Annotated in this window: 53 protein-coding genes and 3 tRNA genes (2 of these 56 cut by a window edge); 35 read left to right on the top strand and 21 right to left on the bottom strand. The window is 64.5% G+C overall.

The window, feature by feature from the left end:
* The 3 genes from ACDI39_RS07920 to ACDI39_RS07910 all read right to left on the bottom strand — a co-directional run.
* A tRNA-Leu gene (locus tag ACDI39_RS07920) sits at positions 1-51 on the bottom strand (it extends 34 nt beyond the left edge of the window).
* Between the two features lie 57 nt (positions 52-108).
* Positions 109-184 (bottom strand) — tRNA-His (locus tag ACDI39_RS07915).
* 50 nt (positions 185-234) lie between these two features.
* Positions 235-311 (bottom strand) — tRNA-Arg (locus tag ACDI39_RS07910).
* 289 nt (positions 312-600) lie between these two features.
* On the opposite strand from ACDI39_RS07910, the gene folD reads away from it, so the two are divergent.
* The 8 genes from folD to ACDI39_RS07870 all read left to right on the top strand — a co-directional run bounded on the left by folD (position 601) and on the right by ACDI39_RS07870 (position 11,103).
* Positions 601-1,455, top strand: a complete 855-nt coding sequence (gene folD / locus ACDI39_RS07905; RefSeq protein WP_486538243.1) for a bifunctional methylenetetrahydrofolate dehydrogenase/methenyltetrahydrofolate cyclohydrolase FolD — start codon at positions 601-603, stop codon at positions 1,453-1,455.
* A 629-nt stretch (positions 1,456-2,084) separates the two neighbouring features.
* Positions 2,085-2,381 carry a DUF6388 family protein gene (locus ACDI39_RS07900; protein WP_253081335.1) on the top strand — a complete coding sequence of 99 codons (297 nt, stop codon included), beginning with the start codon at positions 2,085-2,087 and terminating at the stop codon, positions 2,379-2,381.
* Between the two features lie 253 nt (positions 2,382-2,634).
* The gene (gene tig, locus ACDI39_RS07895) at positions 2,635-3,948 is read left to right on the top strand and encodes a trigger factor (protein ID WP_253081334.1); all 1,314 of its coding nucleotides are present in this window, start codon (positions 2,635-2,637) and stop codon (positions 3,946-3,948) included.
* A 90-nt stretch (positions 3,949-4,038) separates the two neighbouring features.
* Positions 4,039-4,680 (top strand): ATP-dependent Clp endopeptidase proteolytic subunit ClpP, encoded by a 642-nt coding sequence (gene clpP, locus ACDI39_RS07890; protein ID WP_225790148.1) that lies wholly within the window; start codon positions 4,039-4,041, stop codon positions 4,678-4,680.
* Positions 4,681-4,788: 108 nt separating this feature from the next.
* Positions 4,789-6,072, top strand: a complete 1,284-nt coding sequence (gene clpX / locus ACDI39_RS07885; protein WP_043213487.1) for an ATP-dependent Clp protease ATP-binding subunit ClpX — start codon at positions 4,789-4,791, stop codon at positions 6,070-6,072.
* A 153-nt stretch (positions 6,073-6,225) separates the two neighbouring features.
* Complete coding sequence (gene lon / locus ACDI39_RS07880) at positions 6,226-8,622, top strand: endopeptidase La (protein WP_225790149.1); 2,397 nt, start codon at positions 6,226-6,228, stop codon at positions 8,620-8,622.
* A gap of 153 nt (positions 8,623-8,775) precedes the next feature.
* Positions 8,776-9,048 (top strand): nucleoid-associated protein HU-beta, encoded by a 273-nt coding sequence (gene hupB / locus ACDI39_RS07875; RefSeq protein ID WP_011533117.1) that lies wholly within the window; start codon positions 8,776-8,778, stop codon positions 9,046-9,048.
* A gap of 183 nt (positions 9,049-9,231) precedes the next feature.
* Entirely contained in the window at positions 9,232-11,103 is a 1,872-nt protein-coding gene (locus ACDI39_RS07870; protein ID WP_225790150.1) for a SurA N-terminal domain-containing protein, read from the top strand.
* A 135-nt stretch (positions 11,104-11,238) separates the two neighbouring features.
* Here the strand turns inward: ACDI39_RS07870 and ACDI39_RS07865 are convergent, their stop codons facing one another.
* Positions 11,239-12,279 carry a patatin-like phospholipase family protein gene (locus ACDI39_RS07865; RefSeq protein WP_225790151.1) on the bottom strand — a complete coding sequence of 347 codons (1,041 nt, stop codon included), beginning with the start codon at positions 12,277-12,279 and terminating at the stop codon, positions 11,239-11,241.
* A gap of 156 nt (positions 12,280-12,435) precedes the next feature.
* Here ACDI39_RS07865 and ACDI39_RS07860 point away from each other — a divergent pair, with 156 nt between their 5' ends.
* The 3 genes from ACDI39_RS07860 (at position 12,436) to ACDI39_RS07850 (ending at position 14,395) form a co-directional block, all read left to right on the top strand.
* Positions 12,436-12,714, top strand: a complete 279-nt coding sequence (locus ACDI39_RS07860; protein WP_225790152.1) for a hypothetical protein — start codon at positions 12,436-12,438, stop codon at positions 12,712-12,714.
* A gap of 14 nt (positions 12,715-12,728) precedes the next feature.
* Complete coding sequence (locus tag ACDI39_RS07855; protein ID WP_225790153.1) at positions 12,729-13,496, top strand: CHAD domain-containing protein; 768 nt, start codon at positions 12,729-12,731, stop codon at positions 13,494-13,496.
* Between the two features lie 101 nt (positions 13,497-13,597).
* Entirely contained in the window at positions 13,598-14,395 is a 798-nt protein-coding gene (locus ACDI39_RS07850) for an acyl-CoA thioesterase (RefSeq protein WP_225790154.1), read from the top strand.
* A 260-nt stretch (positions 14,396-14,655) separates the two neighbouring features.
* Here the strand turns inward: ACDI39_RS07850 and ACDI39_RS07845 are convergent, their stop codons facing one another.
* The 3 genes from ACDI39_RS07845 to ACDI39_RS07835 all read right to left on the bottom strand — a co-directional run bounded on the left by ACDI39_RS07845 (position 14,656) and on the right by ACDI39_RS07835 (position 17,490).
* Positions 14,656-15,024 carry an Mpo1-like protein gene (locus ACDI39_RS07845; RefSeq protein ID WP_225790155.1) on the bottom strand — a complete coding sequence of 123 codons (369 nt, stop codon included), beginning with the start codon at positions 15,022-15,024 and terminating at the stop codon, positions 14,656-14,658.
* A gap of 75 nt (positions 15,025-15,099) precedes the next feature.
* Positions 15,100-16,578, bottom strand: a complete 1,479-nt coding sequence (locus tag ACDI39_RS07840) for a methyl-accepting chemotaxis protein (RefSeq protein WP_253091350.1) — start codon at positions 16,576-16,578, stop codon at positions 15,100-15,102.
* A gap of 114 nt (positions 16,579-16,692) precedes the next feature.
* Positions 16,693-17,490 (bottom strand): TatD family hydrolase, encoded by a 798-nt coding sequence (locus ACDI39_RS07835; protein ID WP_225790157.1) that lies wholly within the window; start codon positions 17,488-17,490, stop codon positions 16,693-16,695.
* 160 nt (positions 17,491-17,650) lie between these two features.
* On the opposite strand from ACDI39_RS07835, the gene ACDI39_RS07830 reads away from it, so the two are divergent.
* The 4 genes from ACDI39_RS07830 to greB all read left to right on the top strand — a co-directional run bounded on the left by ACDI39_RS07830 (position 17,651) and on the right by greB (position 20,764).
* Positions 17,651-19,057 carry an MltF family protein gene (locus tag ACDI39_RS07830; RefSeq protein WP_253081330.1) on the top strand — a complete coding sequence of 469 codons (1,407 nt, stop codon included), beginning with the start codon at positions 17,651-17,653 and terminating at the stop codon, positions 19,055-19,057.
* Positions 19,058-19,157: 100 nt separating this feature from the next.
* Positions 19,158-19,595, top strand: a complete 438-nt coding sequence (locus ACDI39_RS07825; protein WP_225790159.1) for a DoxX family protein — start codon at positions 19,158-19,160, stop codon at positions 19,593-19,595.
* A gap of 291 nt (positions 19,596-19,886) precedes the next feature.
* Positions 19,887-20,195 carry a hypothetical protein gene (locus ACDI39_RS07820; RefSeq protein WP_225790160.1) on the top strand — a complete coding sequence of 103 codons (309 nt, stop codon included), beginning with the start codon at positions 19,887-19,889 and terminating at the stop codon, positions 20,193-20,195.
* A gap of 86 nt (positions 20,196-20,281) precedes the next feature.
* Positions 20,282-20,764 (top strand): transcription elongation factor GreB, encoded by a 483-nt coding sequence (gene greB, locus ACDI39_RS07815; RefSeq protein ID WP_225790161.1) that lies wholly within the window; start codon positions 20,282-20,284, stop codon positions 20,762-20,764.
* Between the two features lie 17 nt (positions 20,765-20,781).
* Here the strand turns inward: greB and ACDI39_RS07810 are convergent, their stop codons facing one another.
* Together ACDI39_RS07810 and ACDI39_RS07805 are read right to left on the bottom strand one after the other, a co-directional pair.
* Positions 20,782-23,289 (bottom strand): ABC transporter permease, encoded by a 2,508-nt coding sequence (locus ACDI39_RS07810; protein WP_486538235.1) that lies wholly within the window; start codon positions 23,287-23,289, stop codon positions 20,782-20,784.
* Positions 23,289-23,972 (bottom strand): ABC transporter ATP-binding protein, encoded by a 684-nt coding sequence (locus ACDI39_RS07805; RefSeq protein ID WP_225790163.1) that lies wholly within the window; start codon positions 23,970-23,972, stop codon positions 23,289-23,291. Before ACDI39_RS07805 ends, ACDI39_RS07810 begins: the two co-directional genes overlap by 1 nt.
* A gap of 10 nt (positions 23,973-23,982) precedes the next feature.
* Here ACDI39_RS07805 and ACDI39_RS07800 point away from each other — a divergent pair, with 10 nt between their 5' ends.
* The 3 genes from ACDI39_RS07800 to ACDI39_RS07790 all read left to right on the top strand — a co-directional run bounded on the left by ACDI39_RS07800 (position 23,983) and on the right by ACDI39_RS07790 (position 26,012).
* Positions 23,983-24,588, top strand: a complete 606-nt coding sequence (locus tag ACDI39_RS07800) for an arylesterase (RefSeq protein WP_225790164.1) — start codon at positions 23,983-23,985, stop codon at positions 24,586-24,588.
* A gap of 58 nt (positions 24,589-24,646) precedes the next feature.
* On the top strand, positions 24,647-24,928 hold the full coding sequence (locus tag ACDI39_RS07795; RefSeq protein WP_253081328.1) for a hypothetical protein: 282 nt from the start codon (positions 24,647-24,649) through the stop codon (positions 24,926-24,928).
* A gap of 106 nt (positions 24,929-25,034) precedes the next feature.
* Positions 25,035-26,012: a L,D-transpeptidase family protein gene (locus ACDI39_RS07790; RefSeq protein ID WP_253081327.1), complete on the top strand. Its 978-nt coding sequence runs from the start codon at positions 25,035-25,037 to the stop codon at positions 26,010-26,012.
* Positions 26,013-26,247: 235 nt separating this feature from the next.
* On the opposite strand, the gene oprI is transcribed toward ACDI39_RS07790, so the two are convergent.
* Positions 26,248-26,499 carry an outer membrane lipoprotei OprI gene (gene oprI / locus ACDI39_RS07785; RefSeq protein WP_003259780.1) on the bottom strand — a complete coding sequence of 84 codons (252 nt, stop codon included), beginning with the start codon at positions 26,497-26,499 and terminating at the stop codon, positions 26,248-26,250.
* 506 nt (positions 26,500-27,005) lie between these two features.
* Between oprI and ACDI39_RS07780 the strand changes: the two genes are divergently transcribed.
* On the top strand, positions 27,006-27,287 hold the full coding sequence (locus tag ACDI39_RS07780; protein WP_225790167.1) for a GNAT family N-acetyltransferase: 282 nt from the start codon (positions 27,006-27,008) through the stop codon (positions 27,285-27,287).
* Between the two features lie 70 nt (positions 27,288-27,357).
* On the opposite strand, the gene ACDI39_RS07775 is transcribed toward ACDI39_RS07780, so the two are convergent.
* Together ACDI39_RS07775 and ACDI39_RS07770 are read right to left on the bottom strand one after the other, a co-directional pair.
* On the bottom strand, positions 27,358-28,434 hold the full coding sequence (locus tag ACDI39_RS07775) for a 3-deoxy-7-phosphoheptulonate synthase (RefSeq protein WP_225790168.1): 1,077 nt from the start codon (positions 28,432-28,434) through the stop codon (positions 27,358-27,360).
* Positions 28,435-28,601: 167 nt separating this feature from the next.
* On the bottom strand, positions 28,602-29,027 hold the full coding sequence (locus ACDI39_RS07770) for a PilZ domain-containing protein (RefSeq protein ID WP_253081326.1): 426 nt from the start codon (positions 29,025-29,027) through the stop codon (positions 28,602-28,604).
* Positions 29,028-29,154: 127 nt separating this feature from the next.
* On the opposite strand from ACDI39_RS07770, the gene ACDI39_RS07765 reads away from it, so the two are divergent.
* The 3 genes from ACDI39_RS07765 (at position 29,155) to cysB (ending at position 31,790) form a co-directional block, all read left to right on the top strand.
* Positions 29,155-30,096, top strand: coding sequence for a putative 2-dehydropantoate 2-reductase (locus tag ACDI39_RS07765; RefSeq protein ID WP_225790170.1), 942 nt, complete (start codon positions 29,155-29,157; stop codon positions 30,094-30,096).
* Positions 30,097-30,191: 95 nt separating this feature from the next.
* On the top strand, positions 30,192-30,689 hold the full coding sequence (locus ACDI39_RS07760) for a universal stress protein (RefSeq protein WP_486538230.1): 498 nt from the start codon (positions 30,192-30,194) through the stop codon (positions 30,687-30,689).
* A gap of 126 nt (positions 30,690-30,815) precedes the next feature.
* Positions 30,816-31,790, top strand: a complete 975-nt coding sequence (gene cysB, locus ACDI39_RS07755; RefSeq protein WP_225790172.1) for an HTH-type transcriptional regulator CysB — start codon at positions 30,816-30,818, stop codon at positions 31,788-31,790.
* A gap of 281 nt (positions 31,791-32,071) precedes the next feature.
* Here the strand turns inward: cysB and ACDI39_RS07750 are convergent, their stop codons facing one another.
* The 5 genes from ACDI39_RS07750 to rloA form a co-directional block, all read right to left on the bottom strand.
* The gene (locus ACDI39_RS07750) at positions 32,072-32,806 is read right to left on the bottom strand and encodes a phosphoadenylyl-sulfate reductase (protein WP_253091354.1); all 735 of its coding nucleotides are present in this window, start codon (positions 32,804-32,806) and stop codon (positions 32,072-32,074) included.
* A gap of 193 nt (positions 32,807-32,999) precedes the next feature.
* Entirely contained in the window at positions 33,000-34,343 is a 1,344-nt protein-coding gene (gene pabB, locus ACDI39_RS07745) for an aminodeoxychorismate synthase component I (protein WP_253081778.1), read from the bottom strand.
* A gap of 178 nt (positions 34,344-34,521) precedes the next feature.
* Positions 34,522-35,502, bottom strand: a complete 981-nt coding sequence (locus ACDI39_RS07740) for an alpha-L-glutamate ligase-like protein (RefSeq protein WP_225790175.1) — start codon at positions 35,500-35,502, stop codon at positions 34,522-34,524.
* On the bottom strand, positions 35,502-37,034 hold the full coding sequence (rloB, locus tag ACDI39_RS07735) for an osmotic stress tolerance membrane protein RloB (RefSeq protein WP_253081779.1): 1,533 nt from the start codon (positions 37,032-37,034) through the stop codon (positions 35,502-35,504). Before rloB ends, ACDI39_RS07740 begins: the two co-directional genes overlap by 1 nt.
* Before the next feature lie 5 nt (positions 37,035-37,039).
* Positions 37,040-37,576 carry a retropepsin-like aspartic peptidase RloA gene (gene rloA / locus ACDI39_RS07730; protein WP_225790177.1) on the bottom strand — a complete coding sequence of 179 codons (537 nt, stop codon included), beginning with the start codon at positions 37,574-37,576 and terminating at the stop codon, positions 37,040-37,042.
* 297 nt (positions 37,577-37,873) lie between these two features.
* Here rloA and ACDI39_RS07725 point away from each other — a divergent pair, with 297 nt between their 5' ends.
* The 6 genes from ACDI39_RS07725 (at position 37,874) to prpD (ending at position 46,383) form a co-directional block, all read left to right on the top strand.
* Positions 37,874-38,590: a GntR family transcriptional regulator gene (locus ACDI39_RS07725; protein WP_225790178.1), complete on the top strand. Its 717-nt coding sequence runs from the start codon at positions 37,874-37,876 to the stop codon at positions 38,588-38,590.
* The gene (prpB, locus tag ACDI39_RS07720; protein ID WP_225790179.1) at positions 38,587-39,477 is read left to right on the top strand and encodes a methylisocitrate lyase; all 891 of its coding nucleotides are present in this window, start codon (positions 38,587-38,589) and stop codon (positions 39,475-39,477) included. The genes ACDI39_RS07725 and prpB overlap by 4 nt, the downstream gene beginning before the upstream one ends.
* A 163-nt stretch (positions 39,478-39,640) precedes the next feature.
* The gene (gene prpC, locus ACDI39_RS07715; RefSeq protein WP_225790180.1) at positions 39,641-40,768 is read left to right on the top strand and encodes a bifunctional 2-methylcitrate synthase/citrate synthase; all 1,128 of its coding nucleotides are present in this window, start codon (positions 39,641-39,643) and stop codon (positions 40,766-40,768) included.
* A gap of 158 nt (positions 40,769-40,926) precedes the next feature.
* Positions 40,927-43,515, top strand: coding sequence for a Fe/S-dependent 2-methylisocitrate dehydratase AcnD (gene acnD, locus ACDI39_RS07710; protein ID WP_225790215.1), 2,589 nt, complete (start codon positions 40,927-40,929; stop codon positions 43,513-43,515).
* A gap of 100 nt (positions 43,516-43,615) precedes the next feature.
* Positions 43,616-44,806 (top strand): 2-methylaconitate cis-trans isomerase PrpF, encoded by a 1,191-nt coding sequence (prpF, locus tag ACDI39_RS07705; protein ID WP_225790181.1) that lies wholly within the window; start codon positions 43,616-43,618, stop codon positions 44,804-44,806.
* 92 nt (positions 44,807-44,898) lie between these two features.
* The gene (gene prpD, locus ACDI39_RS07700) at positions 44,899-46,383 is read left to right on the top strand and encodes a 2-methylcitrate dehydratase (protein ID WP_225790182.1); all 1,485 of its coding nucleotides are present in this window, start codon (positions 44,899-44,901) and stop codon (positions 46,381-46,383) included.
* A 197-nt stretch (positions 46,384-46,580) separates the two neighbouring features.
* On the opposite strand, the gene acnB is transcribed toward prpD, so the two are convergent.
* On the bottom strand, positions 46,581-49,190 hold the full coding sequence (acnB, locus tag ACDI39_RS07695) for a bifunctional aconitate hydratase 2/2-methylisocitrate dehydratase (RefSeq protein WP_225790216.1): 2,610 nt from the start codon (positions 49,188-49,190) through the stop codon (positions 46,581-46,583).
* Positions 49,191-49,596: 406 nt separating this feature from the next.
* Here acnB and ACDI39_RS07690 point away from each other — a divergent pair, with 406 nt between their 5' ends.
* Positions 49,597-50,064: a DUF1289 domain-containing protein gene (locus tag ACDI39_RS07690; protein ID WP_253081429.1), complete on the top strand. Its 468-nt coding sequence runs from the start codon at positions 49,597-49,599 to the stop codon at positions 50,062-50,064.
* Positions 50,065-50,149: 85 nt separating this feature from the next.
* On the opposite strand, the gene queD is transcribed toward ACDI39_RS07690, so the two are convergent.
* Positions 50,150-50,506: a 6-carboxytetrahydropterin synthase QueD gene (gene queD / locus ACDI39_RS07685; protein WP_225790184.1), complete on the bottom strand. Its 357-nt coding sequence runs from the start codon at positions 50,504-50,506 to the stop codon at positions 50,150-50,152.
* A gap of 63 nt (positions 50,507-50,569) precedes the next feature.
* Complete coding sequence (locus ACDI39_RS07680) at positions 50,570-50,719, bottom strand: AlpA family phage regulatory protein (RefSeq protein ID WP_253081431.1); 150 nt, start codon at positions 50,717-50,719, stop codon at positions 50,570-50,572.
* A gap of 125 nt (positions 50,720-50,844) precedes the next feature.
* Here ACDI39_RS07680 and ACDI39_RS07675 point away from each other — a divergent pair, with 125 nt between their 5' ends.
* Both ACDI39_RS07675 and ACDI39_RS07670 read left to right on the top strand, forming a co-directional pair.
* Positions 50,845-51,081, top strand: coding sequence for a type II toxin-antitoxin system HicA family toxin (locus ACDI39_RS07675; RefSeq protein ID WP_225790186.1), 237 nt, complete (start codon positions 50,845-50,847; stop codon positions 51,079-51,081).
* The gene (locus ACDI39_RS07670; protein WP_225790187.1) at positions 51,081-51,422 is read left to right on the top strand and encodes a type II toxin-antitoxin system HicB family antitoxin; all 342 of its coding nucleotides are present in this window, start codon (positions 51,081-51,083) and stop codon (positions 51,420-51,422) included. The genes ACDI39_RS07675 and ACDI39_RS07670 overlap by 1 nt, the downstream gene beginning before the upstream one ends.
* A 109-nt stretch (positions 51,423-51,531) precedes the next feature.
* On the opposite strand, the gene ACDI39_RS07665 is transcribed toward ACDI39_RS07670, so the two are convergent.
* Positions 51,532-52,611 carry a patatin-like phospholipase domain-containing protein gene (locus ACDI39_RS07665; RefSeq protein ID WP_253081427.1) on the bottom strand — a complete coding sequence of 360 codons (1,080 nt, stop codon included), beginning with the start codon at positions 52,609-52,611 and terminating at the stop codon, positions 51,532-51,534.
* A 163-nt stretch (positions 52,612-52,774) separates the two neighbouring features.
* Between ACDI39_RS07665 and ACDI39_RS07660 the strand changes: the two genes are divergently transcribed.
* The 4 genes in view from ACDI39_RS07660 to ACDI39_RS07645 are tightly spaced (each overlapping or abutting the next) and all read left to right on the top strand, a layout consistent with a single transcriptional unit that may run on beyond the window.
* Positions 52,775-53,083 (top strand): PepSY domain-containing protein, encoded by a 309-nt coding sequence (locus ACDI39_RS07660; RefSeq protein WP_225790189.1) that lies wholly within the window; start codon positions 52,775-52,777, stop codon positions 53,081-53,083.
* On the top strand, positions 53,083-53,397 hold the full coding sequence (locus ACDI39_RS07655; protein ID WP_225790190.1) for a PepSY domain-containing protein: 315 nt from the start codon (positions 53,083-53,085) through the stop codon (positions 53,395-53,397). Before ACDI39_RS07660 ends, ACDI39_RS07655 begins: the two co-directional genes overlap by 1 nt.
* A complete protein-coding gene (locus ACDI39_RS07650) occupies positions 53,398-54,066 on the top strand; it encodes a response regulator transcription factor (RefSeq protein ID WP_225790191.1) in 669 nt (222 codons plus the stop codon).
* A protein-coding gene (locus tag ACDI39_RS07645) for a sensor histidine kinase (protein WP_225790192.1) crosses the window boundary here: on the top strand, positions 54,063-54,539 show its 5' portion. The gene runs 843 nt beyond the window's last position; the window shows 477 of its 1,320 coding nt (coding positions 1-477); the start codon lies at positions 54,063-54,065; its stop codon lies beyond the right edge, outside the window. Before ACDI39_RS07650 ends, ACDI39_RS07645 begins: the two co-directional genes overlap by 4 nt.

Genomic DNA, 54,539 nt, shown 5'->3' with positions numbered 1-54,539 from the left:
TGCGCCGCTGGAACCTAAATCCAGTGTGTCTACCAATTTCACCACGTCCGCGTGGAGCACTTAAAGCAAAGGCGCCAGATTATACAATCAAGGCGCCTTTGTGGAATATGGGGTGGACGATGGGAATCGAACCCACGACAACTGGAATCACAATCCAGCGCTCTACCAACTGAGCTACGCCCACCATATTGCGGTACTGCGTTACAACTTCACTTGCGTGCCAAAGCTGCCTAATGGCGCACCCGGCAGGACTCGAACCTGCGACCATCCGCTTAGAAGGCGGATGCTCTATCCAGCTGAGCTACGGGCGCATATTCAATCTGCTTTCTGTTACGATTGCAAATCAACTTTCAGCCCTACCGAACAAGCTAGCAAATCCGCTCATTCTGCCTGACCTTGCTAACCAGTGCTAGGCTCTGCCCGACAAGTGCGACGAATGTTATAGACGAGCCGAAAGGTCGTCAACACTTTTTTCAAAAAAATTTAGTTTATTTAAGGGGTTAGGGGATTTGCCCGACCACCCGCCTTTGCCCTCGGGCCGTGTCGTGCGAGAATGCGCCCTCTTTTTATGTTCCCTTCTCGATGGTTAATCACGCGTCTATGACTGCACACCTAATCGATGGCAAGGCGATCGCCGCCAACCTGCGCCAGCAGATCGCTCAACGTGTCGTGGAGCGTCGCCAGCAAGGCCTGCGCACGCCTGGCCTGGCGGTGATCCTGGTCGGTACCGACCCCGCCTCCCAAGTCTATGTCTCGCACAAGCGCAAGGACTGCGAGGAGGTCGGCTTCATTTCCCAGGCCTACGACCTGCCCAGCGATACCACGCAGCAAGCCCTGAGCGACCTGATCGACCGCCTCAACGACGACCCGGCCGTCGACGGCATCCTCCTGCAGCTGCCACTGCCTGCGCACCTGGACGCCTCGCTGCTGCTCGAGCGCATTCGCCCGGATAAAGATGTCGACGGCTTCCACCCCTACAATATCGGCCGCCTGGCCCAGCGCATCCCACTGCTGCGCCCCTGTACCCCCAAGGGCATCATGACCCTGCTGCACAGCACCGGCCAGGACCTGTATGGCATGAACGCGGTGATCGTCGGCGCCTCGAACATCGTTGGCCGCCCGATGGCGATGGAGTTGCTGCTGGCCGGCTGCACCGTCACCGTCTGCCACCGCTTCACCAAGGACCTGGCCGGCCACGTCGGTCGCGCCGACCTGGTGGTGGTGGCCGCCGGTAAACCGGGCCTGGTCAAGGGTGAGTGGATCAAGGAAGGTGCCATCGTCATCGACGTCGGCATCAACCGCCAGGAAGACGGCAAGCTGGTGGGCGACGTGGTGTTCGAAACCGCCCTGCCGCGCGCGGGTTGGATCACCCCGGTGCCAGGCGGCGTCGGCCCGATGACCCGGGCGTGCCTGTTGGAAAACACCCTGTATGCAGCGGAAGAGCTGCATAAGTAAGACGGCGCGTGGCGATTTTTCTTATCGCCGCCGCAGGTCCTGTGGGGCCAGGCTTGGCGCAATGCCAGCCAATCAAGTGGCATTGGGGCTGCAAGGCAGCCCCCTTGGCCCACGGCTCAAACACCTCGTCTTACACCTCCCCATAACGCTCGCTCGAATCGCGCACCCCTGGCCTTTGCGTACGCGATAATTGGCGAGCCCAAAAATAATTGATTTGCATTTCCCTTTTTCCGACCTTCGCGTGACCTCTCTTGCAAGAACATTTCAATCTGCAAGGGAGCGCTACGTGGAAAGCACACAGCCGATGCGATTACGCAAGTGGTAAAGCCAGCGGTGATGGTCGTTGTACAGCGTGCCCAGGTGGGCATTGAGCGCAGATGGGGAGTGACTGGAGCGAGGCCGGCGTCGGCAAATCGGGCGCTTATCATATAGAGATTGATTTTCATATGATAAGGATTGTTATTTTTGGGGTGCTCCACTTTGCCGTGGGCTCGAGTCGGACGGTTTCAGTGCTCCAGGCAGACCCGGGCGTGCCGATTGGCGTGCGGAGCTGGTGACGGCCTGGTAAAAACTGATAGATTTCAGCCGGTTGAAAAGGGGGCTCGCAGCCCCGATAAAGGAAGAGTCGCATGATCGCAAAAGAAGCCCGCCAGGCATTGGCGCTGCAGCGCTTCGCCGAGGCCAATCCGCAGTTGCTCGAGGAAATCCGCGAACTGGATGCGCGCGAGCAGGCCCAGCAGATCCAGTGGGCTTTCGAGGATGCGGCCGATGAGCAGGGGGTCGAGCCCTGGGAACTGGCCCTGCAACTGATCGCCGAGAGCCCTGAGCAACTGAAGGCCATGCGCCTTGAGGTGCACCGCGAGGTGGCCGAGGCGCTGGGCTTGGCGTGGGAAGAGTACTGCCAGTTCAACGAGATCGATGCCTAATAGGCACTCCCTGCGTTTCGCTGCATTTGTTTGACAAGTTTTTACAACCCGCGCGATGACCAACCACCGCCGCGCGGCCAGCATCTGGAAAGGGTCCGACGGCGCGACGTGCGGGCTTTTCAATGAAATCGACCGGCGTGGTTTCCCATCGTCCCGGGTGGGGTGACTTCTGGTGCGCGAGTCACTAGAATGCTTGCCCTTGATTCTGGAGTCGGGCTATCGCCGGCTAACGTCTGTGCAACGAGGAATATCCATGCAAGTTTCTGTTGAAAACACTTCCGCTCTCGAGCGTCGCATGACCATCGCCGTTCCGGCCGAGCGCGTCGAGACCGAAGTCAACAAGCGTCTGCAACAGACTGCCCGTCGCGCCAAGGTTCCAGGCTTCCGTCCTGGCAAAGTGCCTATGAGCGTGATCCGTCAGCGTTACGAAGACGCCGCCCGTCAGGAAGCCTTCGGTGACCTGGTCCAGGCTTCCTTCTATGAAGCCGTGGTCGAGCAGAAGCTGAACCCGGCTGGCGCCCCCGCGGTAGAGCCGAAGTCCTTCGAGAAGGGCAAGGACCTGGAATTCGTCGCCATCTTCGAAGTCTTCCCCGAGTTCACCGTTGCCGGTTTCGAGTCGATCAACGTCGAGCGCCTGAGCGCCGAAGTGGCCGACGCCGACCTGGACAACATGCTGGAAGTGCTGCGCAAGCAGAACGTGCGTTTCGAGGCCGTCGAGCGCGCCGCGCAGAACGACGACCAGGTCAACATCGACTTCGTCGGCAAGATCGACGGTGAAGCCTTCGCCGGCGGTTCGGCCAAGGGCACCCAGCTGGTGCTGGGCTCCGGCCGCATGATCCCGGGCTTCGAAGACGGCCTGGTCGGCGCCAAGGCCGGTGAAGAGCGCGTCGTCAACGTGACCTTCCCCGAGGACTACCAGAACCTCGACCTGGCCGGCAAGGCCGCCGAGTTCACCATCACCGTCAACAGCGTCGCTGCTCCGCAACTGCCGGAACTGAACGAAGAGTTCTTCGCCCAGTTCGGCATCAAGGAGTCTACCCTGGAAGGTTTCCGCGCCGAAGTCCGCAAGAACATGGAGCGCGAGCTGCGCCAAGCGATCAAGGCCAAGGTCAAGAACCAGGTCATGGACGGTCTGCTGGCCGCCAACCCGATCGAAGTGCCCAAGGCGCTGCTGGAAAACGAAGTCAACCGTCTGCGCGTGCAGGCCGTCCAGCAGTTCGGTGGCAACATCAAGCCAGAGCAACTGCCGGCCGAGCTATTCGAAGAGCAGGCCAAGCGTCGCGTGGTCCTGGGCCTGATCGTCGCCGAAGTGGTCAAGCAATTCGAGCTCAAGCCGGACGAAGCCAAGGTTCGCGAGATGATCGAGGAAATGGCCTCGGCCTACCAAGAGCCTGAGCAGGTCATCTCCTGGTACTACAAGAACGACCAGCAGCTGAACGAAGTCCGTTCGGTTGTGCTGGAAGAACAAGTTGTAGATACTGTCCTGCAGAAAGCGACTGTGACCGACAAGTCGGTCTCGTACGAGGAAGCCGTCAAGCCAGCGCAGGCACCTGCCGCCGCTGAGTGATTTCCTCCCTCGTAGGAAACCCCCACAAGCCAGCCTTCGCGCTGGCTTGTGCGTATTCAAGCCATGACTATTTGGGAGTGAGTGCAGGACATGTCCCGCAATTCTTATATTCAGCAGAGCTCTGACATCCAGGCCGCAGGCGGCCTGGTCCCGATGGTTATCGAGCAGTCCGCCCGTGGCGAGCGCGCCTACGACATCTACTCGCGCCTGTTGAAGGAGCGGGTGATCTTCCTGGTCGGCCCCGTCGAGGACTACATGGCCAACCTGGTAGTGGCGCAACTGCTGTTCCTTGAAGCGGAAAACCCGGACAAGGATATCCATCTGTACATCAACTCGCCGGGTGGCTCGGTCACTGCCGGGATGTCGATCTACGACACCATGCAGTTCATCAAGCCGGACGTCTCGACCATCTGCATCGGCCAGGCCTGCAGCATGGGCGCCTTCCTGCTGGCTGCCGGTGCCCGTGGCAAGCGTCACTGCCTGCCGAACTCGCGCGTGATGATCCACCAGCCGCTCGGCGGCTTCCAGGGCCAGGCGACCGACATCGAGATCCATGCCCAGGAAATCCTCAACATCAAGGCGCGCCTGAACGAGCTGCTGGCCTACCACACCGGCCAGGATCTCGAGACCATCAAGCGCGACACCGAACGCGACAACTTCATGAGCGCCTCGCGCGCGGCCGAGTACGGCCTGATCGACTCGGTCTACGACAAGCGGCAACTGGCGTCCTGAACCAAGGTGCCAGAGCGGGTGGGCGCGGAATGCGCCTACCTGCGGACTTGAAAAAGCCCGCGATTGCCTTCATCTTGTGTTTCATGCCTACCGGATTGGATCGATCGAATGACTGACACCCGTAACGGCGAGGACAGCGGCAAATTGCTCTATTGCTCCTTCTGCGGCAAAAGCCAGCACGAAGTGCGCAAATTGATTGCCGGGCCCTCGGTATTTATCTGCGACGAGTGCGTCGACCTGTGCAACGACATCATCCGTGAGGAGGTGCAGGAAGCCCAGGCCGAGAGCAACGCGCACAAATTGCCATCGCCGAAAGAAATCAGCGGCATCCTGGACCAGTACGTCATTGGTCAGGAGCGCGCGAAGAAGGTGCTGTCCGTAGCGGTGTACAACCACTACAAGCGCCTGAACCAGCGTGACAAGAAGGGCGACGAAGTCGAACTCGGCAAGAGCAACATCCTGCTGATCGGGCCGACCGGCTCGGGCAAGACCCTGCTCGCCGAAACCCTTGCACGCCTGTTGAACGTACCGTTCACGATTGCCGACGCCACCACCCTGACCGAAGCCGGCTACGTGGGCGAGGACGTCGAGAACATCATCCAGAAACTGCTGCAGAAGTGCGACTACGACGTGGAAAAGGCCCAGATGGGCATCGTCTACATCGACGAGATCGACAAGATCTCGCGCAAGTCGGACAACCCGTCCATCACCCGTGACGTCTCGGGCGAGGGCGTGCAGCAGGCACTGCTGAAGCTGATCGAGGGCACCGTGGCCTCCGTGCCGCCCCAGGGTGGCCGCAAGCACCCGCAACAGGAATTCCTGCAGGTCGATACCCGCAACATCCTGTTCATCTGCGGTGGCGCGTTCTCGGGCCTGGAAAAGGTCATCCAGAACCGCTCCACCAAGGGTGGTATCGGTTTTGGTGCGGAAGTGCGCAGCAAGCAGGAAGGTAAGAAGGTTGGCGAGTCCCTGCGCGAGGTCGAGCCGGACGATCTGGTCAAGTTCGGCCTGATCCCCGAGTTCGTCGGCCGTCTGCCGGTGCTGGCGACCCTCGACGAGCTGGACGAGGCGGCGCTGATGCAGATCCTCACCGAGCCGAAGAACGCCCTGACCAAGCAGTACGCCAAGCTGTTCGAGATGGAAGACGTCGACCTGGAGTTCCGCAGCGATGCGCTCAAGGCCGTTGCCCGCAAGGCCCTGGAGCGCAAGACCGGCGCCCGTGGCCTGCGTTCGATCCTCGAGGGCGTGCTGCTCGACACCATGTACGAGATCCCTTCGCAGAAGGACGTCTCCAAGGTGGTGATCGACGAGAGCGTCATCGATGGCACCTCGCAGCCGCTGCTGATCTACGAGAACAGCGAGCCGCAGGCCAAGGCCGCGCCTGACGCCTGAGTCGGAGCGTGACAGCGTGCAAGAAAGGGGCCTACGGGCCCCTTTCTGCTTTTCCTATCTCAACGCTTGTATTTTCCCGGGCCTGCCCCCACATTAGGTCCAAGCATCATTTCCACCGGTTTCCGGCCACAAGGCCGCTGTAGAGGCGAAATCATGAAGACCACCCTCGACTTGCCTCTTTTGCCATTGCGCGATGTCGTAGTCTACCCGCACATGGTCATCCCGCTGTTCGTGGGGCGTGAGAAGTCCATCGAAGCCCTCGAGGCCGCGATGACGGGCGAGAAGCAGATCCTCCTGCTGGCCCAGAAGAATCCAGCCGACGACGATCCGGGCGAAGACGCCCTGTATCGTGTCGGCACCATCGCTACCGTTCTGCAACTGCTGAAGCTGCCCGATGGCACCGTCAAGGTGCTGGTCGAGGGCGAGCAGCGCGGTGCGGTCGAGCGTTTCAGCGAAGTGGACGGGCACGTGCGTGCCGAAGTCAGCCTGATCGACGAGGTCGAGGCGCCCGAGCGCGAGTCGGAAGTCTTCGTGCGCAGCCTGCTCTCGCAGTTCGAGCAATACGTGCAGTTGGGCAAGAAGGTCCCGGCCGAAGTGCTGTCCTCGCTCAACAGCATCGAGGAGCCGGGGCGCCTGGTCGATACCATGGCCGCGCACATGGCGCTGAAGATCGAGCAGAAGCAGGAGATCCTCGAGATCGTCGACCTGCCAACCCGCGTCGAGCATGTCCTGGCGCTGCTGGATGCGGAAATCGACCTGTTGCAGGTGGAGAAGCGCATCCGTGGCCGGGTCAAGAAGCAGATGGAGCGCAGCCAGCGCGAGTACTACCTGAATGAGCAGATGAAGGCCATTCAGAAGGAGCTCGGCGATGGCGACGAAGGGCACAACGAGGTCGAGGAGCTGAAAAAGCGTATCGACGCTGCCGGCCTGCCCAAGGACGCCCTGGCCAAGGCCCAGGCCGAGCTGAACAAGCTCAAGCAGATGTCGCCGATGTCTGCCGAGGCCACCGTGGTCCGCTCGTACCTCGACTGGCTGGTGCAGGTGCCGTGGAAGGCCCAGAGCAAGGTGCGCCTGGACCTGGCCAAGGCCGAGGAGATCCTCGATGCCGACCATTACGGCCTGGAGGAGGTCAAGGAGCGCATCCTCGAGTACCTCGCCGTGCAGAAGCGCGTCAAGAAGATCCGTGGCCCGGTACTGTGCCTGGTCGGCCCGCCCGGGGTCGGCAAGACCTCCCTGGCCGAGTCCATCGCCTCCGCCACCAACCGCAAGTTCGTACGCATGGCCCTGGGCGGCGTGCGTGACGAAGCCGAGATTCGTGGTCACCGGCGGACCTACATCGGTTCGATGCCGGGCCGCCTGATCCAGAAGATGACCAAGGTGGGCGTGCGCAACCCGCTGTTCCTGCTCGACGAGATCGACAAGATGGGCAGCGACATGCGTGGCGACCCGGCCTCGGCGTTGCTGGAGGTGCTCGACCCCGAGCAGAACCACAATTTCAACGATCACTACCTGGAGGTCGACTACGACCTTTCGGACGTGATGTTCCTGTGCACCTCGAACTCGATGAACATCCCGCCGGCGCTGCTCGACCGTATGGAGATCATTCGCCTGCCTGGCTACACCGAGGACGAGAAGGTCAACATCGCGGTCAAGTACCTGACGCCCAAGCAGGTCAAGGCCAATGGCCTGAAGAAGGACGAGCTGGAGATCGATGTTTCGGCGATCCGCGACATCATCCGCTACTACACCCGTGAAGCGGGCGTGCGGGGCCTGGAGCGGCAGATCGCCAAGGTCTGCCGCAAGGTGGTCAAGGAACACGCCGGCCAGAAGCAGGTGAAGGTCAAGGTCACCAGCGAGCAGCTCGAGCACTTGCTCGGCGTGCGCAAGTTCCGCTACGGCCTGGCCGAGCAGCAGGACCAGATCGGCCAGGTCACCGGCCTTGCCTGGACCCAGGTGGGCGGCGAGCTGCTGACCATCGAGGCGGTGGTCATCCCCGGCAAGGGCCAGTTGATCAAGACCGGCTCGCTCGGCGACGTCATGGTCGAATCGATCACCGCGGCGCAGACCGTGGTGCGCAGCCGCGCGCGCAGCCTGGGCATCGCTGCCGATTTCCACGAGAAGCACGACGTGCACATCCACATGCCCGAGGGCGCCACGCCCAAGGATGGCCCTAGCGCCGGCATCGGCATGTGCACCGCGCTGGTCTCGGCGCTGACCCAGATCCCGGTACGTGCCGACGTGGCCATGACCGGCGAAATCACCCTGCGCGGCCAGGTCCTGGCCATCGGCGGGCTGAAGGAAAAGCTGCTGGCGGCGCACCGCGGTGGGATCAAGACGGTCATCATTCCCGAGGAAAATGTCCGCGACCTGAAGGAGATTCCGGAAAACATCAAAGAGGATCTTCAGATCAAACCGGTCAAATGGATTGACGAAGTCCTCCAAATTGCGCTGCAATACGCCCCGGAGCCCTTGCCAGATGTGGCTCCGGAGATTGTCGCGAAAGATGAAAAGCGCGACGGCGATGCTAAGGAAAGAATCAGCACGCACTAGTACGTATTTCGCTGGGGGGCTTTCCTTGACAGTTTTTTCGGGCCCTTGTTATAAAGCGGCACGCCAGTGTCAACAGGCCGCCCAGCGCTCGTTTCATAAGCTTTTCATTAAATACTTAGAAACAAACTCAATAGAGATATAAGGGGACTTAGAGTGAACAAGTCGGAACTGATTGACGCTATTGCCGCATCCGCTGACATCCCGAAAGCTGTAGCCGGCCGTGCGCTGGACGCAGTCATCGAATCCGTCACCGGCGCCCTGAAGCAAGGTGACGATGTTGTACTGGTTGGCTTCGGTACCTTCTCGGTCAAGGAGCGCGCCGAGCGTACCGGCCGCAACCCGCAGACCGGCAAGGCGATCAAGATCGCTGCCGCCAAGGTTCCAGGTTTCAAGGCTGGCAAGGGCCTGAAAGACGCCGTCAACTAAGTCGTCTCTTTCAGCCGGACCTGGTCACGCCAGGCCCGACCGCGTGACGAAGGGGGCGCAAACGTTCCCGTTGGCACGCTCGCTTTGAAAAGGCGCATCCACAGGATGCGCCTTTCTTCTATCAGGATTCTACCCACGCTCCGCGGTTGTCGACGCAGTGGTACAACCGTTTCTGGGGGACGCATGCTGCAGAATATCAGGGACAATTCACAAGGTTGGATTGCCAAGACCATCATCGGCCTTATCGTCGTGCTGATGGCGCTGACCGGCTTCGAGGCCATTTTCCAGGCCACCAGCCATAGCCAGGACGCCGCCAAGGTGAACGGCCAGACCATCAGCCAGAACGAGCTGAGCCAGGCTGTCGACATGCAGCGCCGCCAGCTGATGCAACAGCTGGGCAAGGATTTCGACCCAGCGCTGCTGGACGAGAAAATGCTGCGCGAAGCCGCGCTCAAGGGGCTGATCGACCGCAAGCTGCTGTTGCAGGGCGCCGAGGATGCCAAGTTCGCCTTTTCCGAGGCCGCGCTGGATCAGTTGATCCTGCAGACGCCAGAGTTCCAGGTCGACGGCAAGTTCAGTGCCGAACGATTCGACTCGGTCATTCGCCAGATGGGCTACGGGCGCATGCAGTTCCGCGAGATGCTGGCCGAGGAAATGCTCATCGGGCAGCTGCGCACCGGCCTTGCCGGCAGCAGCTTCGTCACCGACAAGCAGGTCGAGGCCTTCGCCCGCCTGGAGAAACAGACCCGCGACTTCGCCTCGCTGACCTTCAAGGCCGACGCGGCCGTGGCCCACGTCAGCGACGACGAGGTCAAGGCGCACTACGACCAGCACGCCAAGGAGTTCATGACCCCCGACCAGGTGGTCATCGACTACATCGAGCTGAAGAAGTCGGCCTTCTTCGACCAGGTCACGGTCGACGAGGACGCGCTCAGGAACCTCTACGAGAAGGAAATCGCCAACCTGGCCGAACAACGCCATGCCGCGCACATCCTCATCGAGGTCGACGACAAGACCTCCGATGCCCAGGCCAAGGCCCGCATCGAGGAAATCCAGCAGCGCCTGGCCAAGGGTGAAGACTTCGCCGCGCTGGCCAAGGAGTTCTCCCAGGATCCGGGTTCGGCCAGCAGTGGCGGTGACCTGGGTTTCGCAGGCCCCGGCGTCTATGACCCGGCCTTCGAGGAGGCGCTGTACAAGCTGGGCGAGGGGCAGGTCTCGGCGCCGGTGCGTACCGAGTTCGGCTACCACCTGATCAAGCTGTTGGGCGTCGAGGCGCCGGAAGTACCGACCTTCGCCAGCCTGCAGGACAAGCTGACCCGCGAGCTTAAGACCCAGCAGGTCGAGCAGCGCTTCGTGGAAGTGACCAAGCAGTTGGAAGATGCTGCCTTCGAGGCGTCCGACCTGGCCCAGCCGGCCCAGGACCTGGGCTTGAAGGTACAGACCTCGGCGCCGTTCGGTCGTGAAGGCGGCGAGGGCATCACTGCCAACCGTGCGGTGATTCAGGCCGCCTTCAGCGAGGAGGTGCTGGACGAAGGCGCCAACAGCAACGCCATCGAGCTGGACCCGGAGACCGTGGTCGTGCTGCGCGTCAAGGAGCATCGCAAGCCCGAGCAACTGCCGCTGGACGCCGTGGCCAAGAGCATCCACGAGCACCTGGCCAAGGAGAAGGCGATCGCCGAGCTCAAGGCCAAGGCCGACAAGCTGATTGCCGAACTGCGTGATGGCTCCCGGACGCCGGACGCTGCGGTCGAGGGCCAGGCCTGGAAGGTCCAGGAGGCCGTCACCCGTGGCCAGGACGGTATCGACCCGGCTGAACTGCAGGCGGTGTTCCGCCTGGCCAAGCCCGAGGCCAAGGACAAGCCGGTCTATGGCAGCGTGGTCCTGGCCGATGGCAGCCTGGTGCTGCTGCAGCTCAAGGGCGTCAACGAAGGTGCCGCGGCTACCGACGAGGAGAAGGAGCAGATCCGTCGCTACCTCGCCTCGCGCGCTGGCCAGCAGGATTTCGCGGCCTACCGCAAGCAGCTGGAAGCCAACGCCGAGATCACTCGCTACTGAGTGCATCCCTCCAACGAAACAGGCCGCGTATGCGGCCTGTTTCGTTTCTGTCCCAGTGCTACCTGTCCCGGTCCATTCTTGGGGCTGCTTTGCAGCCCATCGCCGGCAAGCCGAACACCTTGAGCTTCCGCGGGCTCACCGCCGCTCCCCCTCGTAGTTGTCCAGGGTATCCCTGGCAATCTCCCGCCCCAGGGCGATCAGCTCCGGTGCCTTGTAGAACTCGAAGAACCGGCACACCCGCTTGGGTACGTTGATCAGCACGTCCGGTGGATAGCCGGCGATCTTGTACTGGGCCAGGGACGTCTGCATCACCTCGAAGCTCTGGTTGATCAGGTCGAGCAGCGAGGCCGGGCCAACGTTGTCGATGATGAACGAGCCGGTGGCGGAGCGGGGGGCGCCGTCGCTCTCTGGGGCCGCCGCCGGTTGCTGGCTTTCCGGATTGGCCGAATCGGCGAGCCAGGGGTTGGGCCGCCCCAGACCCTCGGCAACGATCTCCTGCTCGATGCGCATCAGTTCCTCCGCCGGCTTGCGCCGGAAGGGCAGGCGCGAGCCCAGGGAGCTGATCAGGGCATCGAAACGCATCTTGAACGCCGCCGGGCGTTCGATCACCGGCAACTGGTACTGCTTCTGGTTGGTGGCGTTGAGGTTCACCGCGATGATCAGGTCGCAGTGGCTGGACACCACCGGGACGATCGGCAGCGGATTGAGGATGCCGCCATCCACCAGCATGCGGTTGCCCTGCATCACCGGGGTGAACAGGCTGGGGATCGCCGCCGAGGCACGCATGGCCTGGTGCAGGCAGCCTTCCTGGAACCAGATTTCCTGCTGGTTGGTGAGGTCGGCCGCCACCGCGGTATAGGGAATGGACAGTTGCTCGATGTTCACGTCGCCGACGATCTTGCGGATCTGCCCGAACACCTTGTCGCCACGGATCGCGCCCAGGCGAAAGCTCACGTCCACCAGGCGCAGCACGTCCAGGTAGTCCAGGCTCTCGATCCAGTTGCGGTAATCGTCGAGCTTGCCAGCGGCGTAGATGCCACCGATCACCGCTCCCATGGAACAGCCGGCGATGCAGGCGATCTCGTAGCCGCGCCGTTCGATTTCCTCTATCACGCCGATGTGCGCGTAACCCCGGGCGCCACCCGACCCCAGGACCAATGCCACGCGTTTGCTCATGATGTCTCCCCCACGGCTGTGCAACCATGGTCCAACAATGCACCCATTGCGGCCCATGCTTCAATGTACACCGTGCTGGGCTACGCTGAGCAGGGCACTTTTCGTTTGCCTGGGCGTCGAATGGCCACACTTTTTTCACCTTCGAGGTTACTACCGATGAAAGCCTGGATCTGCCTTCCCCTGATCGCCCTGGCCCTTGCTGGCTGCGCGGGCAAGACGGCCTACCGTGACAGCTGCGCGACCCAGCTGGATGCCGCCTGGAAGGAACTCGACCTGGCCAAGGCCGAAGGCTTCGCCGGCACCGTCAGTTATTCCAAGGCCCTGTCGCTGTTGACCGGGGCCAAGACCCAGCAGCAGTTCGAGGCCTTCGAAGGGTGCACCAGCAAGGCGCAGAAGGCGCGTTTCTATATCCGTGAGTCTCGCGCCGGGCGCTGAACGAGGAGCGTCGTATGTCCGCCATGCTCGATCACGTGATCACCCAAGTGCTGGCCCTGCAGGTGCGCCTGCTGGCCTGTCGCGAGCGGTTGGCCGCCGATGTCGACAGCGAGGCGTTGCACGACCTGCGCATCGCCCTGCGGCGGCTGCGCAGCCTGCTGCGCCCTTTGCGCGGGCTGCCAGGTGTCGACCAGTTGGAGGGGGCGGCCAAGTCCCTGGGCACCCTGACCACGCCCCTGCGCGATCGTGAGGTGCTGGCAGCCCAGTTGCTCAGGCAGGGCCACGAGCAGGCCGGGCAACGGCGCCTGGAGGGCAGGGCGCGGACATTCGCCAGCGTGGCCGGCAGCCGCCAGCTCGACCGTGTGCTGGCCATTCTCGACAGCTTCCCGCTGTTTCTGCGTGCCTGCGACCGCGAAGGCCTGGCTCGCGGCCTGGAAAAACGCATCGACAAGCGCCTGGACAAGCAATGGCGCAAGCTGCGCAAGGCCCTGGAAGACCCTGCCCACGACCGCCACCGCTTGCGCTTGCTGATCAAGCGCGTGCGCTATGGCGATGAGGCCTATCCGCAGCTGGACTCGGCCGGGAAGAAGCTGCGCCGCCTGCTCAAGCGGGCCCAGGGCGACCTGGGCGAATGGCACGATCGCCTGCAATGGCTGTTGCAGGCCCGCGACCATGCGGACCTGGCGCCGTGCAAGGCCGCCTGGGAGCGCGAGCTGCACGAGGCCGAGCAGAAGGCCGATGCCACCCTGGAGGTGCTGCTGGCGGCCCTGGCGCGTCGATAGCCGCCAGAATTGACCGATATGCGGGCTGCCAGGAGGGGGCTCGCTGGCTAAGATCGGGAGCATCGACGTAGCCGATTTTTCTGCAGGAGCGAAAGGACGCCATGAATTTCACGCAATTGCTTGCCGCCGTGCGCGAGCGCCCCGAGGCGGTCAGCGTGCCGGCCAATTGGGCCCAGGGGCGTGCCGCGTTCGGTGGGCTGATGGCCGCGTTGGTCTATGAGGCCATGCGCGCCAGGCTCGACGATGCCCGTCCGGTGCGTTCGCTGGCCATCACCTTCGTCGGCCCCGCCGCGCCGGAGGTCCCGATCCGCTTCGAGGTCGAGGTGTTGCGCCAGGGCAAGGCGGTCAGCACACTGCTGGGGCGCGCCGTGCAGGATGGCCAGGTGGTGACCTTGGTGCAGGGCAGCTTCGGTGTCGGGCGGGCGTCGGAGGTCGAGTTTTCGGCGCTGCCAGCGGTGCCGATGAAACCCTTGGAGCAGGCTGCGGCGGAGTTGCCCTACATCCAGGGTGTGACACCGGAATTCATGCGCCATGTGGCCTTGCGCTGGGCCATTGGCGGCCTGCCGTTCACCGGCGATGCCTCGCGGCAGATGGGCGGCTGGGTGCGCTTGCGCGATGTCGCCGAGGAGCCGGTCAACGAAGCGCACCTGCTGGCCCTGGTTGACGCCTGGCCGCCCAGCCTGTTGCCCAGCCTCAAGCGGCCTGCCGCTGGCAGTACGCTGACCTGGACCATCGAATTCGTCCAGCCTACGCCACGGCTGTCGACCCTGGACTGGTGCCGCTACTGTGTCGAGACCGAGCATGCCCGCGATGGTTACGGGCACGCCTCGGCGGCCCTGTGGACGGCCGAGGGCGAGCTGTTGGCATTGAGCCGGCAGACGGTGACGGTGTTTGCCTAGGGCTCCGGCGTTGGCTCCTGAGCCGGTGCCGGTCAGTTCAGCGTTTCAGTTGCCATTTGGGGCCGCTTCGCGCCCCATCGCCGGCAAGCCGGCTCCCACACGTGCCTGCAAGCCGCATCCTTTATGACCGACTCGCACCCTGGACTGCCCCCCAAAAGCTGGATCGGTGTCCAACTTCTTGAGGGCAGTCCACCCTGTGGGAGCCGGCTTGCCGGCGATGGGCTGCAAAGCAGCCCCTAAAAAGGTGATACCCGCCGTTTTCAGCGCCGATGCTTGTGCCGCTCCCGCCAGGCGCGCCACCAGGCGCCGCTGAGGACGAAGCGCGGAAAGGTGATGAACTGCTCGGTGAGCAGGCGTTGCACGGCATCCTTGCGGTCAGCGAAGGGCTCCGGTTGTTCGGCTTCCAGGCGATGGCCCTGGCGCTGCAGGCCCAGGCTGGCGGCCAGGGCGATGATGCCCACGGCGATCTGGGAAAGGTCCAGGCCGAACAGGCCCGAGAGCACCAGCAGCACGCCCAGGATGAACAGCGGCACGGCAATCAGGTGCAGCACCAGGTTGGCCGGGTGCCGGTGGTTGTTGTGATAACCGCGCCATTGCCAGGCGGGCAGGTTGGGCAGGCGTTTGCTCATGGACATTTCCTCTGGCTCATGTCCAAAGCTTAGTGCGGCCCTCGGGCGAGGGCCAATCGAGGCGGGCTATGGCGGCTATAGCTTGAGCTGGCCAATGGCCTTGTTCAGTTCGCCGGCCAGGGTCGCCAGTTCGACGCTGGTGGTGGCCGAGCCGACTGTCTGCTGCACGGTCTGCTCGGTGACGTCGCGGATGCTCACCACCGCCCGGTTCATCTCCTCGGCCACCTGGCTCTGCTGCTCGGCGGCGACGGCGATCTGCGTGTTGCTTTCGCGCATCTGCGCCACGGCGCTGGTGATCTCGGCCAGGGCTTCGCCGGCTTCCTGGGCCTGCTTGACGCAATCGTCGGCCTTGTACGAACTCTCCTGCATGAACTCCACTGCATCGCGGGTACCGGCTTGCAAGGCCGAGACCATGCCGGTGATTTCGTCGGTGGAGGTCTGCACGCGCTTGGCCAGGTTGCGCACCTCATCGGCCACCACGGCGAAGCCGCGGCCCAGCTCACCGGCACGGGCCGCTTCGATGGCGGCATTGAGGGCCAGCAGGTTGGTCTGTTCGGCGATGCTGTGGATCACCCCGACCACGCCGTTGATCCGCTGGCTGTCCTCGGCCAGCTGGTGGATCATTTCGGCGGTCTGCTGCACACCGCTGGACAGCCCGGCGATCGAGTCCTGCACCCGGCTGACGACCTGCTGGCCGCTGCCGGCCAGGCTGTCGGCGGTCTGCGACAGGTCGCGGGTGGCGCCGGCGTGCTGGGCGATGTGGTGAACGGTCGCGGACATCTCGTTGATCGCCGTGGCCGCCTGGTCGGTCTCGCTCTGCTGGCCGATCATGCCGTGGCGCACTTCGTTCATGCTCGCCGCCAGGCGTGCGGCGCCCGAGTCGAGCTGGGCGGCGGTGCGCGCCACGGTGCTGACCACGCGATGGTAGGTGGCCTGCATGGCATTGAAGGCGCCTGCCATCTGGCCGACTTCGTCGCCGCAGGACAGCGGCACGCGAGCTGCCAGGTCGCCGGTCTTCTCCACGTGCAGCATCACGTCCTTGAGGGTGTTGAGCTGGCTGAGCAGGAAGCGGATCAGCAACTGCGAGGCGCACAGCATGGCCAGCATCAGGACCAGGACACAGACGGCATAGTTGCCGAAACGCTCGAAGAATACCTGGCGCAGGCTGGGCGACTGGGCCAGCACGGCGATGCGCTGCTCGCCCTGGTACAGCACCTGGGCCCCCTGCAACGGGTTGTCGCCGAGCAGCCAGGCACCGGGCAGGTCGACCCAGCCTTGGCTACCCTCCAGGGCCTGGAGGGGTTCTCCGGCGAAGGTCGGTGTCTGTCCTGCCTGCCAGGTGACCAGGTGGGGCAGGCTGGGCAGGGCTTGCCCGGCGGGCCAGGCGGCGATCAGCGAGGCCTCGGTGACGGCCTGGCTGCGGGCGCCCTCGGCCCGGGCCTGTTGCTCCAGATACACGGCATAGAGCACCAGCAGCAAGGTCGTGACGAAGGCCACCGCATTGACGGCCCAGAACTTGTACTTCAGGGAAATATTGCTAAGCCAGGCACCCATTAGGTCTTCTCTGAGTTGAGCGGAAACATTATTGGCAAGGTGCCATCATTGTGCCCGCTCAAGCCAGGCGTTGTCTTGATATGTGTCAAGGAAGACTGGGGGGCACCACAGGATTCAGGGCAACCGAAAGAACGCCCTGGCGCTGGCCGTGGTATGGGTTGCCGTGTGCTCCAGGGACTCCCCTCGATGCAACGCCACCTCGCGCAGGACCTCGGGCAGGAAGGCCGGTTCGTTGCGGCCGTTCTTCGGCTTGGGCCGCAGGCTGCGTGGCAGCAGGTAGGGCGCATCGCTCTCCAGCATCAGGCGGCCCTCGGGGATGTTGCCGACCAGCGGATGCAGGTGAGTGCCGCGGCGCTCGTCGCAGATCCAGCCGGTGATGCCGATGTGCAGGTCCATGTCCAGGTAGGCGAACAGGGCCTGGCGTTCGCCGGTGAAGCAATGCACCACCGCGGCGGGCAGGTGATCGCGGTAGTCCTTGAGGATTGCCAACAGGCGCTCGCTGGCCTCGCGTTCGTGGAGGAACACCGGCAGGTGCAGTTCGGCGGCCAGGGCCAGTTGCGCCTCCAGGGCCTTTTCCTGCTGTGGACGAGGGGAGAAGTCGCGGTTGAAGTCCAGCCCGCATTCGCCCACGGCCCGGGCCCGTGGTTGCGCCAGCAACTGACGCAACCGCCGGTCGCTGGCGCCGTCCCAACTGCTGGCATCATGGGGGTGTACGCCTGCCGTGGTGAACAGGCATTGGCCGTCAGGGTCCAGTTGCCCGGCCAGTTCCTGGGCCTGTTCGCTGACCGCCAGGCTGGTGCCCGTGAGGATCATCTGTGCCACGCCGGCCTGCACGGCTCGCTCGACGATGGCGGCTTGCTGGTCATGGAAGCTGCTGTTGGTCAGGTTGACGCCGATATCGATCAATTGCATGGTGCTACCTCGTGCCGCGGGCCGGCCAGCATAGCAAAAACCGGGAAAATCCAGAAAAAGCCAAGAACTTCAAGCGGTTGTCATGGTCTTCTGCGGTCATTCGCCACGGATCGGACCTTTTTGCATGGCGCCAGCCCACAGCCCACGGACACGTTCTCGCATGCTGCGTTCGCTGCTGACCTTCCTGCTGATGTTCGGCCTGGCCATGGCCGGCCCAGCCAGCGCGCGCTTGCCAGGGCCGCAGCACAACGTGCCGGCCAGCCAGGTTCGCGACCTTGCGCAGATCCGTGAGAGCAAGGTGCTGCGGGTGCTGGTCAACCAGAGCCGCAACAGTTCCGGGGAGGTCAAGGGCGAGCCGGTAGGCGTCGAATACCATCGCCTGCGCGGCCTCGAACATCATCTCAACGCCCGGGCCCGCGACGGCCAGGCAATCCGCTTCAAGCTCATCCCCCGCGCCAAGGAACAACTGCTCGCCGCCCTGCAGCGGGGCGAAGGTGACCTGGCCGCCCCTGGCGAGCTGCTCGACCCTGGCCTGGTGCGCGGCGTGAGCGCCAGCGCGCCGGTGGTCGATCAGGTGTCGCTGGTGCTGGTGGGGCGCAAGGGCGAGCGCAGCTTCAGCCGGGTGGAGCAGTTGTCCGGACGCACCATTGCGTTGACCAGCGCCAGTGCCGCCGGTGCGCTGGTCCGCCAGCTCAACCAGCAACTGGCTCTGCGCAAACGTGCGCCGATCAAAATCGAGTGGGTCGATCCCACGCTGGCAGTGGAGGATGTGCTGGAGATGGTCCAGGCCGGCATCTATCGTCTGACGCTGGTGGAGCGTCCCATCGCCCAGCGCTGGGCCCGGGTGATGCCGCGCCTGCGCCTGGACACCCGCCTGAAGCTGGGCCAACCCCAGGCCATACGCTGGTATGTGCGGCGCGACGCGAACATGCTCCTGGCCACGGTCGATCGCTTCCTGGCCGGCTACCGTGCACCGCAGAACCAGGATGCCGCCTTCGAGCGGATCTACCGGCGCCAGTACCGGGTGCACAACCCCTTGGCGCGTCGCGACCGGCAGCGCCTGGCGTCGTTGCGGGCGGTCTTGCAGAAACATGGCAGCGCACAGCAGATCGACTGGCTGAACCTGGCGGCACTGGCGTTCAAGGAGTCGACCCTCAACCCGGCGGCGCGTGGCAGCGGCGGCGCCCATGGGCTGATGCAGATCACCCCGGCGGCGGCCCGGCGAGTCGGGGTGAGCAACACGGCGACGGTCGATGGCAATGTCCTGGCCGGTGCCCGCTACCTGGCGCTGATTCGTCGCAAGTTCTTCTCCAGCGCCCAGCTCAACGAACGCGAGCGCATGGCATTCGTGCTGGCCGCCTACAACCTGGGGCCGGAGCGGGTCCAGGCCATGCGTGCCGAGGCCCGGCGACGAGGGCTCAACAGCAACCAATGGTTCTTCCAGACCGAACGCATCGCCATGGAGCAGATGGGCATGGGGCCGGTCAACTTCGTCAACAGCGTCAATAAGTACTTCCTGGCGTTCAATCGGGAGCGGGCATCGTTGGAGCGGGTGGGCAAGCGCTGAATTAATCTAATTTGTAGATGTATAAGTGCGTAAATTTGAATCTTATTTGTTGATTAATATGGCGCCCATCCCAACCAACATTTACTCAGGACGCTTCGACATGAACAACCCCCTCAACGCTATCTTCGTTACCCGTGCAGGTCTTGGCCTGAGTGTCATCCGCATCCTCGTGGGCATCATCTTCATGGCCCACGGTGCCCAGAAGTTGTTCGGTCTGTTCGGCGGCTACGGGCTGGAAGGCACCGGCCAGTGGATGGAAAGCATCGGCTTGGCGCCCGGTTACCTGATGGCGTTGTTGTCTGGCAGCGCCGAGTTCTTCGGTGGCCTGGCCCTCGTGGTCGGCTTGCTGGCACGGCCGGCGGCGCTGGCGCTGACCGTGACGCTGGTGGTGGCGATCTTCTCGGTGCACATCGGCAATGGCCTGTTCATGTCCAACAACGGCTACGAGTTCGCCCTGGCCCTGCTGGCCGGTACCGTGGCGGTGCTGATCGAGGGCGCGGGTCGCTTCTCTCTGGACCGGCTGATCGCCCACGACTGAACGGCATCCTGATGTGACTGACCCGCTTCCCAGGGGCCCTGGGAAGCGGGTTTTCTCCATGCCGTGGGGTAGTGCGAAAAACCGCCGGGCGACGCCCAGGCTGGGCCACCTTCAATAGGCGGCTTGTATCTTGTCGCTTGACGCTCTAGCATACCGCCTGCGCCGATTTAAACAGCTACTTGCGGGGCGCGGGAGGCACCCACTCGGGTCATCCGAAATACCGCTAAAGCGCTGGTTCGGTGACGCCTCCCACCGCTGCCCAGCGGGATCTGCGAGGCGGAGAGATACTCCATGAGTTGCCCACGTACCAGTGTCTGCCTGAGTCCGTTGCCTGCCAACCAGGCCTCGCGTACACCGCGCATCCTGCTCGGCGGCCAGCATCAGCCCACCCTTTTGCGTAACCTCGACGGCTTGTCGCGACGCAAGGGCCAAGCGCGTGCCTTCCTTGTCCAGTTCGCCGAAACCTGCGATGGCCTTGCCCAGCACGCCAACGATCGCTTCGATCTCGCGGTGATCCAAGCCCCCTTGGCGGCCGATGCCGCGGCAGTCATCGGTCACCTGACCCGCATCGCCCGCCAGGGCCTGATCACCCGCCGCTGAGGCGCGTGCCGCCGTGGGGATTTTTCGCTAAGCTCGGTGCCTCGGCAGGCTTGCGCCGGCCGTGGAGGCACTGAGGAGAACGCTGCTTGAGCACCAACATCATCACGACGGAAGGTCACGAGGCCCTGAAGAAGGAGCTCGACCACCTGTGGCGGGTCTACCGGCCCGAGATCACCCAGAAGGTCACCTGGGCCGCATCCCTGGGCGACCGCAGCGAGAACGCCGACTACCAGTACAACAAGAAGCTGCTGCGTGAGATCGATCGGCGGGTGCGCTACCTGCGCAAACGGCTCGAGGACGTCAAGGTCGTGGCCTATTCACCGCAGCAGGAAGGCAAGGTGTTCTTCGGCGCCTGGGTGGAGATCGAGAACGACGAGGGGCAGACCCTGACGTTTCGTATCGTCGGCTACGACGAGATCCATGGGCGCAACGACTACATCTCCATCGATTCGCCCATGGCCCGGGCGCTGCTCAAGAAGGAAGAGGGGGACGAGGTCGTGGTGCACACGCCAACCGGCGAGGCGACCTGGTACGTCAACCGTATTCGCTATGAGGGGAGCGGGGGGTAGCTACAGGCCCCCTGCGCTCACCCTTCCCGCAACACCGCCAGTGGGCTGGCATTCAATGCCCGTCGCGTCCCGAACACCCCGGCGGCACCCACCAGCACGGCTCCCGCCACCGGCAGCACCAGCAACCAGGGGTGCGGCGTCCAGGCCAGGTCGAAGGCATGGCGATACAGGACCAGGGTGATCAGCTCGCACCCCACCGCCGCCAGCACGCCACTCACCGCACCCAGCAGCCCGAACTCGATCCGCCGTGCCTTGACCAGCAGCGGCCGTGCAGCGCCCAGGGCACGCAGCAGGGCGCCTTGGCGCAGGCGTTCGTCGAGGGTTGCCTGGAGTCCTGCGAACAGCACCGCCAAGCCCGCCGCCAGCACGAACAACAGCACATACTCCACCGCCACGGTCACCTGGGCCAGGATGCTGCGCAACTGGGCCAGCAGCGCATCGACCTGGAGGATGGTCGCTGCCGGAAACGCGCGTGACAGGGCGACCACTTCCTGGTCATGGCCCGGCGCCAGGTAGAAGCTGGTCAGGTAGGTGGCTGGCAGCCCTTGCAGGGTGCCGGGCTGGAAGATCATGTAGAAGTTGGGCTGGAAGCTGTCCCAGTGCACCGTGCGCAAGCTGCTGACCCGGGCCTGGCGCTGCTGGCCACCGATGTCGAAGGTGAGCAGGTCGCCCAGCTCGAGCTTCAGGCTCTGGGCAAGCTCCGCTTCCACCGACACACCGGGCACGCCGTCAGCGGGTGGCGGTGCGTCCCACCAGCGCCCAGCGCTCAGGGCGTTGCCCTGGGGCAGGTCGGCCGCCCAGGTCAGGCTCAGGTCGCGTTGCACGGCGCGTTCGCCGGTGGACTCCTTGCTGACCAGTTGCCGCACCGGCTGCTCGTTGATATGGGTCAGGCGCCCGGGGATCACCGGGTACAGCGGTGCTGACGTGGCATTGACCGCCTGCAACTGGCGGGCGAAGGGCTCGCGGTCGTCGGGCAGGATGTTCAGGGCGAAATGGTTGGGCGCGTCCTTGGGCAACTGGGCCTGCCAGGTATCGAGCAGTTCGGCACGCAGCAGTGCCACCAGGCCCATGGCCAGCAGGATCAGGCCGAAGGCCAGGGCCTGGCCGGCAGCGGCCAGCGGATGGCGCAGCAGTTGCCCCAAGCCCAGGCGCCAGGCCAGCGGTGCACCGGCCAGCAAACGCCGCAGGCTGCGCAGGCCGAGCAGGAGCAGGCCGCCCAGCAGCAGGGCAGCGAGTAGCCCACCACCGAGCAGGGCGAAGGTCAGCAACAGGTCCAGGCTCAGCCGCCACATGATCAGGCCCAGGGCCAGCAGGGCGGCGCCGTAGACCAGCCAGCCACTGGGTGGCAGCGGCAGCAGGTCGCGGCGCAGGACCCGCAACGGCGGCACGCGCCCGAGGGCGGCCAAGGGCGGCAGGGCGAATCCGGCGAGGGCCACCAGCCCGGTGCCGATGCCGGCGAGCGCGGGCGCGATGCCGCCAGGTGGCACCACGCTCGGCATCAGCCCCTGCAACAAGCGGAACAGGCCCAGTTGCGCCAGCCAGCCGAGCAGGGCGCCGGCCAGTGCCGCCGCCAGGCCGAGCACTGCCAGTTGCAGGCAATACAGGCCCAGCGCCTGGTGTCGCGACAGCCCCAGGCAACGCAGCAGGGCGCTGGCGTCCAGGCGGCGGCTGGCATAGCGGCTGGCCGACAGGGCCACGGCCACGCCGGCCAGCAGCACCGCCACCAGGCTGGCCATGTTCAGGTAGCGTTCGGCCTTGCCCAGCGCGCCGCCGATCTGCCGATTGCCGTCGCGCGTGTCGAGCAGGCGCTGATGCGCCGCCAGGCCCTTGGCCACCGCCTGGCGATACCGCGCCAGGGCCTCGGGCTCGCCACGCCAGAGGTCGCGGTAGGTGACCCGGCTGCCAGGCTGGATCACACCCGTGGCGTCCAGGTCGGCGAGGTTCATCAATACCCGTGGGGTCAGGCTATAGAAATTGCCGGCGCGGTCCGGTTCGTAGGTCAGCACCCGGCTCATGCGCAGGGTCTTCATGCCCACGTCGATGCTGTCGCCGATCGACAGCCCCAGGGCCGCCAGCAGGCGTGGTTCGACCCAGGCCTCGCCCGGCGCCGGGCCACCGCCGGGGGACTCCTCGGCGTAGGGGGCCGCGGCGCTGCGCAGTTGGCCACGCAAGGGGTAGCTGGCGTCGGCCGCCTTGATGCTCGACAACTGGATCCCCACCTGTGCGCCCACCACGCTGGTGAACTCGACCACCCGGGCGTGGCGCAGGCCAGCGGCCGTGCCGGCGGCGACCTGCGCCTCACTGGCCGGCGAGCTGCCCCGCAGCACCAGGTCGGCCCCGAGGAACTCGCCGGCGCGCAGTTGCATGGCGTCGTTCAGGCGCGCGCCGAAATAGCCGATGGCGGTGCTGGCCGCCACTGCCACCAGCAGGGCGAAGAACAGCACCCGCACCTCGCTGGCGCGGGCATCGCGCAGCAACTGGCGCAGGGCCAGGCCGCACAGGCGGGAGAAGGGCAGGCGGCTCATCAGGGCTCCAGGGGCTCGACCAGGCGGCCGGCATCCAGGCGGATCAGGCGGCGGCAGCGCTTGGCCAGGCGTTCGTCATGGGTGACCAGCACCAGGGTGGTGTCGCGCTCCTTGTTCAGCTCGAACAGCAGGTCGCTGATGCGCTCGCCGGTGTGGCTGTCCAGGTTGCCCGTGGGCTCGTCGGCGAACAGCACCGCAGGCTCGGCGGCGAAGGCGCGGGCGATCGCCACCCGCTGCTGCTCGCCCCCGGACAGCTGGCGTGGCGTGTGGCTCAGGCGCTTGCCCAGGCCGACCCGCTCCAGCAGGTCGCGGGCATGTTCGCGGGCGTCGCGACGGCCGTCCAGCTCCAGCGGCAGCATGACGTTCTCCAGGGCATTGAGGCTGTCGAGCAGCTGGAACGACTGGAACACGAAGCCGACGTGCTCGGCCCGCACCCGGGCGCGCTGGTCTTCGTCCAGCGGGCCGAGGTCATGCCCGGCGAGGATGACCTGGCCGGCGCTGGGCCGGTCGAGGCCAGCGAGCAGACCCAGCAAGGTCGACTTGCCGGAGCCGGAGGCGCCGACGATGGCCAGGCTGTCGCCTTGGTCGAGGGAAAGGGAGAGCGCGTGGAGGATGGTCAGGTCGCCTTCCGCGCTGGGGACCACTTTGCTAAGGTTCTGCGCAACGAGAATGCTGGGGCCCATGGAGAATCCAATGCGAGTGTGGTGGTTGAGTGCCGGTCTGGCCCTGTTTTGCCTGGCCCAGGGCGCGGCGGCGGGAACGCTGCTGGTCGTCGGCGATAGTATCAGCGCCGGTTTTGGCCTGGATAGCCGCCAGGGGTGGGTTGCCCTGTTGCAGCAGCGCCTGGAGGAGGAGGGTTACGACGACCAGGTGGTCAATGCCTCGATCAGCGGCGACACCAGTGCAGGCGGCCAGGCGCGGCTGCCGGCGCTGCTTGCCGAGCACAAGCCGAGCCTGGTGGTGCTGGAGTTGGGGGGCAACGATGGCCTGCGCGGGCAGCCGCCCGAGCAATTGCAACAAAATCTTGCCTCGATGATCGATCGCTCCCGCGACGCGGGGGCGAAGGTGGTGTTGCTGGGCATGCGCCTGCCCCCCAACTACGGGGTGCGCTACACCACGGCCTTCGCCCAGGTCTATGAGCAACTGGCAGCACAGAAGCAGGTGCCGCTGGTGCCGTTTTTCCTCGAGGGCGTCGGTGGGGTGGCGCAGATGATGCAGGCCGACGGCATCCATCCGGCCCAGGGGGCGCAGCAGCGCCTGCTGGAAAATGCCTGGCCGGCGATAAAACCCTTGCTGTGACGCTTTTATCGGGACGGGCTTTCGGCTAATGTTGCGCCCCCCGTTCCGAGAGCCCCCGATGCCGCGCCCCGCCTGGTCCTTGTATGCCTATCAACTGATCGAGCCCGATGAGCAGCTCGACCTGTTCGCCTGCCAGGAGGTTCGCGTTCACCTGGTGGCCCGCCAGCTCGAGCTTGGCGCGCCCGCCGACCGCACCCTGTGCGGCGGCCTGCTGCCGGCCCAGCCGCGCTGGTCGATGGTCGAGCGCAGCATCTACCGCGATGGCCGCCTGTGCCCGCTGTGCCGGGCGATCCTCGACGCCCAGCGGCGTGGCACGCGTCCGGTGTGGCCGGAACTCTGAGCGCCTTTCATCATCTGAAACGCTTGCCCATGGTCGATGCCTCCCGCTTGTATCGGGGTGGGTGTACAATCGACCCTCTTGACCCATCTTTCGAAGGATTTACCGGATGTTGCCGCGCCTTCCCGCCGTCACCCGTAGCCTGTCCCTGGCCGCCCTGCTGGTAGCGGGCCCTGCCGTTGCGCTGGAACTGCCGTTGCCACCACCCGGTGAGGACATCGTCGGCCAGGTCCAGGTGATCAAGGCCAAGTACGAGGACACCTTCGCCGACATCGGCACCGCCAATGACCTCGGCTACCTGGAGATGATCGCCGCCAACCCGGGCATCGACCCGTGGCTGCCGGGCGCCGGCAGCGAGATCATCCTGCCGACCCGCTACATCCTGCCGCCGGGCCCGCGCGAGGGGATCGTCATCAACCTGGCCGAGTACCGCATGTACTACTACCCGAAAGGGCAGAACGTGGTGCACACCTACCCGTTGGGCATCGGTCGCGAAGGCTGGGGTTCGCCGATCGCCAACACCAGGATCACCGCCAAGACACCGAACCCGACCTGGACGCCGCCGGCCTCGATCCGCGCCGAGCATGCCGCCGATGGCGACATCCTGCCGGCCGTGGTGCCCGCAGGGCCCGACAACCCGCTGGGGCCGTTCAAGTTCACCCTGGGCGTGCCGGGCTACCTGATCCACGGTTCGAACAAGAAGTTCGGCATTGGCATGCGCACCAGCCACGGCTGCTTCCGCATGTTCAACAACAATGTGCTGGAGTTGTCGAAAATGGTGCCGGTGGGGACATCGGTACGCATCATCAACGAGCCCTACAAGTTCGGTATCAGTGGTGGCAAGGTCTACCTGGAAGCCCACACGCCGTTGGACGACCATGGCGATCCGTCGGTGGTGGACAAGCACACCGCGGTCATCAATGCCCTGCTCAAGCGCGAAGACCTGGCCAACAACCTGCGCATGAACTGGGACATGGTGCGCGATGTGGTGGCCGCTGAAGACGGCATGCCGGTGGAAATCGCCGTGCCGGTCAATGCCGACGTTAGCGCGCCGATGGTGTCGAGCATTCCGCCTGAGTTGCAGTAAGCACGCTCAAGGTGTTTTGAACTAACACGCCATCGAGCTTTGCAGCCTCTCGCGGCACAAGGCCGCTCCCACAGGTGCAGCGCTGACTTACAGAACAGTGCCGTACCTGTGGGAGCGGCCTTGTCGCGAAAGGAGCACGTAGCGGCCCCAGCAGTTTCTTGCCGGTCGCTTTTGCCGCGGCAATAAAAAAGCCGACCCACTAGTGGGTCGGCTCCATAACAATCCGTGAGGATTATTACTTGCGGCTGGCTTTGTCCAGCATGCGCAGAGCGCGCTCATTGGCTTCGTCAGCGGTTTGCTGAGCTTTCTGAGCGGCAGCCAGAGCGTCGTCAGCCTTACGGTAGGCTTCGTCAGCACGGGCTTGGGCGCGAGCTGCTGCGTCTTCGGTAGCAGTCAGGCGAGCTTCGGTTTCTTTGGATACGCTGCTGCAACCGGTAGCCAGAACTGCGGCCAGAGCCAGAGCAGAGAATTTCAGAACGTTGTTCATCGTGTTCCCCTTCAAGGACTTTCTATTAAATAGCCATCTCTCGGAAAAGAGAAACTGGCCGGCGTACATAGTACCCATTACTTGTAGTAAGTAAACTGACTGAGCGCAAGAACTGCAAAAAAAATGTTGCCAGCCCTGGCAAGCGACATGGGTTGTAGGGCATTTTTGAAACTCGTGCAGAGGGTTTCGCAAGCGATTGTAGAACAGGAACTTTTTGTTGAACTAAAGGTGACTTTAACGGTCGGCTGGCGTCATAGCCCTGGAACATCCGGCGGCTGTTCCGAGTGCCCGGCACAGGGGGGGCAAGGTGGGGCTTGCGTATTTTTACCGGCGGGCACCTTGAGCAATCCCGTTTGTGGCGCCTACTATTTGTAGGGTGCCGCGCCGCAGAACGAACCAGATCGCCCTGCGGTCCAATAGGGCACCGGGTGGCGTAGAGGTTCCTCCGCCGGATAAAATCATCGGTCAAGGTAAGGGTCTGCCGAGAAGACCTGCGAGGAGTAGTGATGAGCGAAGCGCTGACCATCCATCATGACCAGGCCGGTCATCAGTTCGAGACCAACGTGGACGGTCATCGTGCCTACCTGACGTACATGGACCTGGGTAAACAGACGCTGGACATCTACCGCACCTTCGTGCCCAATGCCCTGCGTGGCCGCGGCATTGCCGCCGCCCTGACCGAACGGGCCCTGGAGTATGCCGAGCAGATGGGGTACACGGTCATTCCCTCGTGCTCCTATGTCGAACGCTACATGGAGCGCCAGCAGCGCCAGTCGAGCAAGGTCTGATTTCTGGCGAGCGATCGCCGCACACGAAAACGCCGGGCAATGCCCGGCGTTTTCGTGCCTGCCCTGGCCCTCAGCCGCGCTGGCGCTGGGGCAGGACATCCTTGAGCTTGGCGCGCATGCTGCGCAGGGCCTTCTCGGTGGCGCTCCAGTCGATGCAGGCATCGGTGACGGACACGCCGTACTGCAGGTCGTCCAAGTTCTTCGGAATGGCCTGGCAGCCCCAGTTCAGGTGGCTTTCGACCATCAGGCCGATGATCGACTGGTTGCCCTCGAGGATCTGGTTGGCCACGTTCTCCATGACCAGCGGCTGCAGGGCCGGATCCTTGTTGGAATTGGCGTGGCTGCAATCGACCATGATGTTGGCCTTGATCTTGGCCTTGGCCAGGTCCTGCTCGCACAGGGCGACGCTGACCGAGTCGTAGTTCGGCTTGCCGTTGCCGCCGCGCAGCACCACGTGACCGTAGGCGTTGCCCTTGGTGGTGACGATGGACACGCCGCCTTCCTGGTTGATGCCGAGGAAGCGGTGGGGCTTGGAGACCGACTGCAGGGCATTGATGGCGACGGTCAGGCCACCGTCGGTGCCGTTCTTGAAGCCCACCGCCGAGGACAGGCCGGAAGCCATTTCCCGGTGGGTCTGGGATTCGGTGGTACGGGCGCCGATGGCCGACCAACTGATCAGGTCCTGCAGGTATTGCGGGGAGATCGGGTCGAGCGCCTCGGTGGCGGTCGGCAGGCCCATCTCGGCCAGGTCCAGCAGCAGCTTGCGGCCGATGTGCAGGCCATCCTGGATTTTGAACGAGTCGTCCAGGTATGGGTCGTTGATCAGGCCTTTCCAGCCGACGGTGGTGCGCGGCTTCTCGAAGTACACGCGCATCACCAGGTACAGGGTGTCGGACACTTCTTCGGCCAGGGCCTTGAGGCGCTCGGCATATTCGTGGGCGGCCTTGATGTCGTGGATGGAGCAGGGGCCGACCACGACGAACAGGCGATGGTCCTTGCCGTCGAGGATATTGCGCACCACTTCGCGGCCGGCAGTCACGGTCTGCAGGGCCTTGGCGCTCAGGGGGAGTTCCTTCTTGAGCTGATCGGGGGTGATCAAGGTCTCGTTGGAAGCAACGTTAAGGTCGTCGATCGGTAAATCAGCCATCGTGTTACTCGTCAGGTCACGGGTGCCGGCCGCCAGCAATCCCCGTGCGGCCCAGCAGCAAGATTGTTCGCAACGGGGAGCCGAACCTTAGCGCGTTACAGGGGGCTCGACAATGGGCTGGCCCCCGTCGGCGCGGGGTTTTTACCGGATGGCTGGTTTTTTCCGCCTCAGGTGGCGTGCAGGTTCGCCTCGGAGAAGGCTTCGGCGTGCAGGCCGACCCATTGTGCGGCCAACGCCTGGGCAGCATTGCTGTCGAGGTCGGGCTGCTGATGTTGCAGGCAGTAGTGGCGAATCTGGCAGACCTGCTCGCCCATGCGAGCGCCGAACAGTGCCTGGGCATCGGTGAAGGCAATGCCCACCCGGTAGCCTTCGTCGAGTTTCTGACACCAGGCGATATAACCAGGATAGCGGGCCTCGCTGCCCAGGGAGGGAATTGCGACTTCCACCGCCATGCCGCGCCGGTAGGCGCGCAACTGCTTGCAAGCGATGCCGCCCAGGCCCAGTGTATGCAGGTGGCGGCGGAACAGGCTGGGGAATGGACGCAGGGTCAATTCGACCGGAATGTCTTCGGGATGAGGCAGGTATCCACACATGGCCGACTCCGTGCCGGTTATTTGACCTTCTTCGCTCCAGTATAGTGAAAGATCGAAAACCGGCTGATTTACGTGTAAAAAAACCGGACGACGAGCATAGGCATTTTCGACAAGGGGCAGGGTGAGCATGCGCAATGCACGGATCGGCATCATCGGCAGTGGTGCCATTGGCGGCTTCTATGGGGTGATGCTGGCACGCGCCGGCTTCGATGTGCATTTTCTGTTGCGCAGCGAGTATGCCGCCGTACGCGACCAGGGCCTGGTGGTGGAGAGTGCGGTGCACGGCCAGGTGCGGATGAAGGTGCAGGCTTATGCCGCGGCTGCCGACCTGCCACCGTGCGACTGGCTGCTGGTGGGCGCCAAGGCCACCAGCAATGCCGAACTGGCACCGCTGATCGTCCAGGCCGCGGCGCCGGGCGCCAAGGTGGTCTTGCTGCAGAACGGCCTGGGCGTGGAAGCGCAGTTGCGCCCGGACTTGCGCTCGGACATGCACCTGTTGGGCGGGTTGTGCTTCATTTGCGTCAATCGCCAGGCGCCTGGAGTGATTCGCCACCAGGCGCTGGGCGCGGTCAACCTGGGGTATCACAGCGGCCCGGCCGAGGACGCGGGGGCGGCCATTGTCGCCGAGGGCGCCGCTTTGTTCCAGGCGGCCGGTATCGACTCCCAGGCCATGGATGACCTCGACCTGGCGCGCTGGCAGAAACTGGTATGGAACGTACCCTACAACGGCCTTTCGGTGCTCCTGCAGGCCAGTACGACCCCACTGATGAGCGACCCGCACAGCCGTGAGCTGATCCAGGCGCTGATGGCCGAGGTGGTGCAGGGCGCGCAGGCCTGTGGTCATGTGCTGGCGCAAGGGTATGCCGAGCACTTGTTGCGCATCACCGAGCAGATGCCCGACTACTGGCCGAGCATGTACCACGACCATGCCCTGGGGCGTGCGCTGGAGTTGCAGGCGATCTATGCCGAGCCGCTGGCCCGGGCGCGAGCGGCCGGATGCCAGCTGCCGCGCATGGAGATGCTGTACCAGGCACTGACCTTCCTCGACCGGCGCAATCGCCCGGCCTGAAGGGCGCGGCGGCAGCGCGCCGGACGGCACGGCGGCCGTTCGCGGCGCTGCTAAGCTGAACCTTGCTCTGCCTTAGCGGCAGTCGAGGAGGTCGAATGATCCATTCCATGCTGTATGCCACCGACCTCGGTGTATACGCGCCCTTCGTCATGCAACACGCCCTGGCCCTGGCGCGCACCTTCAATGCAGAGCTGTACGTGATTCATGCGGTGGAGCCCATGGGGCAGTTCGCCGAATCCTTGCTGCAGAGCTACCTCGACGAACAGACCCTGGACGAACTGCACAGCCAGGGCGTCAACACGGTGCTGGCCAATATCGAGCAGCGGGTACTGGAGAACTTTCGCGACGAACTGGGCGAGGACGCCGACCTGGCCGTGATCCGGGCGGTCAGGGTGCGCCAGGGCGACCCGGCTCAGGTCATTCTCGAGCAGGCCCAGCGCCTGAGTGTCGACCTGCTGATCTTCGGCAGCCACAGCCAGGGGGCGGGGGTGGACGTGCCGATCGGCCGTACCGCGGTGCGGCTGTTGCAGCTGTCGCCGGTGCCGGTCTACATGGTGCCGTTGGCCCAACATTTGGGGCGTAGGAAAGCGTGAGGCTGGCAGTAAGTCATTTCCGGGCATGTAACAAAATAGTTCTAGATTTATTTCCAGAACCACTAATATAGTTATATCTCGTCGCTGCCAGCTGCCGGTGACCTACCGCTGATCCGAGGGATACCTATGAAGCTTCAACAACTGCGCTACATCTGGGAAGTGGCGCACCATGACCTCAACGTCTCCGCGACAGCGCAGAGCCTCTACACCTCCCAACCCGGGATCAGCAAGCAGATCCGCCTGCTCGAGGACGAACTGGGTGTCGAGGTCTTCGCCCGCAGTGGCAAGCACCTGACCCGCGTCACCCCTGCAGGCGAGCGCATCATCAATACCGCTGGCGAGATCCTGCGCAAGGTCGAGAGCATCAAGCAGATCGCCCAGGAATTCTCCAACGAGAAGAAAGGCACCCTGTCGATCGCCACCACCCACACCCAGGCGCGCTATGCGCTGCCACCGGTGATCAGCAGCTTCATCAAGCAGTACCCGGAAGTCGCCCTGCACATGCACCAGGGCTCGCCCATGCAGATCGCCGAGATGGCCGCCGACGGCACCGTCGATTTCGCCATCGCCACCGAGGCGCTGGAGCTGTTCGGCGACCTGATCATGATGCCGTGCTACAAGTGGAACCGCTGCGTGGTCGTGCCCCAGGGCCACCCGCTGACCAAGCTGCCGAAGCTGACCCTCGAAGCGGTCGCCGAGTATCCGATCGTCACCTATGTATTCGGTTTCACTGGCCGTTCCAAGCTGGACGAGGCCTTCAATCATCGCGGCCTGACGCCGAAAGTAGTGTTCACCGCCGCCGACGCCGACGTGATCAAGACCTATGTGCGCCTGGGGTTGGGCGTGGGCATCGTGGCCAAGATGGCGGTCGATCCCAAGCTCGACAGCGACCTGGTGTGCCTGGATGCCAGCGAACTGTTCGAAGCCAGCATCACCAAGATCGGCTTCCGTCGTGGCACCTTCCTGCGCGGCTTCATGTGCGATTTCATCGAGAAGTTCGCCCCGCACCTGACCCGCGAAGTGATGGCCAAGGCCATCCAGTGCCATAACAAGCAGGAGCTCGAGGAGCTGTTCGCGGGCGTCGAGTTGCCGGTGCACTGACAACAGCGGCAAGCTACAAGAGAAAAGCAGCCAGTGCCCCAATGTCGGTCAGTTAAGCGGCGCTTTGTCATTTTTGCGGCTACCTTGCAGCCCATCGCCGGCAAGCCGGCTCCCACAGGGACCGCGGCGACCACACATGATGCGGTTTGCACGGACGGTGTGGGAGCCGGCTTGCCGGCGATGGGGCGCGAAGCGGCCCCAAATGACAACTGAAAGTCTTAACTGACCGGCATTAGCCTGTGCCCGGTCTGCTTTTCTTGTGGCTTGAAGCTGGGCCCGCTTCAGGCCTTGCTGATCAGGTTGCCCGCGTGCAGGCCGCATTCCTTCTGGGTCGACTCTTCCCACCACCAGCGGCCTTCGCGCTCGTGCTGGTTGGGTAGTACAGGACGGGTGCAGGGTTCGCAGCCGATGCTGATGAAGCCGCGCTCGTGCAGGCTGTTGTAGGGCAGCTCGAGCATGCGGATGTAACCCCAGACTTCCTCGCTGGTCATCTGCGCCAGCGGATTGAACTTGTACAGGGTACGTTCAGGGGTGGAGAACGCCGTGTCGATCTCCAGCGCGGCCACCTGGCTGCGGGTGCCCGGGCTCTGGTCGCGGCGCTGGCCGGTGGCCCAGGCGCGCACGGTGGCCAGCTTGCGGCGCAGCGGCTCGATCTTGCGGATGCCGCAGCACTCGCCATGGCCATCCTTGTAGAAACTGAACAGGCCCTTTTCCTTGACGAACGGTTCGAGCTTGGCATGATCCGGGCTGAGGATCTCGATCGGCAGGTTGTACTGTTCGCGGACCTGGTCGATGAAGCGATAGGTTTCCGGGTGCAGGCGGCCGGTGTCGAGGCTGAATACCTTGACCTGCTTGTTCAGCTTCCAGGCCATGTCCACCAGTACCACGTCCTCGGCACCGCTGAAGGAAATCCACAAGTCGTCGCCGAAGTGCTCGAAGGCGAGCTTGAGGATGTCCTGTGGGGACTTGCTGGCATAGGTCGCGGCGAGGGTGGCGACGTCGAAGGGTTGGCTCATCAGGCGGTTTCCATCGTGTGTATGGCGCTGTGCGCTCGTAATAGGGCGATGGTAACAAAAAATGGCGGGGTAGACGCCCTGCGATGGTGAGTGGATGCCAGGGTGTCGCCTGTGTAGGTCAATCAAGATGCTCGGCTGCCATCTTGGGGCGCAAGGCAGCCCTGGGGCTTGCCCGCGTAAAGGGCGGCGCCAGTCACAAGCCTTGCAGCGTCTGCATCAATACCCGCACCTTGGCGATGGACTCCTCGTATTCGGCCTGCCAGTCGGAGTCGGCCACCACTGCGCCGCCTCCCCAGCAACTGACCTGGCCATCCTTGACCAACAGGCTGCGGATGGCGATGGAGCTGTCCATTTCGCCGCGTACATCCACATACAGCAGCGAGCCGCAATACAGCGCCCGGCGCGCTGGCTCCAGTTCGTCGATGATCTGCATGGCGCGGATCTTCGGAGCGCCGGTGATCGAGCCACCGGGGAAGCTGTCGCCGATCAGGTCCAGCGCGTCCTTGCCGCTAGCCAGGCGCCCGGTGATGCTGCTGACCAGGTGATGGACGTTGGGGTAGCTCTCCAGGCTGAACAGCTCAGGTACCTTGACCGAGCCGATCTCGCAGGTACGCCCCAGGTCGTTGCGCAGCAGGTCGACGATCATCAGGTTTTCCGAGCGGTCCTTGGGGCTCTCCTGTAGCTCGGCGGCGTTGCGGGCATCTTCCTGCGGGTCGCTGGAGCGGGGGCGGGTGCCCTTGATCGGGCGGGTTTCCACCTGGCCCTGGCTGACCTGGATGAAGCGCTCCGGTGAGAAGCTCAGCAGGGCACTGCCGTCGGCCAACTGCTGGTAGCCGGAGAAGGGCGTCGGGCAGGCCTTGCGCAGAGCCTGGTAGGCCCTCCACGGGTCGCCCTGGCAGGGCGCGCGGAAGCGTTGGGTCAGGTTGATCTGGTAGCAGTCACCGGCCTGGATGTACTGCTGGACCTTGTCGAAGGCTGCCCGGTATTGCTCGGGCTGCAGGTCGCCGCGCATGGGGGCGAGCAGTTGGAAGTCACCGGGCTCACAGGCTTCGGGCATTTCGAACAGGTGGACCAGGCGCTCCCGCTCGCGGGCGTCCAGGCTTGGGTGGAAGACCAGTTGGCTGGTGCGTAGCCGATGGTCGCTGACCAGGGCCCAGGCATACAGGCCGAGTTGTGCATCGGGCAGGCCGAGATCGTCCCGCGCCAGGCTCGGCAGGTGCTCCAGGCGCCGGCCGAAGTCGTAGCTCAGGTAGCCGATCAGGCCGCCGGCGAAGGGCAGTTCGATGCCTTCGGGCAGTGTCGCTCGGCCCAACTGCGTCAGGGCGTTGCGCAGGCGTTGCAGGTAGGCCCGACCTTCTTCCCCGGCTTGAGCCTGCAGGTGTTGCAGCGGCCAGGCGCTGAGCAGGTCGAAGCGGCCGCGCTCGGCACCTGGGCGGGCGCTGTCGAGCAGGATTGCCCCGGGGGCCTGGCGCAGGCGGGCGAAGTAGGTGGCCGGGTCGGGCTGGTAGGGCAGGGCGTGGAGCGTACAGGTCGGCATGCGAGTGGGTGGCGATGACAAAGCGAGGAGGGCGATTGTAGTCGCCTGGGGGAGGGGCGGCCAGCTCTGGCTGCGACAGCCATTCGGCTTCCATTTAGAGCGAGCGCTTCGTGGTCGTCGCGCTAGCCTCTCGCGTTGACAAATGACTGGGGCCGCTTCGCGGCCCCGATACGGCGGATCACTGCGGATGAACGTGCCCGAACAACCCCTGGGACACACGCACCCGCTGCTCGGCATCTTCCGTGACGCCGTCCTTGGCCAGCGCCTCCAGGTGCGCCTCGATGGCATGGGTGCGCTGGGTCAGGCCGCAGTCGTTGGCGATCTGGATGTTCAGGCCCGGGCGGGCGTTGAGCTCGAGGATCAACGGGCCCTTGTCCTGGTCCAGGACCATGTCCACCCCGATGTAGCCCAGGCCACACAGCTCGTAGCAGTTGGCCGCGAGCTTCATGAAGCCGTCCCAGTTCGGCAACTGCACGCCATCCACCGCGTTGGTGGTGTCCGGGTGCTTGCTGATGATCTTGTTCAGCCAGGTGCCGCGCAGGGTGACACCGGTGGCCAGGTCCACGCCCACGCCGATGGCGCCTTGGTGCAGGTTGGCCTTGCCGCCCGACTGACGGGTCGGCAGGCGCAGCATGGCCATCACCGGGTAGCCCATCAGCACGATGATGCGGATGTCCGGCACGCCTTCGTAGCTGATGCTCTTGAAGATCTGGTCCGGGGTCACCCGGTACTCGATCAGCGCGCGGTCGCGATGCCCGCCGAGCGAATACAGGCCGGTGAGGATGCTGGAGATCTGGTGCTCGATCTCGCCGTGGCTGATGATCTTGCCCGACACCGTGCGATAGCGGTCCTCGAAGCGGTCGGCGATGACCATGATGCCGTCACCGCCGGCGCCCTGGGCCGGCTTGATGACGAAATCGTTGCGCCCGCCGATGATCTGGTCGAGCTTTTCGATCTGCTTCTCGGTCTCGATGATGCCGTACATCTCCGGCACATGGATGCCAGCCTCGAGCGCACGCTCCTTGGTGATGATCTTGTCGTCGACGATCGGGTACAGGTGGCGCTTGTTGTACTTCAGGACGTAGTCCGCGTTGCGCCGGTTGATACCCATGATGCCCCGGGCCTCCAGGGCTTTCCAGGTCTTGATCAGTCCGAACATCAGGCGTCAGCCTTCACGAAAGCCTTGAAGCGAACGAGCTCGGTCAGGCGGTAGCCGCGGTAACGGCCCATCGCCAGCATGAAGCCCACCAGAACCAGCAGTACGGCCGGGAAGGTGAAGACGAAGTACACCAGCTCCGGCACCATCATCAGCAGGTGCGCCAGGGAGGCGGCGAACAGGGTGCCGATGGCCACCTTCATGGCATGGCCGCCGCCACGTTCCTCCCAGGTGATCGACAGGCGCTCGATGGTCATGGTCAGGATCACCATCGGGAACAGTGCCACCGACAGGCCGCGCTCCAGGCCCAGCTTGTGGCTGAACAGGCTGATGGCGGCGATCAGCACCACGACGAAGGTCAGCACCACCGACAGGCGCGGCAGCATCTGCAGCTTCAGGTGCTCGAGGTAGGAACGTAGCGACAGGCCCAGGGCGGTGATCACCGTGAACAGGATGATGCCGAAGCCCAACTGGGTCTCGCGGAAGGCCAGGGCGATCAGCACCGGGGTGAAGGTACCCAGGGTCTGGATGCCGATCAGGTTGCGCAGCACCAGGATCACCAGCACGCCGATCGGGATCATCACCATGATCATGAAGGTCTGCTGGGTCTGCAGCGGCAGGCCGTACAGGGAATACTCGAGGAAGTCGGCGTCGGTGTTCTCGTCGGTCAGCTTGGCCAGGCGGATGGCGTTCATCTCGCTGTTGTTCATGCTGAAGGTGACGTTGGCCTTGCGGCCGCCATCGACGGTGACCAGGTTCTCGTCGCCGACCCACCACAGCAGGCGGTCGTTGGGCAGGCCCTGCTCGCCGGTGTCGGGGTTGAAGTACAGCCAGTCGTTGCCGTTGAAGCTGCGCAGCCACAGCTCGGGGCTCTGCGGGGTATCGGCGACCAGGCGGATGGTGTGCACCTTCTCCATCGGCACGTGGGCGATCGACAGCAGCAGGTCGATGACCTTGGCCTTGTTCAGGGCCGAGGTATCGCCGCCCAGCAGCAGCTTGACGTTGTCGTCGTTGAGGTTGTTGACCCGCTTGATGGTCTCGCTGACGAAGGTCTCGACGTCGGCCGAGTGCTGGCGGATCGGCGCCATCAACGCCTCGGCGGCGATCTTCTCGGGGCCCTCGACGGCCAGGCTGTCACGGAAGGTCGGGCCCTTGACCGTGGTCTTCTCGTTGCTGTAGCGCTTGGTCAGCACCAGGCGGTAGTAGAGGGTCTGGTTGCCGCTGGCGCGGCGCGCCGACCAGGTCACCTTGCGGTTGCCGTCGACACGGTTGACGCTCACCCCGTAGTTGTTGGAGATGAAGCTCTCGTTGAGGCTGACGTAGTCGCGGTTCAGCGGCGGCACGAACATCTGAACCTTGACCGGGTCCTTGGGGTTGGCGATGAACTCGACCTTGGCGTCGATGTTCCACAAATCGTCGGTCTCGTCCTCGGTGACCGGGATGCCGAGAATGAAGATCTGGTAGGCCGTGACCAGCACGCCCAGGAGCACCAGGACGGTGATCAGGACTTTCAGGTGGAGGGTAAGAGAGCGCATCGGGATTACTCTGCTTTGGGAGCTTCGGTGGCACAGGCAGGTTTGCCGGCCGCGTATTTAAGGCTTGGGTCGACCAGCGCGTCGAAGTGCTTGAGCGCCTCGGAACCGATCAGCAGCGGGAACTGGAAGGCGCTGCGGTCGGTGAGGTTGACTTCGATGGTGCGCTGCGCGCGGCCCATGCAGATGTTCAGTTCGATGACCGGGCGGGCCGTGTAGGCCTTGCCTTCGTCGGGATTGTAGTCGCCGGCGCGCCGCTTGATCTTGCTGACCCGCGCCAGCGGGCGCTCGATCGGGTGCGAGTGGGCGGCATCGATGGCCAGGTAGAAGCGTACCCAGCTTTCGCCATCGCGCTTGAAGCGCTTGATGTCGCGGGCACTGAGGGAGGCGGTCTTGGCGCCGGTGTCGAGCTTGGCCGCCACTTCCAGGTCGAGGTCGGAAAGACGGGCATATTCGTTCAGGCCATACACGGTCTTTTCCGCCGCCGGGACGTGGGCCGGCAGCAGGGCGAGGCAGAACAGCAGTGAAACGGGTGTGAGTCTCATAAATCCTGGCGCGGTGCTGTGCGGGGTTCGGGGCAAGGCGACTGGCAAGTACTGCGCAAGCATCCTCGTTCATCTGTCAACAGCATGAAACGATGACAGGCACACTATATCCATCCTCCCTTGGGAAGCGCGGCATTCTATCACGCCAACGTCTCGACGCCAGCGCGCCGCGTTCTGACAGCATTTGCAGCCGTTAAGTTCGTTCTTAGACGATTGTCGACAATGTTGATTTTGTCTTTGACGTATCGCCTATGTTTAGCTAGCTTTGGCGCTAGTGAAATACAAGGTGTCGACAATATGCTGGACTCAACCCAGGCTTCCCTGGCCCTCCCGGATGAAACGGAAACCCTCTCGGAGCACGTTTTCCGACGCATCCAGGCAGCGATCGTCAAGGGCGAGATCGCGCCGGGCAGCAAGATCTCCGAGCCTGAGCTGGCGCGTACCTATGGCATCAGCCGCGGCCCGCTGCGCGAGGCCATCCACCGCCTGGAGGGGCAGCGCCTGCTGGTGCGCGTGCCCCATGTCGGTGCCCGGGTGGTGTCGCTCAGCCACGCCGAGCTGATCGAGCTGTACGAGATCCGCGAGTCCCTCGAAGGCATGGCCTGCCGCCTGGCCGCCGAGCGCATGAGCCAGGCCGAGATCGACGAACTGCGCCGGGTGCTCGACACCCACGAGCGCGACGCCACCTTCCAGGCCGGCCTTGGCTACTACCAGCAGGAAGGCGACTTCGACTTCCATTACCGGATCATCCAGGGCAGCGGCAACCAGACCCTGGTCAAGATGCTCTGCGGCGAGCTGTACCAGCTGGTGCGCATGTACCGCATCCAGTTTTCCGCCACGCCCAACCGCCCGCACCAGGCCTTCGCCGAGCACCATCGCATCCTCGATGCCATCGAAGGCCGCGACGGCGAACTGGCCGAACTCCTGATGCGCCGGCACATCGGCGCATCCAAGCGCAACATCGAGCGTCACTACCAAGGCGCCGACAACAATAGCCCACGAGGTGAGTCATGACTTTGAAGAGCACGCCCGGCCAGCGTTTCCGTGACGCGGTCGCTGCCGAACATCCGTTGCAGGTGGTCGGGACCATCAATGCCAACCACGCCCTGCTGGCCAAGCGCGCCGGCTTCAAGGCCATCTACCTGTCCGGCGGCGGTGTCGCCGCCGGCTCCCTGGGCCTGCCGGACCTGGGCATCAGCGGCCTGGACGACGTGCTGACCGACGTGCGCCGCATCACCGATGTCTGCGACCTGCCGCTGCTGGTGGATGTCGATACCGGCTTCGGCGCCTCGGCCTTCAACGTGGCCCGCACCGTGCGTTCGATGATCAAGTTCGGCGCCGCCGCCCTGCACATCGAGGACCAGGTCGGCGCCAAGCGCTGCGGCCACCGGCCGAACAAGGAGATCGTCTCCCAGCAGGAGATGGTCGACCGCATCAAGGCCGCGGTGGACGCCCGCACCGACGACAGCTTCGTGATCATGGCGCGTACCGACGCCCTGGCCGTGGAAGGCCTGAACGCCGCCCTGGACCGCGCCGCCGCCTGCATCGAGGCCGGTGCCGACATGATCTTCCCGGAAGCGATCACTGAACTGTCGATGTACAAGACCTTCGCCGACCGGGTGAAGGCGCCGATCCTGGCCAACATCACCGAGTTCGGTGCCACGCCGCTGTACACCACCGAGGAACTGGCGTCGGTCGATGTCTCCCTGGTGCTGTACCCACTGTCGGCGTTCCGTGCCATGAACAAGGCCGCCGAGAACGTCTACACCGCGCTGCGCCGCGACGGCACGCAGAAGAACGTCATCGACACCATGCAGACGCGCATGGAGCTCTACGATGCCATCGGCTACCACGCCTTCGAGCAGAGCCTCGATGCGTTGTTCGCCCAGAAGAAAGCCTGAGAGCGCCGGCCTCGTCGCTGGTCGGCCAGCCTCCACAGGGCGCGCAAGTTGCAAAGGGTGCGCTGTACTTGTGGACGCCGGCTTGCCGGCGATGGGGCGGTACAGATACGTCGGATTAGCCTGTAAGACTTCACATAACAAGTTCAAGAAAGGAGAACACACCATGGCCGAAGCAAAAGTACTCAGTGGCGCAGGCCTGCGTGGCCAGGTGGCCGGGCAGACCGCCTTGTCGACCGTCGGCCAGGCCGGTGCCGGCCTGACCTACCGTGGTTACGATGTGCGTGACCTGGCGGCCGCTGCCGAATTCGAGGAAGTCGCCTACCTGCTGCTGTACGGCGAACTGCCGAGCAAGGCGGAACTTGCCGACTACAAGCGCAAGCTCAAAGGGCTGCGCGACTTGCCGCAAACCCTCAAGGAAGTGCTCGAGCGTATCCCGCGCGACGCCCACCCGATGGACGTGATGCGTACCGGCTGCTCGGTACTGGGTACCCTGGAGCCGGAACTGACCTTCGAAGCCCAGCGCGAGAAGACCGATCGCCTGCTGGCGGTGTTCCCGGCGATCATGTGCTACTGGTACCGCTTCTCCCACCATGGCGTGCGCATCGACTGCACCAGCGACGAGGACACCCTTGGCGGTCACTTCCTGCACCTGCTGCACGGCAAGCAGCCGAGCCCGCTGCACGTCAAGGTGATGAACGTCTCGCTGATCCTCTACGCCGAGCACGAGTTCAACGCCTCGACCTTCACCGCCCGGGTCTGCGCCTCGACCCTGTCGGACCTGTACTCCTGCGTCACCGCCGCCATCGGCACGCTACGCGGCCCGCTGCACGGGGGCGCCAACGAAGCGGCGATGGAACTGATCGAGCGCTTCCAGAGCCCGCAGGAGGCGGTCGCCGAGCTGCTCAAGATGCTCGAGCGCAAGGACAAGATCATGGGCTTCGGCCATGCCATCTACAAGGAGTCCGACCCGCGTAACGAGGTGATCAAGGGCTGGTCCCGGCAGCTTGCCGACGAGGTGGGCGACAAGGTGCTGTACCCGGTCTCCGAAGCCATCGACAAGACCATGTGGGAGCAGAAGCGCCTGTTCCCCAACGCCGACTTCTACCATGCCTCGGCGTACCACTTCATGGGCATCCCGACCAAGCTGTTCACCCCGATCTTCGTCTGCTCGCGCCTGACCGGCTGGGCGGCGCACGTCTTCGAGCAACGCGCCAACAACCGCATCATCCGCCCAAGCGCCGAGTACATCGGTGTCGAACAGCGCCAGTTCGTGCCGATCGAGCAGCGCTGAATAGAAATAGAGAGGCAACCCGTTTCCCCTGTGGGAGCGGGCTTGCCCGCGAATGCGCCCGACCGGCCTACCCATGTGCGCCTGCTGACGCATTCGCGGGCAAGCCCGCTCCCACAGGGCCGGTGGAGCCTTCCGAATCCTGTGACCGAGCCTGAATGATGAACACTGCATACCGCAAAGCCCTGCCAGGCACCGACCTGGACTACTTCGACGCCCGCGCGGCGGTCGAGGCGATCAAGCCCGGCGCCTACGATGGCCTGCCTTATACCTCCCGCGTGCTCGCCGAGAACCTGGTGCGACGCTGCGACCCGGCGACCCTCAACGCCTCCCTGGAGCAGTTGATCGAGCGCAAGCGCGACCTCGACTTCCCCTGGTTCCCGGCGCGGGTGGTGTGCCACGACATCCTCGGCCAGACCGCCCTGGTCGACCTGGCTGGCCTGCGTGACGCCATTGCCGACAAAGGCGGTGACCCGGCCCAGGTCAACCCGGTGGTGCCGGTGCAACTGATCGTCGACCACTCGCTGGCGGTGGAGTGCGGTGGTTTCGATCCGCAGGCGTTCGAGAAGAACCGCGCCATCGAGGACCGTCGCAACGAAGACCGTTTCCATTTCATCAACTGGACCAAGAAGGCGTTCAAGAACGTCGACGTGATCCAGCCAGGCAACGGCATCATGCACCAGATCAACCTGGAGAAGATGTCGCCGGTGATCCACAACGACCGCGGCGTGGCCTACCCGGACACCTGTGTCGGCACCGACAGCCACACCCCGCACGTCGATGCCTTGGGCGTGATCGCCATCGGCGTCGGTGGCCTGGAGGCCGAGAACGTCATGCTCGGCCGGGCCTCCTGGATGCGCCTGCCAGAGATCGTCGGCGTCGAGCTGAGCGGCCGGCTCGCGCCGAACATCACCGCCACCGACCTGGTGCTGGCCCTGACCGAATTCCTGCGCAAGCAGAAAGTGGTCGGCGCCTACCTCGAGTTCCACGGCGAAGGCGCCCGTGCCCTGACCCTGGGCGACCGCGCCACCATCTCCAACATGGCCCCGGAGTACGGCGCCACCGCGGCGATGTTCGCCATCGACCAACAGACCATCGATTACCTGCGGCTGACCGGCCGCGAAGACCAGCAGGTCAAGCTGGTGGAAACCTACGCCAAGGCCGCCGGCCTGTGGGCCGACAGCCTGGCCAAGGCCGAGTACGAGCGGGTGCTGCGCTTCGACCTGTCCAGCGTGGTGCGCAACATGGCCGGCCCGTCCAACCCGCACGCCCGTGTCGCCACCGCCGACCTGGCCGCCAAGGGCATCGCTGGCGCCTGGGAAGAGGTACCGGGGCAGATGCCCGACGGCGCGGTGATCATCGCCGCCATCACCAGTTGCACCAACACCAGCAACCCGCGCAACGTGATCGCCGCAGGCCTCCTGGCGCGCAATGCCAACAAGCTCGGCCTGGCGCGCAAGCCCTGGGTGAAGTCCTCCCTGGCCCCCGGCTCCAAGGCTGTGCAGCTGTACCTGCAGGAAGCGGGGCTGGAGCAGGAGCTCGAGCAACTGGGCTTTGGCATCGTCGCCTTCGCCTGCACCACCTGCAACGGCATGTCCGGCGCCCTGGACCCGAAGATCCAGCAGGAGATCATCGACCGCGACCTGTACGCCACCGCGGTGCTGTCGGGCAACCGTAACTTCGACGGGCGTATCCACCCGTACGCCAAGCAGGCGTTCCTCGCCTCGCCACCTCTGGTGGTGGCCTACGCCATCGCCGGCACCATCCGCTTCGACATCGAGAAGGACGTGCTGGGCGTGGTCGATGGCCGGGAGATCCGCCTCAAGGACATCTGGCCGAGCGACGAGGAAATCGACGCCGTGGTGCGTGCCGCGGTCAAGCCAGAGCAGTTCCGCCAGGTGTACATCCCGATGTTCGCCATCGAGCAGGACAAGGGGCCGAAGGTCGCGCCGCTGTATCAATGGCGGCCGATGAGCACCTACATCCGTCGCCCGCCGTACTGGGAAGGTGCCCTGGCCGGCGAGCGCAGCCTGCGTGGCATGCGCCCGCTGGCGGTGCTGCCGGACAACATCACCACCGACCACCTGTCGCCGTCCAACGCCATCCTGGCCAACAGTGCCGCGGGCGAGTACCTGGCGAAGATGGGCCTGCCGGAAGAGGACTTCAACTCCTACGCGACGCACCGTGGCGACCACCTGACCGCACAACGCGCCACCTTCGCCAACCCCAAGCTGTTCAACGAGATGGTGCGCAACGAGGATGGCAGCGTGAAGCAGGGCTCGCTGGCGCGCATCGAGCCGGAGGGCAAGGTGACCCGCATGTGGGAGGCGATCGAGACCTACATGGAGCGCAAGCAGCCGCTGATCATCGTCGCCGGTGCCGACTATGGCCAGGGCTCGTCCCGCGACTGGGCGGCCAAGGGCGTGCGCCTGGCGGGCGTGGAGGCGATCGTCGCCGAAGGCTTCGAGCGCATCCACCGCACCAACCTGGTGGGCATGGGCGTGTTGCCGCTGGAGTTCCAGCCAGGCACCAACCGCAAGACCCTGGACCTCGATGGCAGCGAGACCTACGACGTGCTCGGCGAGCGCACGCCGCGGGCGACCCTGACCCTGGTGGTGACCCGGCGCAATGGCGAGCGGGTCGAGGTGCCGGTGACCTGCCGCCTGGATACCGCCGAGGAAGTGTCGATCTACGAGGCCGGCGGGGTGTTGCAGCGCTTCGCCCAGGACTTCCTGGAAGCGACCGCCTGAGTGAAGCGGGCCGCTCCTGCCGGGGCGGCCTTGCGTCGCGAAAGGGCTGCGCAGCAGCCCCAGGTTTTCGCCGGAACGAAACAATCAGGACAGCACAGCAATGGCACATGTACCCCAGATCAGAATCCCCGCCACCTATATCCGTGGCGGCACCAGCAAGGGCGTGTTCTTCCGCCTGCAGGACCTGCCCGAGCGCGCCCAGGTTGCGGGCCCTGCCCGTGATGCGCTGCTGCTGCGGGTGATCGGTAGCCCCGATCCCTATGGCAAGCAGATCGATGGCATGGGCGGCGCCACCTCCAGCACCAGCAAGACGGTGATCCTCGCGCGCAGCACCCGCCCGGACCATGATGTCGACTACCTGTTCGGTCAGGTCGCCATCGACAAGGCCTTCGTCGACTGGAGCGGCAACTGCGGCAACCTCTCCGCCGCGGTCGGCGCCTTCGCCATCAGCGGCGGCCTGGTGGACCCTGCGCGCATTCCGCGCAACGGCACCGCCACCGTGCGCATCTGGCAGGCCAACATCGGCAAGACCATCATCGCCCATGTGCCGATCAGCGAAGGCGAGGTGCAGGAGACCGGCGACTTCGAGCTCGACGGCGTGACCTTCCCGGCGGCCGAAGTGCAACTGGAGTTCCTCGATCCGGCCGCCGACGAAGACGGCGACGGGGGCGCCATGTTCCCCACCGGCAACCTGGTGGACGACCTGGAGGTCCCCGGTGTCGGGACCCTCAAGGCGACCCTGATCAATGCCGGCATCCCGACCATCTTCGTCAATGCCGCCGAGATCGGCTACAGCGGCACGGAGCTGCAGGATGCGATCAATGGCGACCCCGAGGCGCTGGCCCGGTTCGAGGCCATCCGTGCCCATGGCGCGGTGCGCATGGGGTTGATCGAGCACGTCGACGAAGCCGCCGGGCGCCAGCACACGCCGAAGGTCGCCTTCGTCGCGCCGCCGACCTCGTATACCGCGTCCAGCGGCAAGGTGGTCGAGAGCGCTGACATCGACCTGTTGGTGCGCGCGCTGTCCATGGGCAAGCTGCACCACGCCATGATGGGCACCGCGGCAGTCGCCATCGGCACGGCCGCGGCCGTACCCGGCACCCTGGTGAACCTCGCCGCCGGCGGGGGCGAGCGCAGCGCCGTGCGTTTCGGCCACCCCTCTGGCACCTTGCGGGTCGGTGCCCAGGCGCGCAAGGTGGACGGTGAGTGGACGGTGACCAAGGCAATCATGAGCCGTAGCGCCCGCGTGTTGATGGAGGGCTGGGTACGCGTGCCTGGCGACAGCTTCTAGCACGCCTCTGGCGCTCGGCTTCGAAGAACGCAGGGCAGGCCCTGCGGTGGTAGTGGGGCTGCTTTGCAGCCCTCATTCTCAAGGAGCAGAAGATGAGTGCCAACGTAGACCTGAACGACCGCCCGGACTACGACCGGGTGTTGCAAGCCATCGCCGACTACGTGCTCGACTACCGGGTCGAGTCGGCCGAGGCGCTGGACACGGCGCGCAACTGCCTGATGGATACCCTGGGCTGCGGCCTGCTGGCGCTGCGCTTCCCCGAGTGCACCAAGCACCTGGGGCCGCTGGTGGAGGGGACCGTGGTACCCCATGGCGCCCGGGTGCCTGGCACCGCCTACCGCCTGGACCCGGTCAAGGCAGCCTGGGACATCGGCTGTATCGTGCGTTGGCTGGACTACAACGACACCTGGCTGGCCGCCGAATGGGGGCATCCGTCCGACAACCTCGGCGGCATTCTCGCCGTGGCCGATCACCTGTCGCAAAAGCGCGTGGCCAATGGCGAGCCGGCGCTGACCCTGCGCGAGGTGCTCGAGGCGATGGTCATGGCCCACGAGATCCAGGGCGTGCTGGCCCTGGAGAACGCCTTCAATCGCGTCGGCCTGGACCATGTGTTGCTGGTCAAGGTCGCCTCCACGGCGGTGTGCGCCCGGCTGATGGGGGCCAACCGAGAACAACTGCTGTCGGCGCTGTCCCATGCTTTCGTCGACGGCCAGGCGTTGCGCACCTATCGCCATGCGCCCAATGCCGGTTCGCGCAAGTCGTGGGCGGCGGGCGATGCCTCCAGTCGCGGGGTGCGCCTGGCCGATATCGCCCTGCGTGGCGAGATGGGCATCCCCGGCGTACTGACCGCGCCCCAGTGGGGGTTCTACGATGTCTTGTTCAGCCACACCAACAAGGACCTCGCGCTCAAGCCCGAAGCCCAGCGCAGTTTCCGGCTACCCCAGCCGTTCGGCAGCTATGTGATGGAGAACGTGCTGTTCAAGATCAGCTTCCCTGCCGAGTTCCATGCCCAGACCGCCTGCGAGGCGGCGGTGGCCTTGCATCCGCAGGTGCGCGACCGGTTGGGCGAGATCGACCGCATCGTCATCACCACCCATGAGTCGGCGATCCGCATCATCTCCAAGGTCGGCCCCCTGGCCAACGCCGCCGACCGTGACCACTGCATTCAGTACATGACCGCCGTGCCGCTGATCTTCGGCAACCTGGTGGCCGAGCACTACGAGGATGCCTTCCATGCCGCCCACCCGCTGATCGATGCCTTGCGGGCGAAGATGCAGATCGTCGAGGAGCCGCGTTTCAGCCGTGAGTACCTGGAGGCGGACAAGCGCTCCATTGCCAATGGCGTGCAGGTGTTCTTCAAGGACGGTACGCAGACCGAGCAGGTGGTGGTGGAGTACCCCATCGGTCATCGGCGTCGGCGTGCGGAGGGGATTCCCTTGCTGGAAGCGAAGTTCAGGGAAAACCTGGCGACGCGCTTCGCCCCGCAGCGCTGCGAGACGATTTTCGCGCTGTGCAAGGATCAGGTGCGGCTGGAAGGCACGGCGGTGCACAGGTTCGTCGATCTGTTCGTGATCTGACCTCCCGCGAAGGGACTCTTTGCGGCCCATCGCCGGCAAGCCGGATCCTCCAGGGGCTGCGTCGATCACATAGGATGTGATTTGCAGGGCCATGGGAGCGGGCTTGCCCGCGAATGGGCCCACAAGCCCAACGAAAAAGCCCCGGCATCTCTGCCAGGGCTTTTTCTTGTAGCTTGCAGCTCGAAGCTTGACGCTTCTTACGCCTGGACCACCGGGATCTGGGCGTTGGCCGCCGCTTCGCGGAACTCGGCGATCTGGTCGAAGCTCAGGTAGCGGTAGACGTCGGCAGCCATGCTGTCGATGTCCTTGGCGTACTGCAGGTATTCCTCGACGGTCGGCAGCTTGCCGAGGATCGAGGCGACTGCGGCCAGTTCAGCCGATGCCAGGTAGACGTTGGTGGCGTCGCCCAGGCGGTTCGGGAAGTTACGGGTGGAGGTGGAGACCACGGTCGAGCCGGTCTGCACACGTGCCTGGTTACCCATGCACAGCGAGCAGCCTGGCATTTCCATGCGCGCACCGGCCTTGCCGTAGATGCCGTAGTAGCCTTCCTCGGTCAGCTGGTGGGCGTCCATCTTGGTTGGTGGCGCCAGCCACAGGCGGGTCGGGATGCCGCCTTTGACCTTGTCCAGCAGCTTGCCGGCAGCGCGGAAGTGACCGATGTTGGTCATGCACGAACCGATGAACACTTCGTCGATCTTGTCGCCGGCAACGGTCGACAGCAGGCGGGCGTCGTCCGGGTCGTTCGGCGCGCAGAGCACAGGCTCCTTGACGTCGGCCAGGTCGATCTCGATGACCGCGGCGTACTCGGCGTCGGCGTCGGCCGACAGCAGCTGCGGGTCGGCCAGCCAGGCTTCCATGGCTTGGGCGCGACGCTCCAGGGTACGGGCATCACCGTAGCCTTCGCTGATCATCCAGCGCAGCAGGGTGATGTTCGACTTCAGGTACTCGGCGATCGACTCTTCCGGCAGCTTGATGGTGCAACCGGCGGCGGAACGCTCGGCCGAGGCGTCGGACAGCTCGAACGCCTGCTCGACGGTCAGGTCGTTGAGGCCTTCGATCTCCAGGATGCGGCCAGAGAAGATGTTCTTCTTGCCCTTCTTCTCGACCGTCAGCAGGCCCTGCTGGATCGCGTAGTAAGGGATGGCGTGGACCAGGTCACGCAGGGTGATGCCCGGCTGCAGCTTGCCCTTGAAGCGCACCAGGACCGACTCCGGCATGTCCAGCGGCATGACGCCGGTGGCAGCGGCGAAAGCCACCAGGCCGGAACCGGCCGGGAAGGAAATGCCGATCGGGAAGCGGGTGTGCGAGTCGCCGCCGGTGCCGACGGTGTCAGGCAGCAGCATGCGGTTCAGCCAGCTGTGGATGATGCCGTCGCCCGGACGCAGGGACACGCCGCCACGGGTGCGGATGAAATCCGGCAGGGTGTGGTGGGTGGTGACGTCGATCGGCTTCGGATAGGCCGCGGTGTGGCAGAACGACTGCATGACCAGGTCGGCGGAGAAGCCCAGGCAGGCCAGGTCCTTCAGCTCGTCGCGGGTCATCGGGCCGGTGGTGTCCTGGGAGCCGACGGTGGTCATCTTCGGCTCGCAGTAAGCGCCCGGGCGTACGCCCTGGCCTTCTGGCAGGCCGCAGGCACGGCCGACCATCTTCTGCGCCAGGGTGAAGCCCTTGCCGGAGTCGGCAGGCTGCTCGGGCTTCTTGAACAGGTCGGAAGCGCCCAGGCCCAGCTCGGCACGGGCCTTCTCGGTCAGGCCACGGCCGACGATCAGCGGGATACGGCCGCCAGCGCGGACTTCGTCGAGCAGCACTTCGGTCTTGAGCTCGAAGGTGGTGACCAGCTCGTCGCTACCGTTGCGGCGGACTTCGCCCTTGAACGGGTAGACGTCGATGACGTCGCCCATGGCCAGGTTGGTGCAGTCGAATTCGATCGGCAGGGCGCCGGCGTCTTCCATGGTGTTGTAGAAGATCGGGGCGATCTTGGTGCCGAAGCAGAAACCACCGGCGCGCTTGTTCGGCACGTATGGGATGTCGTCGCCGAAGAACCACAGCACGGAGTTGGTGGCGGATTTACGCGAGGAACCGGTGCCGACCACGTCGCCGACGTAGGCGACCGGGTGACCCTTGGCCTTGACTTCCTCGATCTGCTTGAGCGGGCCGACCGAGCCTGGCTGGACCGGCTCGATGCCGTCGCGGGCCATCTTCAGCATGGCCAGGGCGTGCAGCGGGATGTCCGGGCGCGACCAGGCATCCGGGGCAGGGGACAGGTCGTCGGTGTTGGTTTCGCCAGGCACCTTGAACACGGTCAGGGTGTATTTCTCGGCGATGGCCGGGCGGGCGGTGAACCACTCGCCAGCAGCCCAGGATTCCAGGACGGCCTTGGCATTGGCGTTGCCGGCCTTGGCTTTTTCAGCCACGTCGTGGAAGGCGTCGAACATCAGCAGGGTGTGCTTGAGCTGTTCGGCCGCGACGGTGCCCAGTTCGGCGTCGTCCAGCAGCGCGACCAGCGTCTCGATGTTGTAGCCGCCTTGCATGGTGCCCAGCAGCTCGGTGGCGTGCTTGCGGTCGATCAGCGGCGAGGTGGCTTCGCCCTTGGCGATGGCGGAGAGGAAAGCGGCCTTGACATAGGCGGCTTCGTCGACTCCTGGGGGAACGCGGTGGGTGATCAGGTCTACGAGGAAGGCTTCTTCGCCGGCCGGCGGGTTTTTCAGCAGCTCGACCAGGCCTGCAGTTTGTTCGGCGTTCAGCGGCTGGGGCACGACACCCAGGGCGGCACGCTCTTCGATGTGTTTGCGGTAGGCTTCAAGCACAGTTATTACCCTCATCAGTGGTCCCTAAAGGGAGTCCGGGACGCTCATCCAGCATTCCCATGCACCCATGCGCAATCACGGCTTTGTGGGCCGCCCAGCCAGGGTCGCAGGGAATCCTTACAGAAGCTGCTTTCAAAGTTTTACGCCTGTAGAACGGAGAGCTGATGAGGGGTTGGCCCGGGCATGCAGGCTGCATGACCCGAACCAACGCCGTTCTACCGGATGAACTGTGCTCGTGACGCTTTGAAAACAGCTTCCAACGGACATTGGTGCCTTGAAAAGGCGGTGTGATTCTACGGCAAAAAAAGGCAGAAGGTAAGGCGGCTCGCATGACTTTAACGAGTGACCCTGGTTAGACAAAGGGCTAACATGGGGCCGTGTTCCACCGCCAAGCCGTTGTTTTTCCATGTCCAACCAGTCCATCAAGACCCCTTGCGTCGGCCTTTGCTCCACGGTGTATGGAGACTCGGTGTGCCGCGGCTGCAAGCGTTTCCACCACGAAGTGATCCACTGGAACAGCTATGACGACGAGCAGAAGCGCGCCGTCTGGCAGCGCCTGGAGCAACTGCTGGTGCAGGTGATGATGGCCAAGCTGGAAGTGTTCGACAAAGACCGCCTGCGCCAGCAACTGGAGCAGCGTTCGATCCGTTTCCTGGCGCATCAGTCGGAATATTGCTGGGCCTACCAGCTGATCGCCCGTGGCGCCCGGATGATCCGTGACCTGGACGCCTACGGCATGGCCTTGCTGCCGGAATTTCGCGATTGGGAGCTGCCGCAACTGCGCGATGCGATCGACCGGGAGTTCTTCCTGTTGTCGGAGGCGCATTACCAGCGCTACATCGCACCGTCCTTCCTCAAGGGCGCATTGGGGTAGGACGCTTGGCGCAGGCTGGCAGGGGAACGGATGGCCGAACGGCCTGTCCCTGGCCGGCACGTCGATCGTCGTGCGCCGCGCTGGCTCAATCCCCGCTGTATTCGCACCCGCTGGTGCAGGTCTCGTGGATGCGCACCTTGGACAGCTCCGGCAGCAGCGGCTTGACCTGGTCCCAGATCCACTTGGCGATCACTTCGCTGGTGGGGTTCTCAAGGCCGGGGATGTCGTTGAGGTAGTTGTGGTCCAACTGCTCGTAGATCGGCTTGAAGATCGCCTTGATCTCGGCGAAGTCGCGGATCCAGCCGGTGTGCGGGTCGAGCGGGCCGGTCAGGTGCAGGGCGACCTTGAACGAGTGACCGTGCAGGCGACCGCACTTGTGCCCGGCGGGGACGTTGGGCAGGCGGTGGGCCGATTCGAATGTGAACTCTTTGAAAATTTCCACTGGTGGACCTGTAATGCTGGCGGGGTAAGGGCTTGAGCGGAAACTGATGTTTCAATGTACTGCTCAATGTACTGATTGGTCGTCGCTGGGGCCGAAAGATGTCATCCACTGGGTGATGTCCGACTGGCGCCAGGCAACCGAGTTGGGTCCTATCTTAACCTGTTTTGGGAAGGTGCCTTCCCTTATTCGCGTGTGGACCGTGTTGCGACCCATTCCTGTTACGCGCAACACCTCATCGAGGCGCAGCAGTCGGTCAATACCTTCTGTGTTTGTGCTCTTTTCGAGGCGATTGACCTTCCGTGAAAGCAACTAAAATTAGTTGCATGAAAGGGGTCGAAATGTCCAGGCAAGAAAAGCTGCTGAACAAGCAAGCTGGGTTCACTTGGTCGGAACTGGTCACGCTGCTGCGCGGGCTTGGATACCGCCAGATCGAGGGCGATGGCAGCCGGGTGAAGTTCGATAACGGTAGCCCGCAGGCGATGATCAACCTGCACAAGCCGCACCCCGGCAATGAGCTGAAGGCCTACGTTAAACGCCAGGTGATAGAGCACTTGAAAGCAGGAGGATTGATCTGATGAGCACCATGTTGCAGCACCGGGGCTACTACGGCTCGATTGAGGCCAGCCCTGAAGACGATTGCCTGTTCGGCAAGCTCCAGTTCATTCGCGCCCTCGTCAGTTATGAGGGCGAGACGGTTGCCGAGCTGACCAAGGCGTTTCGCGATGCAGTGGACGACTACCTGGATACCTGTGTGTCGCTCGGACAGGAGCCGGAGACTCCGTGCAAGGGGTCGTTCAATGTGAGGGTCGGGCATGACCTGCACCTGGCGGCCAGTGTGGCAGCTAGCCGGCAAAACATTTCTTTGAATGACCTCACCCGCAAAGCGCTTAGCGAGTACCTGGGGCATCACGCATAGCCAGCAATAAAAAGCCCGCACTGCTATGCGGGCTAACGTAGGGGAGCGGATGAGCCTTCACTGTGCAGGGCAGGGCGTGAAAAAAGCGTGAAGTCTACCGGCATGCCCGTCACAAGGCTTGCAACCGTTCGTGCAGCCGCCCGCTGGCGATCAGCTCGAGCAGTTCGTCGCCCAGCCGCTGGCTTTCGGCGATAGCCTTGTACCAGTAGCGCTTGCGCGCCTGCGCATCGCCCATGAAACGCTTGAAGTCGTTGCGGTCTGGCAGTTTGCCGTAGGGCAGGGCGGCCAGGTACTGCGGCGAGGGCGTGACCAGCAGCACGTTCTGCAGGCGCGTGGCATCGCCCCGGCGCCAGGGCAGGGCCTTGTCGAACCAGCCGGGCACCACCTTGTCGGTGAAGTGCGGATAGAGCACCAGGTCGTCGCCGCGATAGGGCAGGTCCAGGTGGTAGTCCAGCAGGCCGCCGTCGCGGTAGGTGCCCACGCCTGCGCCCGGGATGTCGCGCACGCCTTGCATGACCATGGGGATCGACCCCGAGGCGAGCAAGGCGTGGCGCAGGTTGGCCAGATCCAGGGGCAGGCAGCGCGAAGGGAAGTCGGTCAGTTCGTCCAGCGGCGGTGCCGCGCGGCCATCGTGCAGGATCACCCGCTCGAAGTGCCGGGCCAGCCGTGGCCGGCCCAGCAGGTTGCTGGCGATCACCGACGACAGGCCCATGCCCAGGCGCCCCCGATGATCGTCGGCGAGCAGGCCGTGGCTTTTGACCACCATGATGTTCAGGCGGTAATGCGCGTTGCCCAGGATCTGCCCGTCGCGGCCTTGCAGCAGGTCGTCGAGCATGCGCTGGCAGCTCTGGCTGACCTCGGCCGGGGTCACGCCCTTGGCGAAGTCCTGCTCGGTGTACAGCTCGCCCAGGTGGCGCAGGCCCGCGACCGGGTCGTCCAGGCAGGCGCTGGCGAAGCGCCAGGCGCCGATCGACGCGCCGATCAGGGCGCGTTGGCGTGGTGCCGAGGGCAGCCATTCGCCGAACAGAGCCAGGTCCAGGCCCTGGATGCCCAGCGGCTTGGGGCCACCGGCCGCGCCTGGCAGCACACCCACGTCGATGGCCCGCAGGCCGCGTTCGCGGATCTGCCGCAGGGCACGATGGCCGGCCTTGAAGGTCAGGGCAGGGTATTTGACGTGGATGGCGCTCATGGTGGATCTCGCGGGCAACAAGCGGGTCATTATAGGGTGTTCGGGGGCGCGAAGCGGCCCCCAGGCTGCGCTATCATGACGCCGCCTGCCTTCAGGTTGAATTAAGGACCCCCGGTTAGTCTTAACCCCGTAGACAACTTGTACATCTCGATGGAGAGAACCCATGAAGACTTTGACTGCCCTGTTCGCCGCCGCCGCCCTTGCCCTGGGTGCCAACGCCGCTTTCGCCAAGGATGTCCAGCCCGATGAAGTGGTCAAGCTGGTCAACGCCAAGACCATCAAGTCCCTGGACGAGCTGAAGGCCGCCGCCGTGGCCAAGCACCCGGGCGCCACCGTCACCGATTCGGAGCTGGAAAACGAATACGGCCGCTACATCTACAAGGTCGAGCTGCGCGACACCCAGAACGTCGAATGGGACGTGGACCTGGACGCCAAGACCGGTGAAGTGCTCAAGGACGAACGGGACAACTGATGATTGACCTCCCGCGAACGGCGCGCTACCTGGCACTTGCGCTGATGGCCGCCTGTTCGCTGGCGGGTGCCCGTGATCTCGACCAGGACGAAGCCCTCGAACTGCGCCAGAAGGGCATCATCCTGCCGTTGGAACAACTGCTCGAATCGGCCCTGGGGCGCTACCCCGGGGCCCGCCTGCTGGAGGCGGAGCTGGAAGAAAAGCACGGCCGCTACGAGTACGAGGTCGAGCTGCTGACCCCGGCCGGCGTGGTCCGCGAGATCAAGCTCGACGCCCGCAACGGCGCGCTGCTCAAAGACGAGGAAGACGACTGAATGCGCCTGCTGCTTGTCGAGGACAACGTTCCCCTGGCCGACGAACTGATCGCCGGCCTGCAACGCCAGGGCTATGCCGTGGACTGGCTGGCCGATGGCCGCGATGCGGTATACCAGGGCCAGAGCGAACCGTACGACCTGATCATCCTTGACCTGGGCCTGCCGGGCTTGCCGGGGTTGGAGGTGCTGAGCCAGTGGCGGGCGGGTGGTCTCGGCGTGCCGGTGTTGATCCTCACCGCCCGCGGCTCCTGGGCCGAGCGCATCGAAGGGTTGAAGGCCGGTGCCGACGACTACTTGAGCAAACCCTTCCATCCCGAAGAGCTGCAACTGCGCATCCAGGCGCTGTTGCGCCGCGCCCGCGGGCTGGCCAACCAGCCGACGCTGGAGGCTGCCGGCCTGCACCTGGACGAAAGCCGCCAGTGCGTGACCCGCGAAGGCGTCGACATCCAGCTGACCGCTGCCGAGTTCCGCCTGCTGCGCTATTTCATGCTGCATCCACGGCAGGTGCTGTCCAAGAGCCACCTGGCCGAGCACCTCTACGATGGCGAGACCGAGCGCGACTCCAATGTCCTCGAAGTGCATGTCAACCACCTGCGGCGCAAGCTCGGGCGCAGTGTGATCGAGACCCGGCGCGGCCAGGGTTACGTCTATGCCGGGAGCGCCGGGTGAAGTCGATCCAGGCGCGCCTGAGCCTTGGCCTGGTCGCGGTGCTGGTGGTGGTCGGGCTGGCCCTGGCCCAACTGAGCCTGTGGCTGTTCGAAGTCGGCCTGCAACGCTACCTGGAGGCCGGCCTGCGCAAGGAAAGCGAGAACCTGCTGGTGGCGCTGGTGCGTGGTCCTTCCGGCTTGCAGCTGGACGAGCGGCGCATCTCCGCCGCGTACCAGCGGCCGTTCTCCGGCTACTACTTCCGTATCGATTTCGACCAGGGCACCTGGCGTTCGCGTTCGCTGTGGGACCTGGACATGCCCAGGCCGGCAGCGCCAGGCCTGGAGGACAGCCATGAGCTGGGACCGGAGGGCCAGCAACTGCTGGCGTTTCGCGCCGACTACCGACGGCTGGGCCAGGACATTTCCATCAGCGTCGCCCAGGACTATTCGCCGGTGCGCGACGGTTTCCGGCGCATGCAGCAGATTGGCCTGGGC

The sequence above is a fragment of the Pseudomonas sp. Tun-23181 genome (assembly GCF_057415455.1).
The sequence above is the reverse complement of the archived record's forward strand: the minus strand, read 5'-3'. Positions and strand labels throughout refer to the sequence as shown.

What these genes read in the sequence shown, in the direction of transcription:
- ACDI39_RS07680 (WP_253081431.1), bottom strand. Translation starts at nt 50,719, where the DNA reads ATGGGTCGCAACACGGTCCACACGCGAATAAGGGAAGGCACCTTCCCA.
- ACDI39_RS07675 (WP_225790186.1), top strand. Translation starts at nt 50,845, where the DNA reads ATGTCCAGGCAAGAAAAGCTGCTGAACAAGCAAGCTGGGTTCACTTGG.
- clpX (WP_043213487.1), top strand. Translation starts at nt 4,789, where the DNA reads ATGACTGACACCCGTAACGGCGAGGACAGCGGCAAATTGCTCTATTGC.
- tig (WP_253081334.1), top strand. Translation starts at nt 2,635, where the DNA reads ATGCAAGTTTCTGTTGAAAACACTTCCGCTCTCGAGCGTCGCATGACC.
- lon (WP_225790149.1), top strand. Translation starts at nt 6,226, where the DNA reads ATGAAGACCACCCTCGACTTGCCTCTTTTGCCATTGCGCGATGTCGTA.
- ACDI39_RS07860 (WP_225790152.1), top strand. Translation starts at nt 12,436, where the DNA reads ATGAAAGCCTGGATCTGCCTTCCCCTGATCGCCCTGGCCCTTGCTGGC.
- ACDI39_RS07740 (WP_225790175.1), bottom strand. Translation starts at nt 35,502, where the DNA reads ATGTTCGGACTGATCAAGACCTGGAAAGCCCTGGAGGCCCGGGGCATC.
- ACDI39_RS07900 (WP_253081335.1), top strand. Translation starts at nt 2,085, where the DNA reads ATGATCGCAAAAGAAGCCCGCCAGGCATTGGCGCTGCAGCGCTTCGCC.
- ACDI39_RS07825 (WP_225790159.1), top strand. Translation starts at nt 19,158, where the DNA reads ATGAACAACCCCCTCAACGCTATCTTCGTTACCCGTGCAGGTCTTGGC.
- ACDI39_RS07865 (WP_225790151.1), bottom strand. Translation starts at nt 12,279, where the DNA reads ATGAGCAAACGCGTGGCATTGGTCCTGGGGTCGGGTGGCGCCCGGGGT.
- ACDI39_RS07660 (WP_225790189.1), top strand. Translation starts at nt 52,775, where the DNA reads ATGAAGACTTTGACTGCCCTGTTCGCCGCCGCCGCCCTTGCCCTGGGT.
- ACDI39_RS07845 (WP_225790155.1), bottom strand. Translation starts at nt 15,024, where the DNA reads ATGAGCAAACGCCTGCCCAACCTGCCCGCCTGGCAATGGCGCGGTTAT.
- ACDI39_RS07665 (WP_253081427.1), bottom strand. Translation starts at nt 52,611, where the DNA reads ATGAGCGCCATCCACGTCAAATACCCTGCCCTGACCTTCAAGGCCGGC.
- ACDI39_RS07820 (WP_225790160.1), top strand. Translation starts at nt 19,887, where the DNA reads ATGAGTTGCCCACGTACCAGTGTCTGCCTGAGTCCGTTGCCTGCCAAC.
- oprI (WP_003259780.1), bottom strand. Translation starts at nt 26,499, where the DNA reads ATGAACAACGTTCTGAAATTCTCTGCTCTGGCTCTGGCCGCAGTTCTG.
- ACDI39_RS07855 (WP_225790153.1), top strand. Translation starts at nt 12,729, where the DNA reads ATGTCCGCCATGCTCGATCACGTGATCACCCAAGTGCTGGCCCTGCAG.
- pabB (WP_253081778.1), bottom strand. Translation starts at nt 34,343, where the DNA reads ATGCCGACCTGTACGCTCCACGCCCTGCCCTACCAGCCCGACCCGGCC.
- ACDI39_RS07810 (WP_486538235.1), bottom strand. Translation starts at nt 23,289, where the DNA reads ATGAGCCGCCTGCCCTTCTCCCGCCTGTGCGGCCTGGCCCTGCGCCAG.
- ACDI39_RS07800 (WP_225790164.1), top strand. Translation starts at nt 23,983, where the DNA reads ATGCGAGTGTGGTGGTTGAGTGCCGGTCTGGCCCTGTTTTGCCTGGCC.
- ACDI39_RS07870 (WP_225790150.1), top strand. Translation starts at nt 9,232, where the DNA reads ATGCTGCAGAATATCAGGGACAATTCACAAGGTTGGATTGCCAAGACC.
- prpF (WP_225790181.1), top strand. Translation starts at nt 43,616, where the DNA reads ATGGCACATGTACCCCAGATCAGAATCCCCGCCACCTATATCCGTGGC.
- ACDI39_RS07725 (WP_225790178.1), top strand. Translation starts at nt 37,874, where the DNA reads ATGCTGGACTCAACCCAGGCTTCCCTGGCCCTCCCGGATGAAACGGAA.
- folD (WP_486538243.1), top strand. Translation starts at nt 601, where the DNA reads ATGACTGCACACCTAATCGATGGCAAGGCGATCGCCGCCAACCTGCGC.
- ACDI39_RS07790 (WP_253081327.1), top strand. Translation starts at nt 25,035, where the DNA reads ATGTTGCCGCGCCTTCCCGCCGTCACCCGTAGCCTGTCCCTGGCCGCC.
- rloA (WP_225790177.1), bottom strand. Translation starts at nt 37,576, where the DNA reads ATGAGACTCACACCCGTTTCACTGCTGTTCTGCCTCGCCCTGCTGCCG.
- ACDI39_RS07750 (WP_253091354.1), bottom strand. Translation starts at nt 32,806, where the DNA reads ATGAGCCAACCCTTCGACGTCGCCACCCTCGCCGCGACCTATGCCAGC.
- ACDI39_RS07690 (WP_253081429.1), top strand. Translation starts at nt 49,597, where the DNA reads ATGTCCAACCAGTCCATCAAGACCCCTTGCGTCGGCCTTTGCTCCACG.
- ACDI39_RS07835 (WP_225790157.1), bottom strand. Translation starts at nt 17,490, where the DNA reads ATGCAATTGATCGATATCGGCGTCAACCTGACCAACAGCAGCTTCCAT.
- ACDI39_RS07850 (WP_225790154.1), top strand. Translation starts at nt 13,598, where the DNA reads ATGAATTTCACGCAATTGCTTGCCGCCGTGCGCGAGCGCCCCGAGGCG.
- prpD (WP_225790182.1), top strand. Translation starts at nt 44,899, where the DNA reads ATGAGTGCCAACGTAGACCTGAACGACCGCCCGGACTACGACCGGGTG.
- prpB (WP_225790179.1), top strand. Translation starts at nt 38,587, where the DNA reads ATGACTTTGAAGAGCACGCCCGGCCAGCGTTTCCGTGACGCGGTCGCT.
- ACDI39_RS07760 (WP_486538230.1), top strand. Translation starts at nt 30,192, where the DNA reads ATGATCCATTCCATGCTGTATGCCACCGACCTCGGTGTATACGCGCCC.
- ACDI39_RS07655 (WP_225790190.1), top strand. Translation starts at nt 53,083, where the DNA reads ATGATTGACCTCCCGCGAACGGCGCGCTACCTGGCACTTGCGCTGATG.
- rloB (WP_253081779.1), bottom strand. Translation starts at nt 37,034, where the DNA reads ATGCGCTCTCTTACCCTCCACCTGAAAGTCCTGATCACCGTCCTGGTG.
- ACDI39_RS07765 (WP_225790170.1), top strand. Translation starts at nt 29,155, where the DNA reads ATGCGCAATGCACGGATCGGCATCATCGGCAGTGGTGCCATTGGCGGC.
- ACDI39_RS07840 (WP_253091350.1), bottom strand. Translation starts at nt 16,578, where the DNA reads ATGGGTGCCTGGCTTAGCAATATTTCCCTGAAGTACAAGTTCTGGGCC.
- ACDI39_RS07770 (WP_253081326.1), bottom strand. Translation starts at nt 29,027, where the DNA reads ATGTGTGGATACCTGCCTCATCCCGAAGACATTCCGGTCGAATTGACC.
- prpC (WP_225790180.1), top strand. Translation starts at nt 39,641, where the DNA reads ATGGCCGAAGCAAAAGTACTCAGTGGCGCAGGCCTGCGTGGCCAGGTG.
- cysB (WP_225790172.1), top strand. Translation starts at nt 30,816, where the DNA reads ATGAAGCTTCAACAACTGCGCTACATCTGGGAAGTGGCGCACCATGAC.
- ACDI39_RS07650 (WP_225790191.1), top strand. Translation starts at nt 53,398, where the DNA reads ATGCGCCTGCTGCTTGTCGAGGACAACGTTCCCCTGGCCGACGAACTG.
- acnD (WP_225790215.1), top strand. Translation starts at nt 40,927, where the DNA reads ATGAACACTGCATACCGCAAAGCCCTGCCAGGCACCGACCTGGACTAC.
- ACDI39_RS07775 (WP_225790168.1), bottom strand. Translation starts at nt 28,434, where the DNA reads ATGGCTGATTTACCGATCGACGACCTTAACGTTGCTTCCAACGAGACC.
- ACDI39_RS07780 (WP_225790167.1), top strand. Translation starts at nt 27,006, where the DNA reads ATGAGCGAAGCGCTGACCATCCATCATGACCAGGCCGGTCATCAGTTC.
- ACDI39_RS07805 (WP_225790163.1), bottom strand. Translation starts at nt 23,972, where the DNA reads ATGGGCCCCAGCATTCTCGTTGCGCAGAACCTTAGCAAAGTGGTCCCC.
- ACDI39_RS07670 (WP_225790187.1), top strand. Translation starts at nt 51,081, where the DNA reads ATGAGCACCATGTTGCAGCACCGGGGCTACTACGGCTCGATTGAGGCC.
- ACDI39_RS07795 (WP_253081328.1), top strand. Translation starts at nt 24,647, where the DNA reads ATGCCGCGCCCCGCCTGGTCCTTGTATGCCTATCAACTGATCGAGCCC.
- ACDI39_RS07830 (WP_253081330.1), top strand. Translation starts at nt 17,651, where the DNA reads ATGCTGCGTTCGCTGCTGACCTTCCTGCTGATGTTCGGCCTGGCCATG.
- clpP (WP_225790148.1), top strand. Translation starts at nt 4,039, where the DNA reads ATGTCCCGCAATTCTTATATTCAGCAGAGCTCTGACATCCAGGCCGCA.